We start from the raw sequence: 56,768 nt of genomic DNA on the forward strand, positions 1-56,768 counted from the left end.
CGCCGGGAGGTCGTCGTGCGCGGACGCCGGTGGCGCCGGTTCGGGCGGCGCGTCCGGGGGCGGGGGCGGCGCGGGTTCCTCCTCGCCGTCGTCCTGCCCCGCCAACCGCGCGGCCAGCCACAGCACTTCGGCCAGCTCGACCGGGGTCGGCGCGGTGCCGTCGTCCGTCGCCGCGGTCAGCGTCGCCGCGAGCCGGCCGAGTTCAGCGCGCATCGGGGTCCGGGGTGCCGTCCAGCGCGGGCATGAGGCGCCGGGCCAGCTCGTCGCGGTCCGCGGCGTCCAGGCCCGCCGCCCCGGTCAGGTAGATGGCGTTCAGCAGCTGGTCCGTGGCGAGCTCGCCCGAGGTCGCCCGGGACAGGAAGCGGGAGATCAACTGCCGGGCCCGGTCGTCCGGTTCACCCAGGTGCGCGCGGACGATCTCGGCCAGCTGCGCCTCGTCGGGCCGGTGCAGCCGCAGCGTCACGCAGCGGCGCAGGAAGGCGGGCGGGAACTCGCGCTCGCCGTTGCTGGTCAGGACGACGAACGGGAACGCGCGGCAGCGCACCCGGCCGCGCGCGACGGGGACCCGCCGGTCCGTGCCGTCGGCCCGCACCTGCGCGGCGCCGCCCGCCCGGACCAGTTCGGGGATCTCGTACTGGCCCTCCTCCAGGATGTTGAGGAGGTCGTTCGGCAGGTCGAGGTCGCTCTTGTCGATCTCGTCGACGAGCAGGGCGCGCGGCCGCTCGTGCGGCAGCAGCGCCGTGCCGAGCGGGCCGAGGCGCAGGTGGTCCGCCACGTCGACGTCGCCCGCCTCGCGCGCCGCGTAGAGGCGGGACAGCGGGTCGTACTGGTACAGGCCGTCGGCGAGGGTGGCGCGGCTGGTGATGTTCCAGCGCAGTACGGGGCCGAGCCGCAGCTCGCGGGCGACGGCGTACGCGAGCGACGACTTGCCGGTGCCGGGCGGGCCGGTCACGAGCAGCGGGCGCCTCAAGTACAGCGCGGCGTTGACCAGTTGGATGCTCTCCGGGGTCGCCCGGTAGGTGTGCGCGCGGTGCACCCGGTCGGGCGAGACGGCGGCCTCGTCGTCGGCGTCGTCCGGTGTCGGCAGCGTGGGTCCGCCGTCGAAGGCGCGCCAGGGCGGGGGTGCGGGCAGCCGGTCGATGCCGTCGTGCGGCTCGTTCGCGCCGGTGTACACGGGCCACTCGGGCATGGTCACTGCTCTCCGTACTCTCCGTCGGCGGGCTCAGGCTACGGGCGACCGGTGCGGCGCCCCGGTCTCGCGCGGGTCGGGGAAGCAGTGCGGGGCGTCCCACAGCAGCTGTACGTCACCGGCCCAGTGGTCGTCCCTGGCATCCGCCGCCTCCCGCAACTCCATGATCCTGTACGGCAGTTCGGCCAGGCGCGCACCGGTGACGTACCGGCCGAGCTCGTCCAGGAACGTGCCGCCCGGGCAGCCGGCGCCGGGCTCGTGGTCCTTCGCGCACCCGGTCCGTGGCCACAGCAGCGCCGGGACCGGCTTGGTCAGCGCCGCGTCGAACCGCGGATCGGGGACGGCGCCCGGCGGCCGCGCGAACCCCGCCACGTCGGCCACCCGCAGCTCCCGCTGGCTCGCGGCCCCGGCACCGTCGCACCCCACCCGGTGCACGGCGCGCACCGGCCGCCCGGCGGAGTCCTGCCAGCGGCGCGTCAGCCGGCGCAGCGGGCCGACCTGGCGGCGCGTGGGGTGGGTGACCACGACGGGGTAGGCGCAGCCGAGCGGGGTCGGGTCGTCGGGGCCGGCGGGCCAGCGGTCCACCGGCCAGTTCAGCCACTTCGGGGGCAGTGTGAACGCCACCAACTCGTCGGTGCCCGGCGGCAGATGGGCCAGCGCGTCGTCGATGACGTCCCGCACGTACGCGGCCACCTCCGACTCGGCGAGCGTGCGCGAGCCGACCGGATGGCGGCGGCCCGCGCTGTAGGCGGACACCTCGACGAGGGCCTGGTCGTCGCCCGCGCCGCTGCGCTGCACGTCGACCAGGACCGGCGTCCAGCGGGGCGCGGCGGCGGGCGGCGCCGGGGCGTCGAGGAGCGCGTCGAGGCGCTCGGTGAACCGGGCGACCGCGTCCGGCTCGTCGACCTCGGACAGCACGTACACGGCCGCCGCCCACAGCGACGCGAAGCCGCCGGGCGGCACGTCGGGCCCGAACTCGCCGACCGCGTACCGGTAGAGGCGCTCCGGGTCGCAGTCGAGGTGGGTGCGGGTCGCCTTCTCGATGAGGGTGTGCAGCCGGCCGGTGTCCGGGCGGCCGGCGGCCGGGGCCGGGCAGGGGATGCGGTCGGCGAGGTCGGGCCAGTAGCGGGCCATCACGTCGAGCGGCAGCATCCGGCTGGCCAGGACGCCGCGGCCGCCGGTCGTCTGCGTCACCATGCCGACGACCCGGTGCGAGCCCGCGAGGGTGACCGCGGCGCCGCTGAAGCCGCCCTCCATGGGCTGGCCGTGCCCGTCCAGGGCCACCAGCTCCACCCACTCGTCGCCGACCAGCAGATCGGCCTTGGCGCGGTACTCGGCGAGGGTGCCCTCGTCGTAGTGGCGGGGGAAGCCGTACGCGAGCAGCCGCGGCGGCGGATCGCCGAACGCCGCCCCGGGCAGGGCGAATTCGGCGGGCGGGATGTCCATGTCCCGGTCGAGTTCGAGCACGGCCAGGTCGCCGGGCGCGGCGCCGCCCCGCCAGCCGCCGTGCAGGTGCAGCCGGGCCCGCACGGGGTCCTCGCCGGGCAGCTGGGGGAAGGTGACGGTGACGGGCGCCTCGTCGGTGATGACGTGGGCGCAGGTCAGCACCATGCGCGGGGTCACCAGGAAGCCGGCGCCGACCTCGGTGCCGCTCACCACGCGGGCCTGCCACTTCGCGCCGTTCATGGGCGGGGCGCGGCTGCCGCCGGGTCGCTGTCCGGCCCCTGGGCGCCGGCCGGCCGTGGCCGATCGCGCTCCGCGCCGGGGCCGGCGTCCTGCGCGGCGCCGCGCTCCTGCGGCGCCCAGCTCAACCGCACCACGAGGTGGCCCTCGGCGGAGCCCTTGGTGATGACCGCGCCCGCCTCGGCCGACAGCTTCACGCCGAACTCGATCTCCACGCCGTCCGGTGACAGCGGGCCGTCGCGCAGGACGCGCAGGGCCGACTGGGCCGCCGAGCGCACCGAGTCCAGCGCCGTCTCGAAGGTCGTCGTGGCCCGGACGGCGCCGGTCTCGCGGCTGCGGGAGACGAGCCGGGCGCCCGACTCGTCGTCGGCCGGGTCCGCCTCGAACAGGACGGGCCCGGCGGCGCCGTCCTCGACCGTGAACTCGACCAGTCCGTCCATGCGTTGAGCCCCCCGTAGCCGTGCTGTCGTGCCTGGGGCCATTGTGACGCGTGACCGAGGCGGAACTCCAGGTTTCGCGCCGGTCGCCCCGCCGCGTCCCGGGGGAGCGCGCTGGCGGGAAAATGCCAGGGCAGCTTCCCGCCAGCGCGCGTCAACAGCCATGTAACACAAGGCCCTTCAGACTCGTCGGAGCACTCGGGTGACACCCCCGCACCCGACGCCTCTACGAGGAGAGGGCAACGATGACAAGAGGTTCCGCGCGACGCGGCGCGGCCCTGCTGTCGGCCGGTCTGGCGTTCGCACTGCTGCCCACGGCCGGTGCGAACGCGGCGCCGTCCGGGCAGGACGTCGTCCCCGTCCAGACCACGAAGGCCGCCCGCGCCGCCCACACGGTGACGCTGGTGACCGGTGACAGAGTGACCGTGACGGACGTCGGCGGCGGCAGACGCACCGTCGACGTCAAGCGCCCCAAGGGCGCCGACGGGCTCGTCCGCACCCAGGTGACCGGTGGACGGATCAGCGTCATACCCGACGAGGCCCGCCCCTACCTGGCCGCCGGCAAGCTCGACCAGCGGCTCTTCGACGTCACCGGGCTGCTGGAGCAGGGCCTGGCCGACACCGAGGCCGACGCGACCCCGCTGATCGTCACCTACGGCGCCAAGGCGGCCCGCACCGCGGCCGCCGCGCCCGAGGGCGCCGAGCGCACCCGCAGGCTGGACGTCATCGGCGGCGCGGCGCTCGACGCCGACAAGGGCCGCACGTTCTGGAACGACCTGACCACGAAGGCCGGCTACTCCGACGGCATCGGCAAGGTGTGGCTCGACGGCCGCGTCAAGGCCGACATGGCGGAGTCCAACGCGCAGATCGGCACCCCGAAGGCGTGGGAGGCCGGGCTCACCGGCAAGGGCGTCAAGGTCGCCGTCCTCGACACCGGCTACGACACCACGCACCCGGACCTGGCGTCGCGGGTGACCGAGTCGAAGTCGTTCATCGCGGGCCAGGAGGTCGCCGACCGGGCCGGCCACGGCACGCACGTCACCTCCACCGTCGGCGGATCGGGCGCCGCGTCCGACGGCAAGGAGAAGGGCGTCGCCCCCGACGCCACGCTCGCCGTCGGCAAGGTGCTCTCCGACGAGGGCTACGGCGACGAGTCGCAGATCATCGCCGGCATGGAGTGGGCCGCCAAGGACGTCAAGGCCAAGGTCATCTCCATGAGCCTGGGCTCGCAGGAGGGCAGCGACGGCACCGACCCGATGGCCGCCGCCGTCAACACCCTCTCCAAGGAGACCGGCGCGCTGTTCGTCATCGCGGGCGGCAACTCCTACGGCCCCGGCACCATCGGCTCGCCCGGCGCCGCCGACTCCGCCCTCACCGTCGGCGCGGTCGACGCGAACGACGAGCGCGCCGACTTCTCCAGCCAGGGCCCGCGGCTCGGCGACAACGGCCTCAAGCCGGACGTCTCGGCACCGGGCGTGGACATCCTCGCGGCCCGCTCCTCACTGGTGGAGGGCTCCGGCTCGTACACCACCATGAGCGGTACGTCGATGGCGACGCCGCACGTCGCCGGGGTCGCCGCCCTCCTCGCGCAGGCCCACCCCGACTGGACGGGCGCCCAGCTCAAGGACGCGCTGATGTCGTCCTCGAAGCAGCTGGACGCTTCCGCGTACGCGATCGGTTCGGGCCGGGTCTCCGTGCCCGACGCGATCGCCGCGAAGGTCACCGCGACCGGCAGTGTCGACCTCGGTCAGTACACCTGGCCGTACGAGGACAACGAGCCGGTCACCAAGACCGTCACGTACTCCAACTCCTCCGACAGCGCCGTGGAGTTGGACCTGGCCGTGCAGGGCGGCGCCGCCGGGCTCGCCACGCTCGCCGACTCCACCCTGACCGTGCCCGCGCACGGCACCGCCTCCACCACCGTCACCGCCGACGGCGCCCAGGCCGCCGTCGGCACGAACTCCGGTCAGATCGTGGCCAGTTCGGGTGGGACCGCCGTCGCGCACACCGCCTTCGGCCTGGTCAAGGAGGAGGAGCGCTACACGCTCACCGTCCACGTCAAGGACCGGGACGGCAAGCCGACCGCCGCCGACCTCATGTACCAGCAGCTCCTCCCGAACGTGGACCCGGTGCCCGCGACCGTCGGCGACTCCGGCACCGTCAAGCTGCGTCTGAAGCCCGGGACCTACTACCTGGACACGTTCCTCGACGTGCGCGGCGCCCGCGGCAAGGACGCGCTCGGCATCGGCTACCTGTCCGACCCCGAGGTCAAGCTCGACGGCGACCGCGAGATCACCCTCGACGGCACGAAGCTGCGCGAGGTCGGCACGCGGGTCTCCAAGGACACCGACCCGCACCAGACCCTCGTGCAGTACGACCGCAAGGCGGGCGGCGCCGACCTCTTCGGCATGGCGCTGCTGCCGATCAAGTACGACTCGCTGTTCGCGCTGCCCACCGAGCCGGTGACCGACGGCAGTTACGCGTACCGCACCACGTGGCGCGAGGCCCAGCCGCACATCACCGTCGACGGCCTCGACGAGGTGTGGGGCCAGCCCGGCTCCACGCTCCTCACGGGCGACAGCAGGCTCGCCCTGGTGAACGCCGGGGCCGGCGCCCCCGCCGACTACGCGGGCAAGAACGTCAAGGGCAAGGCCGCCCTCGTGCACGTCGACGGCAGCCTCACCGAGGCGCAGATCGCCCAGGCCGCCCAGGACGCGGGCGCCACGGCGCTGTTCCTCACCGACGACAGCCGCGGCCGCCTCAACACCCTCTTCTACAACGAGGACGGCACGGACCGCCCGCTGCAGATCGCGAGCGTCACCAACGCCGACTTCGACCGGCTGCTCGCCAAGCAGCGGCGCGGTGAGCGCATCTCGATGACGGGCATCGAGAACTCCTCGTACTCCTACGACCTGTCCAAGGGCTACAAGGGCGCGATCCCCGACAAGAACCTGGTCTTCGCGCCGGGCGCCGGCGACCTCGCGACCGTCGACACCACCTTCTACGGCGACAAGAAGACCGAGGGCAGCGAGTACCGCTACTCCGTCGACCCGTCCTTCGCGGTCGCGGGCGGCTTCCAGGAGCGCTACGACTTCCCGGGCCACCGCACCGACTACGTCTCCGTCGAGTCCGGCCAGAGCTGGCACGAGTCCGTCAACCGCGGCCCGTTGGAGGAGCGCAGCGGCCTGGTCTCGTACAAGGCGGGCAAGCGCACCGCGCTGAACTGGTTCAAGCCGGTCTGGCACCCGTACCTGGGCAGCGGCCTCGGCTGGGGACAGCAGCGGCGCGGTGACCAGATGCAGTTCAACACGCCCGGCTGGGGCGACTCCGGTCCCGACCACACCGGCTTCGGCGACCCGTACGCCGACGACAGCGGCATGACGCAGACCACCGAGGTCTTCGCGGACGGCGTCAGCCAGGGCCGCAGGACCGGCTCCGCGGCGTACGTGTGGACGGCCGACCCGGCCGAGAAGCCCTACAAGCTCGTCACGGACACGGCGCTCGACCCCGCGGTGTGGGGCACCGGCACCACCGGCCACAGCGAGTGGAACTTCAGGTCCGCGCACACCAGTGAGGACGCGTCCGCGTTCCTGCCGCTGATCAACCTCAACTACGACCTCGACACCAGTCTCGCGGGCACGGTGCGCGCGGGCTCGAAGCTCCCCGTCGGCCTGTCCGCCGAGTACGTGAAGGGCGCGATCGACACCGGCCGGCTCGGCGGCGGCACCCTCCAGGTGTCCTACGACGACGGCAAGACCTGGAAGTCCGTGTCCCTGAAGGGTTCCGGCGCCTCGTGGACGGGCTCCCTGAGCATCCCGCGCGACGCGACGTCGGTCTCGCTGAAGGCGGGCGCGAAGGACGACAAGGGCGGTTCCGTCAGCCAGGAGATCATCCGGGCGGTGGCCGTCAAGTAGCCCAAGTAGCCCTCTGAGCAGGGCATGCACGGGCCGGGGTCCGGCGCGGGAACACTCCGCGCCGGGCCCCGGCTGTTTCGCATGCCGGAACAGATCTGTCCGGCATCCGGAACGGCCTTGTGGGTGCGGTGTGCGCACGGACAGGATGCGGGCATGGCCCCCGTACTCGTCTCGCGTCGTCACGTGGATCTGCTGCGTGTCTCCACGATGCTCTGTCGGGCCGACACGCGCTGCCGTACGGCCGGTTGCTGAACCGGCACACCGTAGCGGCACCCCCTTCGCGCTGATCTCCGCGCGCTGACCTTTCCCTGGCAGGGCCTGCCCGTGCGGCGGCCCCGATTCCGAGGTGCCCCCATGCCCGAAAACCACCCGTTGCTGCACTGGTTCCTGCCCACCGGAGGTGACGGCCGCGACCCCGGCGGAGTCACTTCCGTGCAGGCCAGGAGCGGTGCCGCGACCCGGCGGCCGGCCGGCATCGGCTATCTGGCGCAGGTCGCGAGCGCGGCCGAGCAGGCGGGGTTCACCTCGTTGCTGACCCCGGTCGGGCTCGGCTGTGTCGACCCGTGGATCCTCACCTCCGCGCTCTCCCAGCACACCGAACGCATCGGCTTCCTCGTCGCCTTCCGCGCCGGCTTCGCGAGCCCCACCCTGCTGGCCCAACAGGCCGACGCCTTCCGGAAGTTCACCGGCGGACGGCTGCGGCTGAACGTCGTCACCGGCGGTGACCCCGTCGAGCAGCGCTCCTACGGCGACCGGCTCGCCCACGACCAGCGCTACGGTCGCACCGACGAGGTCATGGCCGTCCTGCGCGACCTGCTGAACGGCAAGCGCATCGACTTCCAGGGCCAGCACGTCCAGGTCGAGGGCGCCCAGCTCACCGACCCGGCCGTCGAGCACCCCGTCCCGCTCTACTTCGGCGGCGCGTCCCCGGCCGCCGAGGACGTCGCCACCCGCCGCGCCGACGTGCAACTCCTGTGGGGCGAACCGGTACCGGCCGTCGCCGCGCGCATCGCCCGGATGCGGGACCGCAATCCGCGCCTCAGGTTCGGCCTGCGCATCCACGTCATCTCGCGCGACGACGCGTCCGAGGCGTGGGCGGAAGCGGCTCGCATCCTGGACCGGATGGACCCCGAGGCGATCCGCGCCAGCCAGGAGCGGTACGCCCGGATGGACTCCAGCGCACAGGCCGCGATGACCGCGCTGCACGGCGGCACCACCGACGGCCTGACCATCGCCCCCAACCTGTGGGCGGGCGTCGGCCTGGTCCGGGAGGGCGCGGGCACGGCCCTGGTCGGCTCCCACGACGAGGTCGCCGAGCGCCTGGACGAGTACCGCCGGGTCGGCGTCGACGAGTTCATCCTCTCCGGCTGGCCCCACCTGGAGGAGGCGTTCCGGGTGGGCGAGGAGGTCGCCCCACGGCTGCGCCGGCTGGCCGGTGCGTCCACATGACCGCGACGTCCCTGTACGGGGTGCGGGGCCGGGTCCGACAGCGGCTCCGCCGCCGGGCGCCGGACGCGCGAAGGCGCCGCCTCCCCGTGGGACCGGGGGAGACGGCGCCGCGTCGGCGTCCGACGGTGTTACACCAGCCAGCCGACGAAGTGGGCGAGGCCGGCGAGGATGTCGGTGATGAGGTTCATGGTGTTGCGTTCTCCTAGAACTGTGGTGCATGTGTTGGGACTTGCACGTGCATCGCGATGCGGTCGCTACGGTCTGCAGCCCGTTGCTTGCGCACCGTAAGCATCGTTGGTCCCGAGGGCCGCACGCAAACTCTGGAGCGACGATCACCTGTTCCAGGGAACAACTGCTCCCTTGTTCGTTTATGGAGCCTGCCGCGCGATGCCGCGCACGACCCCAAGGTCCACCAAGTCCTGCGGCCTGATCCGGAGTTGGTCCGCGGTGCGTTCCGCCTGGTCCGGCGGCCGCTTGAGGATCGCCGCGGCCAGTTCGGGGGCGATGACCGAGAAGTACGCGTCCGGCGTCACCCAGGTGTTCCCCGGCGCCGCGAGCGCCAGCGCACCACCCGAGCCGCCCTCGCCGACGACCAGCGTGGTGACCGGGACCGGCGCTCCGGCGACCGCCAGGAACAGGTCCGCGATCGCCGCGCCCGCGCCCGCCCGCTCCGCCGCCGCGTCGTTGGCGGCGCCCGGGGTGTCGACGAGCGTGAGGACGGGGATGCCGAGCCGGCCCGCGAGGCCGATCAGCCGCGTCGCGGTGCGGTAGCCGGCCGGGGTGGTGGCCGTGCCGCACTGGGCCGCGTAGGCGACGGTGCGGCCCTCGTGGCTGCCGAAGCCGCACAGCATGCCGTCGTCGGTGCCGCCCGCTCGGTCGCCGCGCAGCTCCCGCCGGTCGGTGAAGTAGTCGGCCAAGTAGGCCTGCGCACGCGGGCGTTCGGGTGACCGGGCGCGGCGGACCGCCGCCCAGCCCGTGGGCGGCAGATCGGTGCGGCCCAGCGGGCGGGGGACGGGGGCGGGCGCCGCGGCCGGGCGGGTCAGCAGCCGCAGCCAGTCGCCGAGCGTGCCGCGCAGGTCGTCCGGCGCCACGACCGCGTCGACCGCGCCCGCCGCGAACTGACCCTCCGCCGTGTACGCGGCCGGGTCCGCGTCCGGCGGGCGGACCCGGGACCCGGCGAACCCGATCTGCGCCCCCGGGAGGGCGAGCGTCACGTCGGCGCCCGCGCCCAGGGTGGCCCAGCCGCCGCCCGTCGTCGGGTCGCACGCCACCGCGATCTGCGGCAGGCCCGCGGCCCGGGTCAGCGCGGACTGCCGGGCGGCGCGCTGGAGTTGGGTCAGCGCGAGCATGCCTTCCTGCATGCGGCTGCCGCCCGTGGCGACCAGCGACACCACCGGGAGGCGGTCGCGGCGGGCGTGGGCGTGGGCCGCCTCGATCCGGTCGCCCGTCTGCCGGCCGAGGGAGCCGCCCAGGTAGCCGAACTCGAAGGCGATGACCACGGTGCGGGTGCCGTCGATCTCGGCGGTGCCGGTGAGGACGGACTCGTGCTCCCCGGTGCGGGTCGCTGCGCGGGCCTTGGCCGGGGCGTAGTCGGGCCAGTCGAGGGGGTTCGGGTCGTCGGGCGGGGGTGGGGGCGGGTGTTCGTGGAAGGTGGCGGTCAGGGTGTGCAGGGTGGTGCGGGCTGCGTCTGCCATGTGGGGCCGTCTCCTGAGTGCGGGCTTCGTCGTGGCCGGTCGCGCAGTTCCCCGCGCCCCTGGGCCACCCGTATCCGGGTCAGCCGTTCGGTGTCAGTGACCGCTTGAGGATCTTGCCCATGTCGTTGCGGGGGAGCGCCTCCAGGTAGTGGACCGTGCGGGGGCGCTTGTGGGGGGAGAGGCGGGCGGCCACGTGGTTCGCCAGGTCCTCCTGCGTCGGCGGGTGTGCGGCGTCCGCCGGGACGATCCACGCCACCACCTGTTCGCCCAGGTCCGGGTCGGGGGCGCCGGTGACCGCGGCCTCCTTGACCGCCGGGTGCTCCAGGAGCGCGTTCTCGATCTCGCCCGCGCCGATCTTGTAGCCGCCGCTCTTGATGAGGTCGGTCGCCTTGCGGCCGATGATGCGGACGTAGCCGTCGGCGTCGCGGACGGCCACGTCGCCCGTGCGGAACCAGCCGCCCGGCGCGAACGCCGCCTCCGTCGCGTCGGGGCGGTTCAGGTAGTGCAGGAAGAGGTTCGGGCCGCGGACCTGGATCTCGCCGACCGCCTCGGGTCCCGCGCCGGTCACCTCGGTCACGCCGTCGTCCTCCGCGAGGCGCAGCTCCACGCCGGGCAGCGGCACCCCCACCGTGCCGGGGCGCGGCTCCCCGTCCGCGCGCACGCTCGTGTTCATCAGCGTCTCCGTCATGCCGTACCGCTCGACGACCCGCTGCCCCGTCGCCGAGCTGATGCGCTCGTGGTCGTGGACCGGGAGCGCCGCGGAACCGGACACCAGGAGACGCGCGGAGGAGAGCGCCTTCGCCAGCTCGGGGTCGGTGGGCAGGGCCTCCGCGATGCGGTGGTACATGGTGGGGACGCCGAACAGCATGGTGGCGCCCGTGGAGAGTTCGCGGGTCACGCCTTCCGTGCTGAAGCGGCCGAGGTGGCGGACCTCGCCGCCGCGGCGCAGCGGGCCGATGACGCCCAGGATCAGACCGTGGACGTGGAACAGCGGAAGGCCGTGGACCAGCGTGTCGTCGGCCGTCCACCGCCACGCGTCCTGGAGCGCGTCCAGGGTCGAGGAGACCGCGCGGCGCGGCAGCACCGCACCCTTGGGCGGGCCCGTCGTGCCCGAGGTGTAGACGACGAAGGCGGGGGCCTCGGGGTCGGTGGGCTCGACGGGCAGTGAGGCCGCGTCGACGGGTCCCGCGGACGCCGGCACGTCGATGTCGATGCGCGGCAACCCGGCCAGCGCGGGCGGGAGTTCGGCGTCCGGTGCCGCGAGCACCGCGTCGGGCGCGCTGTCCCGCACGATGTGGCCGAGCTCGCGGTCGCCCGACTTCGGGTTGACCGGGACGGCGGCCGCCCCCGCGAGCAGCGCCGCGACCACGCCGACCGCGGTCTCCAGGGTCGGCGTCGCCCACACGGCGACCCGGCCCGCACCGGCGATCCGGCCCGCCAGTGGCGAGGCGGCCCCGGCCAGTTCGCCGTAGGTGAGCGCGCGGTCGCCGAAGCGCAGCGCCGGGCGGTCGGGGGTGTCGGTCAGGGCGGGAAGGAGTCGGGTCAAGGGAAGCTCCTGGCAGGCGGAAGGACCGTAATCCGGATTGGCTGAGTGGCTGAGCCAATCCGAGCGTGCCGTCTGGCAGGCGTCCGCGTCAAGGACGTACGCTGCCGCCCAGGATCACGCCGGGAGAGAGCCAGGGATGAACGACGCACTGCGGCCGATGGCGGCACGCCCGCGCCTGTACGAGCAGGTGCTCGACCGGCTGCGCGCGTACGTCGCCGAGGGCGGCCTGCGCGCGGGCGACCGGCTGCCGACCGAGCGGGACCTCGCGGCGCGGCTCGGGGTGAGCCGGGCCTCCGTGAAGCAGGCCATCGTCGTCCTGGAGGTGCAGGGCCTGGTCGAGGTGCGGCACGGCGGCGGCACGTACCTGGTGCGGGACGGCCTGGACGTGGCCGAGCCCGTGGAGCGGCTCGTCGAGCGCAAGAAGCGGCTGCCGGACGTCCTGGAGGCCCGCGAGGCCCTGGAGACGAAGCTGGCCGAACTGGCCGCCGAGCGGCGCACGGACCAGGACCTGACGGCGCTGCGCACCGCGCTCGACCGGATGGCCGACGACATCGGGGCGGGCGGCCTCGGCATCGAGGGCGACCGGCTCTTCCACGCCGCCGTGACCGCGGCCGCGCACAGCGCGCTGCTCGCCGCGTTCATGCGGGAGATCGACGAGCCGATCGCCGAGTCCCGCACGGAGTCGCTGCGCCAGCCCCGCAGGCCGGGCCGCTCCCTGGCCCAGCACCGGGCCATCCTGACCGCGATCGAGGCCGGTGACGGGCGCGGCGCTGCGGCGGCGATGCGCCGCCACGTCCGCTCCGTGGCCAAGGTCCGGCTGCTGGAATGGGACCCCGATTCGAGCTCCACCGGCACGTAACTCCCGCTGAGGGGGCCCGTTTACGGGGGCGTGGACATCTGGCTGCTCAATCACTTCAGCACCGTCGCGCTGGCCGGGCTCCTCGTGGGCGGGGCCGTCTTCCTGGGGGTCGCGGGGTGCCTGCTGGTGCGGCGGTACGTGCCCCGCCTCAGGGACGGGGAGTACAACGAGATGGCCGGCGTCGTGCTCGGCATGTACGCCGCCATCTACGGCATCATCCTGGCCTTCGTGATCGTCGCCGAGTGGGAGGGGCTCGACGCCGCCGAGGCGAACGTGGCGGCGGAGGCGACGCAGAGCGCCGAGGTGCTGCGGGACTCCGCCGCGTTCCCGCCCGCCGAGCAGCGACGGATCAGCGCCGCCATGGGCGCGTACGTGCACGCCGTGGTCGACGAGCAGTGGCCGCTGATGCGGGACGGCGACCCCGACCCCAACCTCACCAACCCCGCGACCGTCCGGCTCTACCAGGTGCTCCAGGACTACGAACCGGTCACCGAGGCCGAGAAGACGTACTACGCCCAGGCGGTGACCACGCTCGGCGAGGTGGCCGGCGCCCGCCGCACCCGCCTGGAGGACTCCCAGCAGTCCCTGCCCATCCTGCTCAGCGTCCTCGTGTACGGCGGTGCCCTCGTCATGCTGCCGCTGACCTGGCTCTACGGCATCAAGAGCCGCACCGCGCAGATGATGTTCGTGACGTCCGTCGCCGTCCTGATCGGCGTCAGCCTGCTGCTCTGCCTCACCCTCGACCACCCCTTCTCCGGCTCGCTCGCGGTGTCCCCCGACCCCTTCAAGGAGGGGGTCCTCGCCCGGTACTGGCCCTGACCGTCGCGTTAGCCTCGTGGTGCGCCGTCCACCACACCCGCACCGAGGAGCAGCCCCCGTATGCCCCGCATCGCCCTGGTCACCTACCGGCCCGGACCCGACATGCCCGTGGACCGCGATCTGCCGCTGCTCGCCGAGGAGTTGCGGCGGACCGGGGCGGACGCCGACGTGCTCGCCTGGGACGATCCGGACACCGACTGGGCCGCGTTCGACCTGGTCGTCGTCCGCTCGACGTGGGACTACAGCTGGCGGCGCGACGAGTTCCTGGAGTGGGCCGCCCGGTGCGCCGACGTCACCCGGCTCGCCAACCCGGTCGACGTGCTCCGCTGGAGCACCGACAAGCGCTACCTCGGCGAGCTCGCCCGGCACGGGGTGCCGACCGTCCCGACGTCGTACGTCGCGCTCGGCGACGTACCGGAGCTGCCCGCGGACGGCCCCTTCGTGATCAAGCCGACCTCCGGCGCGGGCGCCCGCTACGCCGCCCGCTACACCCAGGACGAACGCGACGTCGCCCTGCGGCAGGTGGCCCGGATGCACGCCGAAGGGCTGACCGCGATGGTCCAGCCGTACGTCGAGGGGATCGACGAGAGCGGGGAGCGGGCCGTGCTCTTCTACGGCGGACGGTTCCTGCACGCCATCCGCAAGGGCGCGGTGCTCACGGCCGGGGTCGCCTACGACGAGCGGAAGGTCGCCCACCCGTCCCTGGAGCCGTGGCAGCCGACCGCGGCCGAACTCGCCGTCGCCGAGCAGGCCCTGGCCGCCGTGCCGGGCGGACCCGACCGGCTCCTGTACGCGCGGGTCGACCTGGTCGACGGGGCGGACGGGCGGCCGTGCGTGATGGAGCTGGAGCTCGTCGAGCCCAATCTGTTCCTCGGCGCCGCGCACCCGGCCTCGGCCCCCGTGGTCGCCGAGGCCATCGCGAAGGCCGCGGGCGCCTAGACAACGACCCCAGGGCCTGTCGTCAAACTCCCGTCTGCCCGCCCTTCGGGCGACGACGGGAGTTTGACGACAGGCCCTAGGTCTGCGACCAGCGCTGCAGCAGCCCGTACGTGAACTCGGCGCGGACCTCGCGCGGGGTCCCCGCCTCGTCCGGGGCCGTGAACGCCAGGCCCCAGCGCGTGGGCGCGGAACCCTCCAGCGGGCGCGCCGGAGGGAACGCGCGGGCCGCCTCGTCGACCGTGCAGGACCACGGCGTCAGGTCCGCGAGCGTCCGCAGGGCCGGGGCGGGCGCGCCGGGGGTGCGGATCAGCCACTCGTTCCAGACCGCGTTCGCCGGGGACAGCAGCACCTCGAAGCGCAGGTCGGGCCAGAGCGGCACCGGCCACAGCAGCGCCTCGCACTCCAGGTCGCCGACCTTGCGGACCAGCCGCCGCTCGGGGGCGCCCAGGACCGAGCGGTAGCGGGAGACCGCCGCGCGCGCCCGGGGCGAGCGGACCATGGCCTGCCAGCGGCGGTTCGCCTCCCGCATGTCGGCCACGGAGACGCCGAGGTCGGCGCGGGCCGTCTCGACCAGCTCCGGATTGTGGTCGGCCATGCGGCGCAGCAGCACGAGCTGGAAGTGCAGCGGGGTGAACGGCTCAGCGGGACCGGGGGACGTGGGGCGTGGCATGCCCTCCATGGTCGCGCACCCGGCCCGGGGTCCGCCCGTCCGGCAGGAACAGCACCGAGTTCACATAGCGCGGCCTGCGCCCCGCCGGGGTCAGCGCACGGCGCAGCAGCCCCTGCGACGCGATGTGCGACGTGCCGCGCTGGTGCGTCGCCAGGTCGAACCCGGGCAGCCGCAGCCAGTCGGCGCCGGGCAGCACCCAGCCCTCGTACCCCCGCGCCCGCAGGTGCTCGACGACCGGTGCGATCGGCTGGATGCGGGTCTCCAGCTCGATGAAGAGGGCCGGGCGGTCACGGGCGAGGAGCGCCTGCGCGCCGTGCAGCACCTGAAGCTCCGCACCGTCCACGTCGATCTTGATGAAGTCGACGTCGGCCAGGGCGAGTTCGTCGAGGGTCACGCACGGCACCGGATGCCCGGTCGCCGTGTGCAGCCCCTCGCGGCGCACCAGCGACGACACGCCGCGCTCGCCGCGCTCGTCGTGCGGCGGCTGCCACAGCGGCGCCGTGCCCGGCCGGTCGCTGGCCGCCGCCCGCACCACGCGCACGTTCGCCGGGGCGGAGGCGGCGAGCGTACGGGCCAGGTGCGGCACCGGTTCCAGGGTGACCACCCGGCGGGCGCGGGCCGCCAGCCGGTGCGTCCACGGCCCGTACCAGCCGCCCACGTCGACGGCGGTGCCGCAGGCCCCCGCGCCCGGCACCATGTCGGACAGCCGGGCCAGTTCGGGCTCGAAGCGGGGGTAGAGCGCGCGGGCCGCGGCCGCCGTGAGACGCGGCGGCAGCCAGGGGGCCAGGCGGGCGGCGAGCGTGGTCACGGGATCACCCGGTGGGCCTGCTCGATCCGTTTCAGGACGCGCTCGTGCTCGTCCTCGGGGAGCTGCTCGCCGGACGACGGCAGCAGCTGGGGGATGCCGTCGACGATCGGGTAACGGCGTTGCAGGCGCGGGTTGTAGAGCGCCTCCTCGTGTCCTTCGCCGTCCGGCAGGAACACCAGCGGGCCCTTGTCGAGGGGGCAGGCCAGGATCTCCAGGAGCGGGTCTTCAGGGTTCATGGGGCATCAACTCCCTTGGAGTGGTCGATGGTTGGGGTGTGGTGGGGGAGGCGTCGTGCTTCGGCATGAGCAGCAGCACGGCGACGGCGAGCGCCGTGCCCGCGAGGCGCAGCGCGAGCCGGAGCGGTTCGGAGGGCAGCGCCTCGCCGAACGCGAGCGTGCCGAGGACCGCCGTGAACAGCGCGGTGACCGTCGTGCACACCGGCACGATCAGCGAGGCCCGGCAGCGCTGCAATGCCGCCTGCGACATCACGAGCCCGCACGCGCCCGTGCACAGCAGCAGATACGGGTACGGCGAGGCGAACAGCCGCGGCACGTCGGGGAGCACCCCGGACACGCCCTTGATCGCCAGCGAGCTCACCCCGTACAGCAGGCCCACCGCGACGCCGTACTCGACGCCCGTGGTCGGCAGCCGGTGCCGGTGCCTGGCCCGGCGCTCCGCGGCGGCGTACAGGTACAGGCCCGCGGCGAGCGACGGCACGCACACCAGGAGGATGAGCGGCGCGGGCGCGCCGCCGCCGACCGCGTCCGGGTCCCGTCCCGTGTCGCGCAGGGAGAGGACCACCATGAGCAGCGCCGCGAGGATCGCGCCGATCGCGTACCGCTCCCGGCCCGAGGTGCGCTCGCCCAGCAGACGCGAGGAGAGCAGGAGCAGCAGGACCAGGCCGGAGACGAAGATGCCCTGCGCCGCGGCGATCGGCAGCGTGCGGTACACGGCCAGCTGGGCGCCGAACCCGGACGCCAGCGCGATCGAACCGGCCAGCCACAGCGGGCTGGTCACGACGTGGCGCAGCAGTTGCGCCGGGCGGCGCACGCTCACCTCGGGCAGGTTGGTGAGGGCACGTTTCTCCAGGACGAAACCGACGCTGTAGAGGGTGTTCGCCAGGAGCGCCGCGCCGACTCCCCACGCTACGGCCGGCATGGCACGTCACGTCCTTCGGGCGTGCAGCAGGAGGATCGAGGCGAGCGACGGCGCCGCGCAGGCCAGCCGGTCCAGCGGGCGCAGCGGGCGCGGCACCCCGTGGAAGGGCGCTCCGGTGAGACGGACCACGTCGAACCCGGACGCCGCCACGAACTGGCGCAGCGCGCGCGGCGTGTACAGCCGCAGGTGCCCCACCACTTCCGTGCCGGGGCGGCCGTGCACCGCCCGCAGGCTCACCTCGGAGAAGACCGGCTGCACACCGGCCACGAGCAGCGCCCGGTTGTACCAGGCCGCCAGGTTCGGGGTGGAGAGCATCAGATGACCTCCCGGGCGGAGCACCCTGCGGATCTCGTCGAGGGCCGCGTCGGGGTCCACGAGGTGTTCGATCACCTCGCTGAAGAGCACCGCGTCGGCCGACCCCGACGCGAACGGCAGCCCGTGGTCGGTGAGTTCGCCCCGGACGACGTGGGGGACGCGGGGCGCCGCCCGGCGCAGCGCGTCCTGGGACCAGTCCACGCCGACGATGCGGTGCCCGCCGGGGAGGAGGCGGGCCGCCGTGGCCGCGGCCGTGCCGTCGCCGCAGCCGATGTCGAGGACCGTCGCCGCACGGGTGCCGGCCAGCGCCGCGGCCAGGACGCGGGTCTGGCGCAGGGTGCGGGGGGTGCCGGAGGCGACCGGGACGTCCGGGTTCTCGTAGAAGTCCCGTAGGGCCGGGGGCTCCGGGCGGGGCGCGTGTGCGGCGGGCACCGTGCGGTCCGTGTCTTCGGTGTGCTGGGTGCGTTCCGTGTGCTGGGTGTGTTCCGCGGGTGCGGGGGAACTCATGGCGCCTCCTCCTGCGTCGCGTGCAGGTGGTGTTCGAACAGGTCGCGCAGACGGGCTCCGTCGCCGTGGCTCAGGAGCGTGCGCGACCAGCGCAGGGCCAGGTGCAGGCGGCCCGCGGTGGACGCCGTCGTCACGGTCAGGCCGCGCGGCATCCGGGCCGGCGCCGAGAACCACACGGCGCTCGCGCGGCCCCCGTCGCCGAAGTCCAGCGGGTACGGGATCCGGCCGATGTTGCTGAGCAGGGTCGTCGACGTCCAGGGCGCGGCGGCCGTGCGCAGCGCACGGGTGGCCGCCGCGCGCCAGGCGACCGGGGCGTACGGGGTGGTCAACAGGGCGGCCCCGTGTCCGAGTTGGGGCCGCACCAGAGACTTGAGGGCGGAGGTGCGGGCCGCCGTGCGCTGGAGCAGGGCGGGCGTGGCGAGGTCCAACTCGGCCGCGGTGAAGGGGACTTCCACCAGACGGGTACCGTTCCCGATCGGCATCGTGGCGTCCCGCGGACGGTCGTCGACCGGCATCGTGATCCGCAGGGGGCGGCGCGGGCGGTGGGCGCCGTGCTCCTCGTTCCAGTCGGCGATCGTCCGGGCCGTGGCGACCATGAGCTGGTCGTTGACCGTGTACGGGGCGCCCTTGGGGCGGCGCGGGACCGCCAGTTCGCAGACCAGGAGGCCGTTGCCGGGGCTCGGTTCCGGGGTGCCGTGGGCCACCCGCGCCGGGCGCGCCCAGGACGACGGCAGGTCGGTGGGGGGCGGCGCCGCGGGCGGCGGGGCCGGGGCGACGGGCGGCGTGTGCGGCCTGCCGCCGTACAGCTCCGCCGCCGTGGCGACGATGCGCAGGCAGGCCGGGCCGTCCAGCGCCGTGTGGTTGATGGTGAGGAAGAGGACGGTGGTGCCGGTCTCGGGGTGCTCGACCGCTTCCAGGCGGATGGGCGGGGAGGACGTGAGGGGCGGGGCCTGGGTGAGGGAGCGGGTGCGGGCCTCCTTGAGCGCGTCGCGGGTCGGTGGCGGGAAGGAGACCGGGGGGACGTCGGGGTCCTCGGTCAGCTCCCACTCGTAGCGCGTGCTGTACCAACGGCGGTCCGCCTCCCGCATGAGGATGCGGGGGTGGCGGCGCAGCGCCTCGTTGAACGCGGCGGTGAGGCGGGCCGGTTCGAGGGTTCCCGTGAGGTGCACCTCGATGTGGACCGTCTCCGGCTCGTCGTACTGGAGGCAGTGGCGGGAGATCTCGTCGACCGTGGGGAACGGCAGGCGCTCGCCGCGCGGGGGGCGGGTGGGCCGGTCCAGCGTCGTCACGATCGCGCCCCCTTCGGTGAGGCAGGTGAGGCGGGTGAGGCAGGCGGGGCGGGAGGAGTGGGTGAGGTAGGTGGAACGGGTGGGGAAGGCGGGGGCGGCGGGTCCGGCAGGGTGCCCGGTGCCGATGGGTCGGCCGCGGGGCTCCGGTCCGGATCCCGCTCCTCGGCCGCCGGACGAGCGTGCCGGGCGCGGCTGGTCACCAGGGCCGCGAACAGCGCGATCAGGGCGAGGAGTTGGGCCGCCCGGCCGAAGGCCCCCTGGCCGTCGCGGATCGGCTGGCCCGCCGCCGTCGCGGCGATGACGCCCGCCGCCGCCATCGCCAGGAACGCGATCGGTACGAGGAGCGTGTGGCGCCACCAGGCCAGGACGGCCAGCGCCGGGACGAGGGCCGCCCAGGGACCCGCGATCACGACGGCGACGAGGGTGAGCGCCACGGTGCCGAGGATCCAGCCGGGGGACGGCGGCGCCGGTGGTGGCTGCTGGCCCTCGGGCGGTTCGCGGCGCCACAGGGCCAGGCCGATCAGCAGCAGGACGGCCGCGCCGCCCGCGAACAGGCCGATCTCGTAGGTGCGGGCCGGTTCGTAGGAGAGCTTGACGGTGCCGCTCGCCCCGGCCGGGACCAGCCACGCCTGCTGCCAGCCGTCGAGGCGCAGGGCCGTGAGCTCCCGGCCGTTCAGCGTCGCCCGCCAGCCGTCGTTGGCGTTCTCGTACGTGGTCAGGTAGGTCGCCTCGCCCGCTCCGACGTGGACCTCGCGGCGGTCGCCGAGCCAGTCGTGGATGGCGAGGTCGCGGGTGGTGGGGGTGACGGCCTTCGTCGCGGTGGCGGTGCTCCGGGTGAGGGTGATGTCGGTGAGGGCGAGCGCACCGTCCGCGGCGGAGGTGAGGGTGTGGGTGCCCGCCGGGAGGGTCAGCCGGTCGCACAGGGTGATGTCCACGGGGCGGCGCTCGGTGAGGTCGCGCACGGTGCCGCGGGCCGAGGTGCGGTGGCGGGTGCCGTCGATGGTGACGGTGGGGCCCTTGCCGCAGGGGAGGGTGAACTTCCGCTCGGGGTCCGGCTGTTCGACGCGGTACTCGTCGAGGGCCGGGAGGTAGGCCTCCGTCAGTCCCACCGGGAGCTGGAGGTCCTCGTCGGCCACCGGGTTGTGGACCTTGAGGGGCGCGGACTCGGTGATGGTGACGTCCAGGCGGTCGGTGGTGATCGGGTCGAAGTGGGCCACGCCGTTCTCGTCCACGCCCGCCTGGGCCGCGCCGTCGGGGCTGCTGATGTCGATCTTCTCGGGGCGGGTGGAGAGTCCTCCGGCCGCCGGGAGCACGATCTCCGACACCTCCTTCTTGCCCGGCCAGCGCAGGTGGATGGTGGGCTCGTCGCCCGCGATCCAGGCCGTCGTCAGATCGCCGTCGGTGAGGTTGCGGGCGGTGGTGCCGGTGCCCAGACGGGCGGTGGAGTCGGCGGTCGCCGTGATCCTGCGCCGCTGGTCGGGCGCCACGTCGTAGAGGAGCTTGTCGAGGGCCTGAGTGGGCGTCGGCCTCGCCGTCGCCCTGAACGTGTACGGGGACGAGCCCGTCGTCTCGAAGGTGCGGTTCAGGGACGCCTCGGTGTCCGTGAGCGTGAGGGCGCCGTCACCCGAGGCGCGGTGGAAGACGAACTGACCGGCCTCGGTGGAGTCGGCCGGGAGCCGCAGGGAGCGGGCCACCCGGACGCCGGGGACGTCGATGCCGGAGAACCCCGCACCCGTCAGACCGGGGCGGGTCTGCTGGGTGTCGAGGATCGTGACCTTCAGCCACTTCGCGGTGCCGGCGGGGGCCCTGACCTTCTGCGGCTTCCCGTTCGGCTGGAGTCCGGCGGTCGTCGAGCCCTTGTCCGTCTCGATCCTGATGCGGGTAGGGGCAGCCCGTACGGCGTCCTGGGGGAGCGGCGTCACCCGGAGCTCGGCCGGGATCGTGGTCGGCCCGGTGAAGTCGACGCGGACCCATTCGCCCTTCGGCGAGTCGGGCGCGCCCTCCGCCCACGCCGTGTCCGGGTCGCCGTCGAAGGCGTGCACCGGGTCGAACTGCGGCAGGTGCAGCAGCCAGTTGCCGCTGGAGGACGCGGTGACCGAGCGGGCACCCTCGATGCGGGCCGTCGTCTGGTGCGTGACGCCCTCGGTGGGGAGGATCTGCTTCGGCTTCTCGCCCGGGTTCTCGGACGCGTTCGGGCTGTTGCGTTCCGTGGGCGTGTACGGGTACGAGGTGTTGGTGTTGACCAGGCCGAACCGGGTGTCGGCGCGGCGCAGTCCGTCGGCGGCCGTGCGCAGGTCGGGGGTGCCGGTGCCGGGGTGGTTGTCGCCGGTCAGGACCGCGGGGCGGTCGCGGAAGGCCGGGTCGGCGGAGAGCCGCAGCAGGGACTCGGGGCCGCCGCTCACCTCGGCCGTGTTCCGCACCGGCAGGAGGCCCGCCTGGCCGGGGCGGTGGGTGTCCGCCCGGGGCGCGTAGATCTCGACGGCGCGCTGGCGCGGGTAGAGGCCCTCGATCTGCACGGGCGTGTTCTCGGCGATCCGGCCGCCGGTGACGACCGGCCCGAAGCCGGTGACCCGGTGGAAGCCGGACTCGGTGAGGGTGCGTTTCACGGTGGCGGTGGGGACGTGGCCGAACTGGTCGGGGTCGAGGTCGTTGCGGACGACGACGTAGTGCAGTCCCGAGCGGCTCAGATAGTCCTGGAGGCCCGGGACCCGGACGCCCGACATGAGGGCCTGCTCGACCTCGTCCAGGGCGCGGCGGTTGCCCGCCGTGCCGAACGGGACGAAGTCGCGCTGCGCCCAGCGGGAATCGGCCAGCACGTCCAGGGGCTGGTCGATCGGGGAGCCCCAGGTGTAGATGCCGTGGGCCGTCGCCGGGACGACCAGGGCGCGGGAGTCGGGCGAGTACGTGTGCAGCCAGTCCGCCGTGGTCTTCCAGTAGGTGGGGAGCTTCTGGAAGGAGCCGGGCTGCAGTATCGAGCCGTTGAGGTGGGGCCAGGCGAGGCCGGGGAGGACGAGGATCGCCGCGATGAGCGGGGCGTGCCGGCGGGCCCGCAGCGGGCGGGTGCCCCGGCTCTCCATGGCGAGGCCGGTGAGATGGGTGAGACCGAGCGCGAGGGCCAGCGCGATGCCCGTCTCGAACTTGTAGATGTTGCGGAACGGGGCCAGGCCGCCGTCCAGCCACGACTGGACCGTCTCGTGGAAGGGGGCGCCGAGCGCGCCCCCGTACCCGGCGAGCGTGACGAGCGCGGCCGTCAGCACCGTGAGCACCAGCCAGCGGCGCTCCGGCAGGTCGCGGCGGGCCAGGCCCGCGAGGCCCAGCGCGGCGGCCAGGGCCGAGCAGACGATGGTGACCGCGGCGGTCGCCACCGTCCAGCCCGCGGGCAGCCAGGCCTCCCCGAGGTGGAGGTACGCCACCCAGTTGCCGGCGCCGCGCAGCGTCTCCGTCGCCGCCATCGTCTCCGTCGTGGTCTGCGAACTCTCCACGTACGGAAGAAAGTTCTCGCCGTGGATGCCGAGGAGGAGGAGCGGGATCACCCACCAGACCGTCGCCAGGACGACGGCGGGGATCCACCACGTGATCTGTTGGCGCTTGCGGGGGGACGGCGCGCGCGAGAGCAGATAGAGACCCACCGGGAGGAGTGAGGCGAGTGTCGCCGCCGCGTTGACGCCGCCCATGAACGGAATCAGGAGCGCCGAGCGGACCGCCGAAATGCGCGCGCTGGTACGGGGGTTGGTCAGCGGCAGCAGGACCCAGGGCAGGAAGGCGCCCGGCAGCGCCGCCGCCGACGTCGAGCCGATGACGATCGTGAACGTCGGCCACAGCGCGTACGTCACCGCACCGAGCAGCCGGCTGCGCGGCGTGCCGATGTCCAGGCGCTCCGCCAGCCGCAGCGCGCCCCAGAAGGCGACGGTCACCACGATCGACAGCCACAGCCGCTCGGCCAGCCACACCGGCAGCTGGAGGAGGTCGGCCAGGGCGTAGTACGGCAGCATCGGGAACGCGTAGCCGATGTACTGGTCGGCGATCCCGCCGAAGCCCGCCCGGTCGTGCCACAGCTCCCCGAGGTCGCGCAGGAACTGCCACGGGTCGAGCGCGACGCCGAGCTTCGTCTCGAACGTCATGCGGCCCGGTTGCACCGCGCAGAACGCGACGAACAGCACGGCCCAGAACGCGAACAGCCAGCGGCGCGAGCGCGGACCCGGCCCGGGGTCCGGGTTGGTCGCCGCGGCGGGTGGAGCCTGGACCATGGTCGTCATGGGGGACACCGCCTGAGGATGAGGAGGAGGTTCCAGGTGGCGAACTCGCGCACCCCGGGGAGCCGCGCGACCGTCTCGGTGAGGAACGGCCAGTAGCGGGAGCGCGCCGAGACGACGGTGACGTCGTCGCGGCCGCGGACATGGCGCAGCGTCGGGCCGATGTGGTGGGCGAAGAGGTTCTCGCCCAGGGTGTGCTTGGGGGCCCGGCCGGTGCGGCGCCGGTAGCGGGACTGCGCGCGGCCGGCGCCCAGATAGTGCCAGGGCGCCCACTCGTGACCGCCCCACGGCGAGAACCAGTTGGTGAACGAGACGTAGATCAGACCGCCGGGCCGCGTCACCCGCACCAGCTCGCTCAGGAACGTGTCCCGGTCGGCGACGTGCTCCAGCACGTTCGAGGAGAACGTCACGTCCGCCGACGCGTCGGCCAGCGGCAGCAGATAGCCGTCGGCCACCACCGTGGCCTGCGGCGGACTGCTGCCCAGCTCCCGGGTGTCCGGCTCGAAGAGGATGCCCTGGGCGCCGCGCGCCCGGAACTCCCGGGTGAAGTGGCCGCTGCCGCCGCCGACGTCCACGACGACCTTGCCGGCCACCTTCCCGTACGCCTCCACCTGGTCGGCGGCGTCCCGGGCGAGCAGCGCGTAACACGTCTCGGGGTCGCGCTGCTCGCGCAGGAACGCGCGGAAGAGGGTGAGCGAGCGCTGGAACGACGGGTCCTTGAACCCGGCCGGGGGCGTCATGGCGCCCAGCCCCTCACCGCCTCCGCGGCCACCGCTCTGAACTGCCGCACGGTGTGCGCCCATCGGTAGCCGGCCGCCCGTTCCTCGGCCGCCTTGCCCATCAGCTCGCGGCGGTGCGTGGACAGGGCGAGCGTGCACCAGGCCGCCGCGAACGACGACTCGCCGTGCGCGAGCAGACCGGTCGCCCCGTCCTCGACGGAGTCCCGCACGCCGGGCACGTCGAAGCCGACCGCGGGCGTGCCGCGCGCCGCCGCCTCGGTGATGACCAGGCCCCAGCCCTCGACGGCCGAGGGGTGCAGCAGCAGCCAGGCCTCGCAGAGCAGCCGGTGCTTCTCCGCCTCGGAGACGTGTCCCCTGAACTCGACGCCGGGACCGGCGAGTTGACGCAGTCTCTCGCCCTCCGGGCCCTCGCCGACGATCACCAGCCGGCCGCCGGTGACCGGGCGGACCCGTTCCCACAGCCGCAGCAGCAGATCGATCCGCTTGTACTCGACCAGGCGGCCCATCGCGAGGAACAGCGGCTCGGCGGAGCGGTCGGCGCGCGGACCCGGCTCCTCGACCCCGTTCGGGACGAGCCGGATGCGGTCCCGGTCCACGCCGATGGCGTGCAGGGCGGTCGCCGTCGACGGCGAGACGGCGACGAGCAGGTTGCGGCGCTGGGCTCCGGACAGGGCCCAGTGCTCGAGTCTTCGGCCGAGGTGGGCCGCGGGCGCCAGTGGTCCGCGCAGCCGCATCCGCCACAGGTCCGTGTGGACGTGGTTGACCAGGCAGAGCGTCGGGCCGTGGTGCCAGAGCGGGGCGAGGTACGGCATGCCGTTGCACACCTCCACCAGCAGGTCGCAGTCGCCGACCTGGCGGGCGAACGCCGAGCGGGCCCGCAGGAAGTGGGCGGTCTGCCCGCCCGCCGACACGACCCGGTAGTCCCGGAAGGCGCCGCACCCGGCGGGGCCGCCGCACAGCAGGGTCACCTGGTGGCCCTGGCGGGTCAGCCCGTCGGCGAGCCGGTCGACGAGGAGTTCGGAGCCGCCCGCGGCCGGATTGCCGAGGTCGCGGTGGGCGAGGAAGACGATGCGGCGCGGTGGTGGGGGACCGGCCGGCGGGGGCTGCGCGCCGGCCGGCGACGCGGTGCGCAGCGACAAGGGCACGTGCTGGGGCATCGGTGCTCCAACTCGTCTCAGGGTGCGGAACCGTGGGGGGCACTTACGGGGACTGCGGTGCACTTGCGGGAACGTCGGGGAAGCGCGGAACTGTTGAAAGCCGTACTGGTGGGTACTGTGCCGGGGCTGTGTTCGGACTGTGCACGGGGTGGGGTGGCACAGTTTTCGCCGCGCTGTTCGATGCGGCTACTCACCCGCGTGACAAGTTTCGGGCTTTCCCGAGCTGACGTACCGTCACATCGTGGACGTTTCCAGGGTCGTCGGGGACGTATCGGGATCCGGACGCGTCTGCCCTTCGGGCTCGCCGCGGCCACCCCTGCCCCGGACGACCAACACCGTCCCGGCCACCACGAGCAGCGCACCGAGCGCTCCCGCCCCGATCGGCAGGACCGTGCCGAGCAGCGTGAGCCGGTCGTTGTCGTCCTCGGCCAGCGCCACCTGGGCGCGCTGCGTGGCCGGGGTGAACGCGATCCGCTCGCTGTCCAGGAGCACCACCGCGTCCTTCGCCGAACCCGGTGCCCGCAGCGTCTTGCGCGGGCCGATCGCCGCGTTCAGGACCCGGCCGGTCAGCGGGTCGACGACCAGCTCGACGCCGTGGTTGGCGTACCACTCCTCGGCGAGCACCTGGCTCTGCTTCGGCCGGCCCACGAGCCGGCCCGGCACCAGCCGGGAGCCGGTGCGGGCGGGCGCCACCGTGCCGGTGAAGCGGTAGCCCTCGTAGCCCTGGACCCGGGCCGTGCCGCTGAAGCGGAGCGGGACCGTCGCGCCGAGGGTGTTGTCCCACCAGGTGTAGGTGCGCTTCTCCACGTGGAAGGGGAACTTCAGGTACGCCTCGCCCTCGAAGGCGGGCTGTTCGCCGCAGCAGTGCACGGGCTTGTTGGTCTTCCGGTCGGTGACCCAGCGCTCCAGGGTCCACTGGAGCGCGTCGTGCGGGTCGGCCGCGGGCAGCGACGCGGTGGTGTCCACCGACGTCGTGACGTCCCACACGGCACGGCCGCTGCGCTCGCTCTCGGCGACGTCGCCGCGGACCTGACGGGTGATCGTGATGCGCTGATCGTCGACGGTCTCGATCTTTTCGGTGTCGAAGTAGCTGCCGTTTCCGGTGAAGACGGTCGTGGTGTCCGTGTCGATCGGGGTGCGTTCGGCGCGGGGCTCCACGTACCAGGCGAGCAGCCCGGCGAGCACCAGCAGGAACGTACCGAGACCCACGCAGAGCAGGGAGAAGGGCGAGGTTGTCCGGCGCATCCGGCACTCCTGGGGGGAAGGGCACCACGGTCCGCCCGTGGTCTGCCGGTCATGGGCCGGGAACCGTAGACGCACTCTTGACGAGGTGTCAATCCACTGCCAACACTGGGGACTTGCCGGAACACACAGGGTGGGGACCGACCTCAGCACTCCGCTTTCACCATGGACGAGAGGCTGACCCTGCGATGAACCGACTGCTCGCCGCCGTGCTCTGCGCGGCCACCGGGGCGGCGCTCGCCGTCGCCGCGGCCTTCGGCGTGCTCGCGCTGATCGACGCCACGCCCGATCAGCCCAACACCCCACTCCTGACCTACGAGACGCCCGGGCAGGGGCGCTGAGCCGTGCCCACCACGACACGATCCGCCTGGTGCGACGTGCCGCGCCTCCAGGTCAAGCAGTTCGCCGCGCTCGCCATGGAGGAGGCGCCCCGGCTCGCCGAGGACATCCTCGACGAGATCCGCCGCGAGTACCCCCAACTGCCGCTGATCCTCGACGAGTCGGGCGAGCCGATGGCCCTGGTCGGCATCCGGCGCGCCATCGAGGGTTTCGTCCGGCGCCTCACCGACGTCTCGGGCAGCACCGTGACCGAGGGCCAGCCCCCGTCCGTCTTCCAGGAGTTCGGACGCGGCCAGAGCCTGCACGGGCGCAGCCTCGACGCGCTCCAGGCGATGTACCGGCTCGGCGTGAAGCTCGCCTGGCGCCGCCTCGCCGACATCGGCCAGCGTCTGCGCATCCCGCCACCCGCCATGTACGAACTCGCCGAGTCCGGCTACGAGTACCTCGACGGCCTCGTCGACCAGTCGGTCCGCGGCTACGCGGAGGCCGCCGCCCGGCAGGCCGGGGAACGGCTGCGCCAGCAGCGCAAACTGATGGCCCTGCTCCTGGAGGGCCAGCCCGCCGTCGCCCCGCCCGACCCGGTCAAGGCCCTCACCGAGCGGGCCGCCCGGATCGGCTGGCCGGTGCCCGACCGGGTCGCCGTCGGCGTGCTGCTGCGGCCCGCGCGGGACGCGGTGGCCCCCGCGGTCGGCCCCGACGTGCTGCTCGACATGGAGACGGAGCGCCCCCGCCTCGTCGTCCCCGACCCCGACGCGGCGGGCCGTCCCGAACTGCTGCGCCGCGCCCTGTCCGGCTGGACCGGCGCCGTCGGCCCGGCCGTCGCCCTGGCCGAGGCCGCGAAGTCGCTGCGCTGGGCCGAGGCGGCCGTCACCCTCATGGAGCGCGACCTCTTACCCGCCGCCGGGGTGCTGCGCTGCACCGAGCACACCCAGGCCCTCGTCCTGCTCCAGCCCGAGGAACTCGTCGACGACCTCGCCCGGCGGGCCCTCGCCCCCCTCGGCCACTGCGGCCCCACCCACGCCCGCCGGCTCGCCGAGACGCTGCTGGCCTGGCTGGAGACCCGCGGCGGCGCCCCCGAGGTCGCCGCCCGGCTCGGCGTCCACCCGCAGACCGTCCGCTACCGGCTCCGCCAGATCCGCGAGCTGTGGGGCGACGAGGTGGACGACCCGGACCGCCGCTTCGAGCTGGAACTGGTGCTGCGGGCCCGCCGGCTCCGCGGCGAGCTGGGGCCGCCTTGACCGGCCGGACACCGCTCCGACCGCCGGGACCAGGGGCTTTCACCACCCCATTGCCCGGTCAACCCCACTGTGCGTAGCCTATGTTCGCGATACCGACCGTCTGTTGAAATATCGAACATAGGGAGGGGGCCGGTCGTGGGACGCCTCGTACCCGCCGTGACCCGGGCTCTGGACATACTGGAGCTCTTCCTGGACGGGGACGGCACGCTGTCCGCCCCCGACATCGTCCGCAAGCTACAGCTCCCGCGCACCACGGTCCACGAGCTCGTCACCACGCTCGCCGCCCGTTCGTACATCGTGCAGGTCCCCGGCCAGCCCGGCCGCTACCGCCTGGGGGTGCGCCCGTACCAGCTCGGCAGCCGGTACGCGGAGCAGCTCGACCTCGCCGCGGAGGGGCAGCAGGTCGCCAGGACCGTCGCCGAGACCTGTGACGAGACGGTGCACGTCGCGATCCTGGAGGGCACCGACGTCATCTACATCGCCAAGGTCGACTCCACGCACGCGGTGCGCATGGTCTCCGCCGCGGGCCGCCGGCTGCCGGCGCACTGCACCTCCGTCGGCAAGATGCTCCTCGCGTCGCTGCCCGAGACCGAGCTGGCAGCGCGGATCCCGGACGACGCCGACCTGATCGCCATGACGGCGAACTCGATCACCGACCCGGCCGCTCTGCGCACCCATCTGTCCGGCATCCGCGAGCGCGGCATCGCCGTGGAGAGCCGCGAGTCGAACACGGACGTGTCCTGCGTCGCCGCGCCCGTGCGCGACCGCACCAACCGGGTCGTCGCCGCGCTCTCCATCTCCGTGCCGATGATCCGCTGGAGCGACGCCCGCGAGGACGAGCTCGCCCAGCTCGCCGCCAAGGGCGCCGCCGACCTGTCCGAGCGGCTCGGCCACCGGGGCACGCCGTGAGGGCCGAGCAGGCGGTGCGCGAGTCCGCCGAGCTCGGCGAGGGCCCGACCTGGGACCCGGTCGGCGGCCGGCTCATCTGGGTCGACATCCTCGGCTCGCGCGTCCACACCTACGAGCCCGGCAGCGGCCGCCGCACGGTGCTGGCCACCGAGCAGCACGTGGGCGCCGCGAAGCCGCGCACGGACGGCGGCCTGGTCGTCAACCTCCGTGACGGCGTGGGCGGTTACGCGCCCGACGGCACCTTCGGCTGGCTGCACCGCGATCCCGTCCCCGGCCGCAGGGGCAACGACGCGGCGGTCGCGCCCGACGGATCGCTCTGGGCGGGCTCGATGGCGTACGACGAGACGCCGGGCGGCGGCAACCTGATCCGCCTCGCCCCGGACGGCACGGCCACCACCGTCCTCGACGACGTCACCGTCTCGAACGGCACGGGCTGGAGCCCCGACGGGAAGCGCATGTACTACGTCGACACCCCGACGCGGCGCATCGACGTCTTCGACGTGGACGGCGAGCACGTGAGCGGGCGACGGGAGTTGGCGACCGTCGAGGAGGGCGCGGGCTTCCCCGACGGCCTCACGGTCGACGCGGACGGCTGTGTGTGGGTCGCCCTGTGGGACGGCGGGGCGCTGCGCCGCTACACGCCGTCCGGCACGCTCGACCGGGTCGTCCCGCTGCCCGTGCGCCGCCCGACGGCCTGCGCGTTCGGGGGCTCCGACCTGCGTGACCTGTACGTCTCGTCGGCCCGGGTGGGCCTGGATCGGCCGACTCCCTTGGAGGGCTCGCTGCTGGTGTTCCCCGGTGCGGGGCAAGGGCTGTCGCAGCCCCGCTTCGGGTAGCCCCTCGGGGGCGCGGGGGACCGCGCGCCCAGCCGCGACGAAGGCCGCGGACGCGTCTGCTCGTCAACCGGCAGATGTGTCCGCGGCTTTTCCGTGGCCGAGGGCGGTTCCCCGCGTCCCCGGCCCGGCCGAAAGTTTCCGGTGTCGGACCCATTGACGGTCGAAGCGCTTCGACCATACGGTCCCGTTCGAAGTTACGGGCAGCAGCCGAAATCTCGAACACTCACCTTCGAAACAGTAAGGGCAGGGAATGGGACGACCTGGCCTGAACCGCAGGCAACTCCTCGCCGGACTGGGCGGGTTGACAGTCGCCGGAAGCCTCGGCTTCGCGGCGCTCGGAACGGGGGCCGACGCACTCGCCTCCGGCGCGGACACCCGCGTGCGCTACTGGAACCTCTTCAGCGGCGGCGACGGCGCGAACATGATCGCGATGCTGGACGCCTTCCGGAAGGAACACCCGGACATCGCCGTCAAGGACTCCACGCTCCAGTGGGGCAACCCCTTCTACACCAAGCTCGCCATGGCCGCCGCGGGCAACCGGGCCCCCGAGCTGGGCGTCATGCACCTGGGCCGGGTCGCGGGCTTCTCGCCGGGCCGCCTCCTCGACCCCTGGGACGAGAACCTCCTCGCCACGTACGGAGTGCGCAAGGAGGACTACAACCAGGCGCTGTGGAACCGCGGGGTCATCGACGGCAAGCTCTACGCCCTGCCGCTCGACGTCCACGTCCAGCTCTGCTTCTACCGCAAGGACGTGCTGAAGAAGGCCGACCTGCTCGGCGACGACGGCCGGATGATCGAGGTCGGCTCCACCGGCGAGTGGTTCGACGTCCTCAAGAAGGCCAAGAAGGTGCAGAAGAAGGGCCTGCAGACCATCGGCCTGTGGACCAACGACCAGAACTTCCAGTGGTGGTTCTTCGTCGCCTTCTACACCCAGCTCGGCGGCACCTGGTTCGACGACGACAACACCGAGGTCCGCTTCGACGCCGACAAGGCCACCCAGGTCCTGGAGTTCCTCCGGCAGCACGTCACCGACGGCTACGTCATCCCCGGCGCGCCCACCGGCGAACAGTTCATCAACGGCGCCCCGTTCACCTGGGAGGGCAACTGGTCGGTGCCGGTCTTCTCCGGCGCGAAACTGGAGTACGGGGCGACGCCGCTGCCGCCCGTCTTCGGCAAGCAGGCCACCCACGCCGAGTCGCACGCCTTCGTCCTGCCGCACCAGGCGGGCCGCGGCGGCGCCACGAACGAGGGCGCGCACCAACTCGCCGCGTACGTCGTCCAGCACGCCCTCCAGTGGGCGGCCGGCGGCCACATCCCCGCGTACACGCCGACCCTGTCCACGGCCGCGTACAAGGAACTCACCCCGCAGAACGAGTACGTGAGCGCCATGGACCACCAGGCCAACGAGCCGAAGGTGTGGTTCGCGGGCTCCACCGGCGTCCTCGCCCAGGACCTCGGCCCGATGGTCGTCTCCTCGACGATGGGCTCGGCCAAGCCCGCATCCGTCGCCGAGCGCATGAAGAAGGAGCTCGGCAAGCTCCTCGCCTCGAAGAACCCGATGGACGGACACACCGCCGCGCAGGGAGGTGCGGTCGCATGACGACGACCAGCGCTGAGACCGTCATCGCCCCGGCCCGCGCGCAGAGCGCCGCCGCGAGCGCCACCGTCCGCCGCAAGCAGGGCTTCCAGCACGGCGGCTGGTTCGTCGCCCCGTTCCTGGTCCTCTTCGCGCTCTTCGTGATCTGGCCGCTGCTGCGCGGCGTCTACCTCAGCTTCACCGACGCCAACATCTCCGGCGAGGGCGCGAACTTCGTCGGCCTCGACAACTACCGCGAGGCCCTGAAGGACACCGCGATGTGGGACGCGCTCGGCCACAGCGCGTACTTCACCCTCCTCGTCGTCCCCTGCATCACGGTCCTCGCCTTCCTCCTCGCGATGCTCGCCCACCACATCGAGCGCGGGAAGTGGGTGTGGCGGCTCTGCTTCTTCGCCCCGTTCCTGCTGCCGTCGACCGTCGCCGCCAACATGTGGCAGTGGCTGTTCACCCAGGGCATCGGCCTCTTCAACGAGACGTTCGGCCTCACCACGCCCTGGCTGACCGACAAGTCGTACGCGATGCTCGCCATCGTCATCGAGACGCTGTGGTGGACGGTCGGCTTCTCCTTCCTGCTCTACCTCGCCGCGCTCCAGGGCATCCCCGGCCACCTCTACGAGGCCGCCAAACTGGACGGCGCCAACGCCTGGCACCGCACGGTCCACATCACACTGCCCATGCTGCGCCACATCACCGGCCTGGTCGTCGCCCTCCAGGTCCTGGCCTCGCTCCAGCTCTTCGACCAGGCCGTCGTGATGATGGACTTCGGCCCCGGACCCGAGCTCGCCACCCGCTCCTTCGTCCAGTACACCCTCGAACAGGGCTTCACCAGCTACCGCGTGGGCTACGCCTCCGCGATGTCCATCATCTTCTTCGTGATCATCGCCGCGGTCGCCCTCGGCCGGATGGTGCTGCTGCGCAACCGTGAGGAGGGCGCCCGATGACCGCCACCCAGATACGGGTCAAGGCCCGCAAGCCCTGGACGGCCGGCCAGATCGTCCTCACCCTGCTCGGCGTCGCCGTCTCCGCCGTCTTCGTGGCACCGGTCGCCGCCGCCCTGTTCACCTCGCTCAAGTCCGAGGCCGAGGCCGCCGAGATCCCGCCGCACTGGCTGCCGAAGGTCTGGACGGGCCAGGCGTGGAAGGCCCTGTGGGAGACCGGCAACGTCTCCACCTGGTTCGTCAACTCCCTCGTGGTGTCCGTCGTGGTGACGGCCGTCGTGCTCACCGTGGCCGCACTCGCCGGATACGGCTTCGCCCGCACCGAGTTCCGGGGCAAGAACGTGCTCATGGGCGTGGTGATGGCGGGCCTGATGATCTCCCCGGCCGTCCTCGGCGTGCCGCTGTTCACCACGGTCCAGCAGATGGGCATGGTCGACACCTACTGGGGCATGATCCTGCCCCAGTGCGCCCCCGCGGCCATGGTCTACATCCTCTACAAGTTCTTCCAGGGCGTCCCGCGCGAACTGGAGGAGGCCGCCTTCATCGACGGCGCGGGCCGCTGGCGGGTCTTCTTCACCATCGTCGTCCCGCTCGCCCGCCCCTCCCTCGCGGCGGTCGGCATCTTCACCTTCATCGCGTCGTGGAACAACTTCCTGTGGCCGTACATGGTCACCAACAACCCCGACCTGATGACCATGCCGAACGGCATCGCGACCGTCATGAACTCCTACGGCATCCAGTGGGCCCAGCTGATGGCCGGCGGCCTGATGGCGGGGCTGCCCCTGATCGTCGTCTTCGTCTTCTTCCAGCGGCAGATCGTGGCGGGCGTCGCCCACACGGGATTGGCGGGCCAGTGAGAACCGTGCTCGCGGCGGCCGCCGCCGTCACCCTCGCCCTGCTGCCCAACACGGCTCAGGCCGCGCAGAGTTACCCCGACCCGCAGCCCGTCACCGGCCAGCAGATCATCCACGACCCGACCGTCATCGCGCTGAAGGGCGGCAAGGGCTACGTCGCGTACTCCACCGGCGGCGTCATCGGCGCCCGCCTCTCGAAGGACCGGGTGCACTGGACGGACGAGGGCAACGCCTTCGCCGCGCCGCCGAGCTGGTGGTACGAGTACAACGCCACCGGCGACCCGTGGGCCCCCGACATCTCGTACCGCGACGGCCGGTACTGGCTCTACTACGCGGTCTCGTCCTGGGGCACGAACCACTCCGCGATCGGCGTCGCCACGTCCTCCTCGGGCCTGCCCGGAACCTGGACGGACCACGGCAAGGTCTTCACCTCCGAGACCACGGACACCTGGAACGCCATCGATCCGGCGGTCGTCCGCGCCGACGGCAAGCTGTGGATGAGCTTCGGCTCCTACTGGACCGGCATCCGCATGGTCCAGCTCGACCCCCGCACGGGCAGGGCGATCCCCGGCGCCACCGTCCACCACCTCGCCACCCGTCCCGACGCCCCGTACGCGGTCGAGGGCCCGGCGATCGTCCAGCACGGCCGCCACTACTACCTCCTCGCCTCGTACGACGCGTGCTGCTCCGGCGTGAACTCCACCTACAAGATCCGCGTCGGCCGCTCCACGTCGGTGACGGGCCCGTACACCGACAAGGACGGCACGTCCCTGCTGGAGGGCGGCGGTTCGCTGCTCCTGGCGGGCCACGGCCGCTTCCTCGGCACGGGCGGCGAGTCCGTCTTCAAGGACAAGGGCCGTGACGTCCTCGCCTACCACTACTACGACGCGGACGACGAAGGCACGCCCAAGCTCGGCCTGAACGACATCCGGTGGGCCAAGGACGGCTGGCCGGCCCTCTAGGCACCGCCCCTCTCCCGCAGAACGAAAGGAAAGCATTGAGCACCGCCCGCTTCACCCTGGACCCCGCCTTCACGGTCGGCACGGTCGACCCCCGTCTCTTCGGCTCCTTCGTCGAGCACCTCGGCCGCTGCGTCTACACCGGCATCTTCGAACCGGACCACCCCACCGCGGACGAGGCCGGCCTGCGCACCGACGTCCTGGACCTGGTACGGGAATTGGGCGCGACCGCCATCCGCTACCCCGGCGGCAACTTCGTCTCCGGCTACAAGTGGGAGGACTCGGTCGGCCCCGTCGAGGACCGCCCCCGCCGCCTCGACCTCGCCTGGCGCACCACGGAGTCGAACCGCTTCGGCCTCTCCGAGTACATCGCGTTCCTGAAGAAGGTCGGCCCGCAGGCCGAACCGATGATGGCGGTCAACCTCGGCACGCGCGGCGTCGCGGAGGCCATCGAGCTCCAGGAGTACGCGAACCACCCGGCGGGCACCGAACTGTCCGACCGCCGCATCGCGCACGGCGACAAGGACCCCTTCGGGATCCGCCTGTGGTGCCTGGGCAACGAGATGGACGGCCCCTGGCAGACCGGCCACAAGACGGCCGAGGAGTACGGGCGGATCGCGGCCGAGACGGCGCGCGCCATGCGCCAGATCGACAAGGACGTGGAGCTGGTCGCGTGCGGCAGCTCGGGCCAGGCCATGGACACGTTCGCCGCATGGGAGGCGACGGTCCTCCAGGAGACCTACGACCTGGTCGACTACGTCTCGCTGCACGCCTACTACGAGGAGCACGACGGCGACCGCGACTCGTTCCTCGCCTCGGCGGTGGACATGGAGTCGTTCATCGAGAACGTCGTCGCGACCTGCGACCACGTGGGCGCCCGCCTCAAGTCGAAGAAGAAGATCAACCTCTCCTTCGACGAGTGGAACGTCTGGTACATGTCGCGCACCGACGCCCAGGTCTCGGCCCTGGACTGGCCGGAGGCGCCGCGCCTGCTGGAGGACGTGTACTCGGTCACGGACGCGGTCGTCTTCGGCTCCCTCCTGATCGCCCTGCTCCGGCACGCGGACCGCGTCACGGTCGCCTGCCTCGCGCAGCTGGTCAACGTCATCGCGCCGATCATGACGGAGCCGGGCGGTCCGGCCTGGCGCCAGACGACGTTCTTCCCGTTCTCGCAGGCCTCGAAGTACGGCCGCGGCGAGGTCCTCGACGTCCGCGTCGACTCCCCGACGTACGACACGCAGCGCCACGGCACCGCCGACCTGCTGCACGCGACGGCGGTCCGCGCCGACGACGGCACGGTCACCGTCTTCGCGGTGAACCGCAGCCAGACCCAGGCCCTCCCCCTGGAAGTCGCCCTGAACGGCCTGGAGTTGACGACGGTGACCGAGCACTCGGTGCTGTCGGATCAGGATCCGGACGCCAAGAACACCCTCACCGACCCGGACCGGGTGGCCCCCCACCCGGCAACCGGCACGACCCTGTCCGACGCCACGCTCAAGGCGACCCTGGAACCCCTGTCGTGGAACGTGATCCGGCTGGCGTGAGGCCCGCGCGGGTGCGCCGGTGAGAGCGGTCCACCATGTGAAATTCGAGCGGGATTCATACCTTCCCCATAGGGAACGTGGGCACAGTGGCCCGCATGGACTTCTCGTGGACGATCGTCGTCGCCGGCGCCCTGGTCGGGCTCGCGGTGGGCCTCACCGGCATGGGCGGTGGCGCCCTGATGACCCCGATCATGGTCATGTTCTTCGGGGTCAACCCCACCGCCGCCATCGGCAGCGACCTGGCGACCTCCCTGTTCATGAAGCCGTTCGGCGCCGCCGTGCACCACCGGGCGGGCACGATCCGGTGGGACATCGTCCGGTGGCTGCTGCCCACCGCCCTGCCCGCCGCCTTCGCCGGGGCGCTGCTCCTCCGGGCCCTCGGTGACGGCGAGGCGCTCCAGGACCGGGTCAAGTACGTCATCGGCGGCGCCCTGCTGCTCGCCGTGGCCGGGATGCTCGCCCGGATGTGGCTCGACCGGCGCCGCGGCCTGGGCGCCGCTGCCGCCGAGGACGCCGACGTGCGGGTCAGGCCGGTGGCGACGCTGCTGATCGGGCTGGTCGGCGGGCTCGTCGTCGGGATGACCTCGGTCGGCTCCGGCTCGCTGATCATCGTGATGCTGATGCTCGCCCACCCCCGGCTCCGGGCGAACCACCTGGTGGGCACCGATCTGGTGCAGGCCGTCCCGCTGGTCGGCGCCGCCGCCCTCGGGCACTTCCTCGTCGGCGACGTGTCGCTGGGCCTGACCGGCACGCTGCTGGTCGGCGCGATCCCCGGTGTGCTGGCCGGCGCCGTGCTCTCCACCCGGGTGTCGGGGCCCGCCCTGCGCTGGGCGCTGGTGGTCCTGCTCACCGGGTCGGGGCTCGCCATGTGGGGGGTGTCGGGCGCCCCTCTCGTGGTGGTCTGCGGAGCGGTCGCGGCGGTGGGCCTCGCGGTGACCCTGCGCACCCGCAGGACCGCCGCCGAACTCCCGGCCCAGCAGCCCGAACCGTCCCCGACAATGACCCCATGAGGATTTCAGCCAGAGCCGACTACGCGGTCCGGGCCGGCCTGGAACTGGCCGCCCGCACCGACGGCGGACCGGTCAAGGCGGAGACCATCTCCGCGGCGCAGGAGATCCCGCACAAGTTCCTGGAGGGCATCCTCGGCGACCTGCGGCGCGGCGGCATCGTCGTCAGCCGGCGCGGCGGCAACGGCGGCTACCTGCTGGCCCGCCCCGCCGCCGCGATCACCGTCGCCGACGTCGTCCGCGCCGTCGAGGGCCCCATCGTGTCGGTGCGCGGCGAGCGGCCCAGCGCCCTCAGCTACCAGGGACCCGCCGAGCCGCTGCTGCCCGTGTGGGTGGCGCTGCGGGCCAACGTGCGCAAGGTCCTGGAAGGCGTCAGCCTCGCCGACATCGCGGACGGGCGACTGCCCGACCAGGTGCGGGAGCTGGCCGACGACCCGGCGGCCTGGCGCAACCCCTGAGCACCGTGCGGGAGTTCAGGACACGGCGCCCCACACCACCCGGTCCACCGCCGCCGTGCCCGAGCTGTAGGTGGTCCCTCCGTCCAGCTCGGGCACGGCGACTCCCCTCCCGGCCCCGAGCAGCGACTCCAGTCCGGCCACCAGGCGCAGGACGTCCGGCTGGGGTCGCACCACGAGGCGCAGGAAGCTGCTGGAAGATCCGATCTTGTTGCCGCACTCCCGTACCAGCACGCCGTGCCGGTCCAGGAGCTGATCGCGCAGGCCGACCCCGTCGACGCCGTCCGGCAGGCGCACGTACAGGAAGTTGCCCTGCGACGGGTAGACGGTGAGGCCGGGCAGGCGCGCCAGGTGCCAGCGCATGTCCTGGCGGTCGCGGCAGACCTGGCGGATGCTGTCCGCGTACTCCTGGCGGTGGGCGCGCAGCATGAACACCACGGTCTCCGCGAAGGAGTTGAGGTTCCACTTCGGCAGCGCCGCCCGCACCCGTCCGGCCAGCCCCGGGTTCGCGACGAGGTAGCCGAAGCGGATGCCGTGCAGTCCGAAGTTCTTGCCGAGGCTGCGCAGCACGATGACGTTGGGCCGCAGGACCGCCTCCCGCACCAGGCTCGGGTCCTGGCCGCCCTCGGCGGCGTCGGCGAAGTCGAGGAACGACTCGTCGATCACGACCAGGTCCAGATGGCGCAGCTCGTCGAGGAGGGCCAGCAGCGACCGGCGCGGCACGAGACCGCCGTCGGGGTTGTTCGGATTGCAGATCACGGCGGCCCGGGAGCCGCGCGCGTGGATGAACTCCGCGTACGCCGCCGGGTCGAGCGCGAACCCGTCGCGCTCCGGCAGCGGGAACATGTCGACCCGCTTGCCCGTCTCCATCGGCTGGTCCGTCCACCGCCCGAACGTCGGCACCGGCACGGCGAGCGAGTCGCGCACCAGCAAGTGGTCGATCCAGGTGATGAGTTCGGTCGAGCCGTTGCCCATCGCGACGGTCTGCGGGTTGAGGCCGAGGACCTGGCAGAGCTCCGCCGTGATGGTGTCGGCGCCGCTCGGGTAGTACGTCAGGATCTCGTGCAGCCGTCCGCGCAGCGCGTCCAGCATCGGGGGCGTGGGGAAGTACGGGTTGCAGGGGATGCAGAAGTCGGTGACGTGCCCGCCGCCGCCCGCCCCGGCCCGCCGCAGCTGGCCGTAGGAGGGGGAGTGGGCCGTGCTGCCCTGGAACAGTGAGACGACACCCGCGCTCATCAACTGCCTCCGCCCGTATCCGTGGTGGCATGTCATACGGATACGGGCGGGGCGGTGTTCAACGGCAGGTGCTCACGGGGCGCTCATGACGCACTCGCACGGCGCTCACTAGGCGCTGAACGAGTGCACCGTCGTCGTGCGGTACGTCTGACCGGGCCGCAGCACGGTGGACGGGAACGACGGCTGGTTCGGCGAGTCCGGGAAGTGCTGCGTCTCCAGGCACAGGCCGTCGCCCTGCCGGTAGGTGCGCCCGGAAGGACCGGTGAGCGTACCGTCGAGGAAGTTGCCCGAGTAGAACTGCACGCCCGGCTGATCGGTGGCGATCTTCAGGGTGCGGCCCGAACCCGGGTCCCGCAGCGTCGCGAAGTGCACCGGCGACGACGTGCTGCCCTTGTCGAGCACCCAGTTGTGGTCGAAGCCCTTCGCGGTGATCAGCTGCGGGTGCGCGGCCCGGATGTCGTCGCCGATCTCCTTGCCGCGCCGGAAGTCGAACGGCGTGCCCGCGACCTTCGCCAGCTCACCGGTCGGGATGAGCCCCGCGTCGGTGGGCGTGTACCGGGAGGCGGCCAGCGTCAGCTCGTGGCCCTCGATGGAGCCGCTGCCCTCGCCGGCGAGGTTGTAGTAGGTGTGGTTGGTGAGGTTCACGACGGTCGCCTTGTCCGTCGTCGCCTCGTAGTCGATCCGCCAGTCGCCGCGCGCCGTGAGCGTGTACGTGACCGTCGTGCGCAGCGTGCCCGGGTAGCCCATCTCGCCGTCGACGGACGTGTAGTACAGCTTCAGGCCCACGTCGGAGCCCGACGTGAAGCCCTCCACGTCCCACACCCGGGTGTTGAAGCCCTTGGCGCCGCCGTGCAGGGAGTTGGCCCCGTCGTTCACGGAGAGCTGGTACTTCGTGCCGTCGAGCGTGAACTGCCCCTTGGCGATGCGGTTCCCGTACCGGCCGATGGTGGCGCCGAAGAACGTGGTGCCCGCGACGTACGCCTCGATGGTGTCGTAGCCGAGGGAGACGTTCGCGTACCGGCCGTGGCGGTCCGGGAGCTCCAGGGACTGCACGATGCCGCCGTACGAGAGGACCTTCAGCCGGGTCCCGCCGTTCTGGAGGGACCAGCGGTAGATCTTCGTGCCGTCGGCGAGCTTGCCGAAGAGCTCCTTCACGGGCTTCTTTCCCGACGCGGCGTGTGCCGTGCCGCTGATCACGGTGGTGGCGGCGACGCCCGCGGCTGCCGCCGCGAGCACCGTACGTCTGGACGTGTCCATCTGACGCTCCTAGAGAGGGAGTTGAGCCTGATGACGAGCGACGTGCGACGTGCGAACTTTCCGGAGAAGCTGTTACGAACCGACGCGACGCTTGTTCCACACGTCGAAGCCGACCGCGGCGAGCAGCGCGAGCCCCTTGATCACCGACTGCCAGTCGGAGCCGACGCCCAGCAGGTTCATGCCGTTGTTCAGCACGCCGAGGACGAGACCGCCGATGATCGCGCCGAGGACGGTACCGACGCCGCCGCTCATGGACGCGCCGCCGATGAACGACGCGGCGATGGCCTCCAGTTCGAAGTTGAGGCCCGCCTTCGGCGAGGCCGCGTTGAGGCGGGCCGCGACGACCAGACCGGCCAGGGCCGCGAGCACGCCCATGTTCAGGAAGACGTAGAAGGAGACCTTCTTGTCCTTGACGCCGGAGAGCTTCGCCGCCGGGAGGTTGCCGCCGATGGCGTAGATGTGCCGGCCGAAGATGGAGTTGCGCATCAGGTAGCCGTAGCCGACGACCAGCACACCGAGGATGAGCAGGACGATCGGGGCGCCCTTGTAGCTGGCGAGCAGCATCGTCACCACGGCGATGGCGGCGACGATCGCGATCAGCTTCAGCACGAACAGGTTGAACGGCGGCAGTTCGAGCGCGAACTCCTGCTGGCGGCGCCGGTCGCGCAGCTCCTGGATCACCACGGCGGCGGCGAGCACGACACCGAGCAGCAGCGTCAGGTTGTGGTAGTTGGTGTTCGGGCCGACCTCGGGCAGGAAGCCGTTGCCGAGCTTGCCCAGGCCCTCCGGGAACGGGCCGAGGGTCTGCCCCTTCAGCAGGATCTCGGTGAGACCGCGCCACACCAGCATGCCCGCCAGCGTCACGATGAAGGAGGGTATGCCTCCGTACGCGATCAGCCAGCCCTGGATGGAACCGGCGGCGGCGCCCATCGCGAGGCAGATGACGGCCGCGACGGGCCAGGCCACGTCGTGGCTGACCATGAGGACGGCCGCCGTCGAGCCGACGAAGGCGGTCAGCGAGCCGACCGACAGGTCGATGTGCCCGGCGATGATGACCAGCATCATGCCGATCGCGAGGATCAGGATGTAGCTGTTCTGCAGCACCAGGTTGGAGACGTTGCGCGGCAGGATCAGGTCGCCGTTCGTCCAGATCGCGAAGACGATCACGAGCAGGCCGAGCGCGAGCAGCATGCCGTACTGGCGCATGTTGCGGCGCATCCCGTCGAGCACGAGGTGCAGCAGCCCGCCCCCGGCGCCGGCGCCGCCGCCCTTGCCCGGCGGCGCGGGCGCCGGGGACTTGTCCATCACGTCCGTGCTCATCGTGTTACCTCTTCTGTCCCGTTCTTGTCCTTGGTCATCAGGCGCATCAGGGACTCCTGCGTCGCCTCCGCGCGGGCGACCTCACCGGTCAGCCGTCCCGCGCTCATCGTGTAGATGCGGTCGCACATGCCGAGCAGTTCGGGCAGCTCGGAGGAGATGAACACCACCGCCTTGCCCTCGGCCGCGAGCTTGTCGATGACCGTGTAGATCTCGTACTTGGCGCCGACGTCGATCCCGCGGGTCGGCTCGTCGAGGATGAGCACGTCGGGACCCGCGAAGATCCACTTGCTGAGGACGACCTTCTGCTGGTTGCCGCCCGACAGCTTGCCCGCCGGTTCGAAGACCGTCGGGGCCTTGATGTTCATCGACTTGCGGTACTCCTCGGCGACCTGCCGCTCACCGTGCTCGTCGACCACGCCCCGCTTGGAGACCTTGCCGAGCGCCGCCAGGGAGATGTTGCGGTTGATGGTGTCGATGAGGTTGAGGCCGTAGTGCTTGCGGTCCTCCGTCGCGTAGGCGATGCCGTGCGCGACGGCGTCCGCGACCGACTTGGTGCGGATCTCCGTGCCGTCCTTGAGGACGGTGCCGCCCGCGTACCGGCCGTAGGTCCGGCCGAAGACGCTCATCGCGAGCTCGGTGCGGCCGGCGCCCATCAGGCCCGCGATGCCGACGATCTCGCCGCGGCGGACCTGGACCGACACGTCGTCGACGACCTTGCGCTCCCGGTCGATGGGGTGGTGCACGGTCCAGTTGCGGATCTCCAGGGCCGGCGCCGCGCCCTCCTCGGCGTGGTGCGGGGTCCGCTCGGGGAAGCGGTGCTCCAGGTCGCGGCCGACCATCCCGGAGATGATCCGGTCCTCGCTGGTCTCCTCGGCGTGCACGTCGAGGGTCTCGATGGTGCGGCCGTCGCGCAGGATCGTCACCGAGTCGGCGACGCGACGGATCTCGTTCAGCTTGTGCGAGATGATGATCGAGGTGATGCCCTGTTCCTTCAACTCCAGGATCAGGTCCAGGAGTTTGCCGGAGTCCTCGTCGTTCAGCGACGCGGTCGGCTCGTCCAGGATCAGCAGCTTCACGTCCTTGGCGAGCGCCTTGGCGATCTCCACGAGCTGCTGCTTGCCGACACCGATGTCGGCGATCCGGGTGTTGGGGTTCTCGGACAGGCCGACCCGGCGGAGCTGCCGGGTGGCGTGCCGCAGGGTCTCGCGCCAGTCGATCATCCCGCGGGTGGCGTGCTCGTTGCCGAGGAACATGTTCTCGGCGATCGACAGGAACGGCACGAGGGCCAGCTCCTGGTGGATGATCACGATGCCGCGCTTCTCGGACGCGTTGATGTCCTTGAACTCGCAGGGGTTCCCCTCGAAGAGGATCTCCCCCTCGTACGTGCCGTGCGGATGGACGCCGGAGAGCACCTTCATCAAGGTGGACTTCCCGGCGCCGTTCTCACCGCAGATGGCGTGGACCTCGCCCTGACGTACCGTCAGCGTGACGTCCGAGAGCGCTTTGACACCGGGAAAGGTCTTGACGATCGAGCGCATTTCCAGGACGGGTCCCGCCATGGTCGTGCCCTTCAACTAGTGGTCGGACGGGGTTACTTACTGGCCCAGGTCGGCCTTGGTGTAGTAGCCGCCGTCGATGAGCTCCTTCGCGTAGTTGTCCTTGGTGACCAGGACGGGCTTGAGCAGGTACGAGGGGACGACCTTGGCGCCGTTGTCGTACGTCTTGGTGTCGTTGACCTCGGGCTTCTTGTCGTGCAGCACGTCGTCGACCATGGTCACCGCGACCTTGGCCAGCTCGCGGGTGTCCTTGTAGACGGTCGAGTACTGCTCGTCCGCGATGATCGACTTCACCGAGGCGACCTCGGCGTCCTGGCCGGAGACGGCCGGCAGCGGCTTGGACTTGGAGCCGTAGCCGTCCGACTTCAGGGCGGAGAGGATGCCGATCGAGATGCCGTCGTACGGGGAGAGCACCGCGTCCACGCGGTTGCTGCCCTTGTACGTCGAGGTCAGGATGTCGTCCATGCGCTTCTGGGCGGTGGCGCCGTCCCAGCGCAGCGTGGTGACCTGGTTGAGCTTGGTCTGGCCGGACTTGACGACGACCTGCTTCTTGTCGATGTACGGCTGGAGCGTCTTCATCGCGCCGTTGAAGAAGTACTTGGTGTTGTTGTCGTCGTTGGAGCCGGCGAACAGCTCGACGTTGAACGGGCCCTTCTTGCCCTGGTCGAGGCCGAGCTTGGTGACCAGCGAACCGGCCTGGAGCTCGCCGACCTTCTCGTTGTCGAACGTCGCGTAGTAGCTGACGTTCTTCGAGTCGAGGATGAGGCGGTCGTACGCGATGACCGGGATGTCGGCGTCGGCGGCCTGCTGGAGCACCGAGCTGAGCGACTTGTTGTCGATCGCGGCGACGATCAGCGCGGAGACGCCCTGCGTGATCATGTTCTCGATCTGGGAGACCTGCTGGTCGGGGTCGTCCTCACCGAACACCAGCTTGGTCTTGTAGCCCTTCGCCTTCAGGGACTTGACAACGTTGTTGCCGTCCGCGATCCAGCGCTCGGAGGACTTCGTCGGCATCGCGATGCCGACGGTCGATCCTTCGGCGCTCTTCTTGCCCTCGTCCTTGCCGCCCTCGCTGTCCTGGCCGCAGGCGGTCAGGGTCAGCGCGAGGGAGGCGGTGGCGGCTATCGCTCCGAGAGCGGCTCGGCGGTTTCGCATGGTCATCATCCTTGATGTGAGAGTGCAGAGCTCGGTCGGGAGGTGCGAAGTCGCTGACGAGGAGCGGGGGTTGACCGAGAGGAGGTGCGTCGGATTCTGCGCGGCCTTGTCTGAATCTGGGAAGTTGTGTTTCCGGAACGTTATTGGGCCGTGTTGAAGCGCTTGAGATCGCCGGGCAGCCGGGAGCCGAGCGGCGACATTCCGTCACCGGCTCCGTGCCGTGCCAGCAGATCCAGCGCGAGCCGTCCCCTGCGCACCCGCTCGCGCGCGGTGTCGAGGGTGACGTCCCGCAGATGGGCGCCGTACGGATAGATGGCGGGCGCCTTCGCCAGTCCGAACTTCAGGTACAGCGGGGCGCCGCGGCGCACCAGTTCGGCGATCTCGTACATCCGGACATAGCCGCCCAGATCATCGGGAGCCTCGACGTACATGTCCATCGGGGCGGCCGACACCCGGCGGATCTCGGTGAGATGGGCGAGCGTCAGGTCGCTGGGCACGTTCAGCGAGTCCGCGCCCAGCTGCTCGAACACGGCGTACGAGGCCGGGTTCACGGGCCCGATGAGCGCGGACACCTTGAGCGTGGTGTCGGCGGGGATGATGCCCTGGGTACGCGCCCGGTGCAGCGCCCACAGCACGCCCTCGTCGGCGACGAGCAGGCACTTCACGCCCAGCTCCACGGCCCGGACGGCGTCCTCGACGCAGCCGGCGACGGCATCGTGGCCACGGGCCCGCAGGCCGGCGCCGCGGGAGTCCGTGCGCACGGAGGCGCCGGTGTCCCAGGTGCCGCGCGGGCCGGTGAACAGGCACAGCTCGATGTCGCGCTCGGCGGTCGCCTCGACCATCTCGACGATCTCGGTGTCCCGCAGCATCCAGACGCCGCTGCCCTGGCTGATGCGGTGGATCGGGACGTCGAGCCGCGAGGCCTCCTTGAGGACGACGCCGACGGCCTCGGGGCCCTCCACGGACGGGATCTCGACGCGCCACGTGCCGCCGTCGGGGAAGGCGTGCGGGGAGGCGTCCGCCGGGTCCGGCGCCGGGGCGCTCAGGCCGAGGGCGGAGAGGGCGGGTTCGCCGGACTGGCGGGGTGAGTCGGTCACGCTGGTCCTTACGTTCAAGTGACGTTCCACTGGGTTCGACATGTCGAACGGAGTTCGGATCCTGCCGGTCGCGAACCCCGTGAGCGGGCGGAATCCCCGCCGGGACTAAGGCCGCAACAGCACCTTCCCCACCTTCGGGTCCCCGGCCCCCACCAGCTCGATGGCCTCGGCGAACCGCTCCAGCGGCACCTCGTGCGTCACCAGCGGCGCCGGATCGAGCAGCCCCGCCCCGAACACCCGCACGGCGTGCGCCCACGCGTCCGGCGCGGCCCCGAAGACGGTCCGCACCTCCAGCTGCCGCACCACCAGGTCGGTCGGGTCGAGCCCGTCCGCCCCGGCCGCCGGGATCCCGGTGAGCACCAGGCGCCCGCCCCGCCGCAGCAGCGACGCCGCGGTGCGCGCGGCGGAGGCGGACCCGGCGGTCTCGATGACCACGTCGAAGTCGTCCGGCAGCTCGTCCCCGCGCAGCTTGAAGTCGGTCGCCCCGAACTGCCGCGACAGCGCGGCCCGTTCGTCCCGCGAGCCGACGACGAGCAGCTCGGCGGGCGAGCCCGCCGCGAGGAACTGCACGGCGAACATGCCGAGCGTCCCGGTGCCGACGACGGCCACCCGGTCCCCGGGCCGCGCCTCCGCCTTGAGCGCGGCGGCGGCGATGCACGCGGCGGGTTCGAGCAGCGCCGCTGCCGACAGGTCGGCGTCGTCCGGCAGGACGTGCAGCAGGCGCGCGGGCAGCACCAGCGTCGTCGCCATCGCCCCCGGCTGCGTGAAGCCCGTCTCCTCGTACCCGGCGGTGCACAGCGTCGTCTCACCGGCGTGGCAGCGGTCGCACACCTGGCAGTTCCGGAACCCCTCGCCGACGACCTTCCGGCCGGTCAGCGTCGCCGGGACCCCGTCGCCCACCGCTTCCACCACGCCGGACCACTCGTGTCCGGGGGTCAGCGGATAGCGCACGTAGCCCTCGGGCCGGTTGCCCTGGTACACCTCGCGGTCGCTGCCGCAGATGCCCACGGCGTGCACCCGCACCCGGGCCTCGCCGGGCCCCGGCGCGGCCGGCTCGTGCGCGACGAGCCGGTGCTGCCCGGGGGCGTCGACGACGACCGCGGAGCTCACTTGCCCGCCTTGGGGTCGCGCTTCTCCCAGCCCTCGGCCCACAGGTCGAACCGGGCCTGCTGCTGCGGGAACTCGGCGGCGGCGTCGACGTCGAGCTCGACGCCGAGGCCGGGCTCGTGCGACAGCTCGAAGTAGCCGTCCACGACCTGCGGCGCGCCCTTGACGACCTTCTTGATGTCGGCGTCCGCGAAGTCGTTGAAGTGCTCGAGGATCTTGAAGTTGGGCGAGGTGAAGCCGACCTGGAGCGAGGCGGCGGTGAGCACGGGCCCGCCCACGTTGTGCGGGGCGACCAGCACGTAGTGCGCCTCGGCCGTCGCGGCGAGCTTCCGGGTCTCCCAGATGCCGCCGATGTGGCCGACGTCGGGCTGGATGATGTCCGCGGCCTGGCTCTCGAAGAGCTCCCGGAACTCGATCCGGTCGTGGATCCGCTCACCGGTGGCGACCGGCATGTCGACCTTCGCGGCGACCTTCTCCAGCGCCTTGAGGTTCTCCGGCGGCACCGGCTCCTCCAGCCACGCGGGCTTGAACGGCGCGAGGTCGCGGGCCAGCCGGATCGCCGTGGCGGGGGAGAACCGGCCGTGCATCTCCAGCATCAGCTCCGCGTCGGGGCCGATGGCGTCGCGCACGGCCTCGATCAGCGACACCGCGTACAGCGACTGCTCGTGGTCCAGCTCGAAGTGCCCGGTGCCGAACGGGTCGATCTTCAGTGCCTTGTACCCGCGCTCCATCACCGCGCGCGCGGCCTTGTGGTACGCCTCGGGCGTCCGCTCCGTGGTGTACCAGCCGTTGGCGTACGCCTTGACCTTGTCGGTGACCTTGCCGCCGAGCAGCTGCCAGACCGGGACGCCCAGCGCCTTGCCCTTGATGTCCCAGCAGGCCATCTCGATCACGGCGATGCCGGACATGACGATCTCGCCGGCCCGGCCGTAGTCGCCGTACTTCATTCGCTTGACCAGGTCCTCGACGGCGAACGGGTCGGAGCCGAGAATGTGGTTGGCCTTGGCCTCGTTCAAGTAGCCGATGAGCGCGTCGGTGTGGCCCAGCATCCGGGTCTCGCCGACGCCCGTGATGCCCTCGTCGGTGTGCACCTGGACGTAGGTCAGATTCCGCCACGGAGTCCCGACCACATGCGTGCTGATTCCCGTGATGCGCAAGGCAGTTGCCCCCTGTGCTGTTCGATATTTCGTCACACGTTCGAAATGCTGGCGTGACAGTAAGGACGGGCCTGGGGGAGTGTCAATGGGTCTGCACCGAACAGTGCTGGTCGGAACGGGCTCTTCCGCACAGAAGATTCACAGCACCGGCTTTTTCCGTTACCGACCCGGCGCCTAGCCTCCCTACGTCATGGACTACTGCCACCCGTGCCGCAGACACCTCAACGGCGCTCTCGCCTGCCCGGGCTGCGGCACCCCCGCCGACGCCGTGCGCGCCTACGCCGAGGCGCTCGCCGCGCAGGAGGCGGCCGAGGAGACCGAGACGGCGGCGCGGGAGGATCCGGTCGGGCCGCGCGGCCGCAACCGCAGCCGGCGCCGCGTCCGCGCCGCGCACCGGCGGCGCCGCGGCCGCATCCTGCTCGCCTCCGCGGGCCTGGTCCTCGCGGCGGGCGGCCTCGGCCTCGCCGAGCTCGCCACGGAGTCCTCCGGGGGTACGGAGCCCCAGGCTGCCCCCGACGTGTCCGACGTCGGCGCGGACGCCGAGGAGGCGTCCCCCACCTCCGCCGACCCGGACCCGGCCGCGCCCACCGCGCCGCCCTCGTCCTCCGCCGAGTCCGCGCCGCCGTCGGCGTCCCCGAGCCCGAGCAGCGAGGCGCCGTCGACGTCACCCGGCACCGAGCAGCGGGACACTCCGGTCAACTCCACGTCGGCCGCGGCCAGTTCACCGCCCGACTCGCCGTCCACGGCGCGCCCGACCACCGCCGCGCCGCGTCCGACGGCCACGAAGCCCACCGCCCAGCCGTCCCCCTCGGAGACGTGCGAGCGGTTCCTGTGGTGGTGCACCTGAGGGATGCCCCGAGGGTGCGGGGGTCAGTCGATCCCGAGCATCCGGCGCAGCATCCCCCGGAACGCCACCCGCTCCTCCCGGGAGAGCCCGGCCAGCGGCTCCCGCGCGAAGTCCAGCGACTCCCGCAGGACGCGGGCGAGCCGGCGCCCCTCCGCCGTGGGCACGGCCACCTTGACCCGCCGGTCACCCGGTGACGGCTGCCGCTCCACGAGCCCCCTGGCCTCCAGGCGGTCCACGATCCCCGTCACGTTCGACGGCTCGCACTTGAGGCGCTGCGCGACCTGCCGCATCGGCAGCGGTTCGAGCGACAGCAGCCCGAGCACCCGCGCCTGCGCCCCCGTGAGCCCGTGCTCCGCCGCGGCCTCGTCGAACTCCTGGTGATAGCGCGCGACGACCTCGCCGATCAGCTCGACGACTTCCAGCGTGAGCGGATCCATCCGGGGGGAACGTGTGGCGGTCATGGGCTCCAGGGTACCCAGTTACTTGACATCCTGAAATATTCAGGAGCATGGTTGTTTCAGGTACTGAAATACTTTTCCCTACTGCTGACGAGGATCGCGCATGTCCGCCGACACCCCCCAGATCCCTGCCACCGGCCGCGAGTGGGTGCTGATCAGCCGCCCCGTCGGCTGGCCGAAGCCCGAGGACTTCGAGCTGCGCGAGGCCCCGGTCGCCGCGCCGGCCGCGGGCCAGGTCCTGGTCAAGAACCTGTACGTGTCGGTCGACCCCTACATGCGCGGCCGGATGTCGGCGGCGAAGTCGTACGTCGCGCCGTACGAGCTGGGCAAGGCCATGCAGGGCGGTGCGGTCGGCGTCGTCATCGCCTCGAACGACGAGGGCGTCGCGGTCGGCGACCACGTCCTGCACTTCTTCGGCTGGCGCGAGTACGCCACGTTCGACGCCAAGCAGGCCGTGAAGGTCGACCCCGAGGCCGCGCCGCTGTCCACGTACCTCGGCGTCCTCGGCATGACGGGCCTCACCGCGTACGCGGGCCTGCTGCGCACCCTCGCCTTCAAGGAGGGCGACAGCGTCTTCGTGTCCGGTGCGGCGGGCGCGGTCGGCGGCCAGGTCGGCCAGATCGCCAAGCTGAAGGGCGCCTCGCGGGTCATCGGCTCGGCGGGCTCGGACGAGAAGGTCAAGCTCCTCATCGACGAGTACGGCTTCGACGCGGCCTTCAACTACAAGACGGGCGACGTCCACGCGCTCCTGAAGGAGGCCGCCCCCGACGGCGTCGACGCCTACTTCGACAACGTCGGCGGTGACCACCTGGAGGCCGCCATCGCACGCCTGAACCGCGACGGCCGCATCGCCGTCTGCGGCGCGATCTCCGTCTACAACAACACGGAGCCCGCCCCCGGCCCGCGCAACCTCTCCCGCCTCATCCAGACCCGCGGCCGCATCGAGGGCTTCCTCGTCGGCGACCACTACGACCTGCAGCCGCAGTTCGTGCAGGAGGTCGGCGGCTGGATCAGGTCCGGCGAGCTCAAGTACCGCGAGACCGTCGTCGAGGGCATCGAGGCCAACCTGGAGGCGTTCCTCGGCGTCCTGCGCGGCGACAACACCGGAAAGATGGTCGTGAAGCTCTGACCTCACCGATCTTCGCCGAGTGACCCAGGCCACACCGTGATGTTCCATGATTCGGTAACCTCCTTCCACTTAACGAAATAACCGAACGAGGGAGCCGGTCATGGCCATCACGCAGTCCGACGTCGTCTACACCGCCGTAGCCACCGCCGAGAACGGTCGCGACGGCCGCGTCGCCACCGACGACGGCAAGCTCGACGTCGTCGTCAACCCGCCCAAGGAGCAGGGTGGTTCGGGTGCGGGCACCAACCCCGAGCAGCTCTTCGCGGCCGGCTACAGCGCCTGCTTCCAGGGCGCCCTCGCCGTCGTCGCCCGCCAGGAGAGCGCCGACATCACCGGTTCGACCGTCACCGCGAAGGTCGGCATCGGCAAGAACGACGAGGGCTTCGGCCTGATCGTCGAGATCGCGGCGTCGATCCCGAACGTGGACGCGGCCACCGCCAAGTCCCTGGTCGAGAAGGCCCACCAGGTCTGCCCGTACTCCAAGGCGACCCGCGGCAACATCACGGTCACGCTTTCCGTCTGACCCTTTTTCCGGTGTCGGGCCCGTCCCGTAAGGTTTGCGCCATGCGTGATCTCGGGGCGGGCTTCGGCTATTTGATGAAGGGGCAGCGCTGGGTTGCCCAGCACGGCAAGCAGTACGGCTGGAGCCTGCTGCCCGGCCTGATCACCCTCGTCCTGTACGCGGCGGCCCTGGTCTGCCTGGCCGTGTGGGGCAGCGACTTCATCTCCTGGGTCACCCCGTTCGCCGACGACTGGTCGTCGCCCTGGCTCGGCCTGTTCCGCGGCTTCCTCGCCGTGGTCCTCTTCGCCCTCGCCCTGCTCCTCGCGGTCCTCACCTTCACGGCGGTGACCCTGCTCATCGGGCAGCCCTTCTACGAGTCGCTCTCCGAAGAGGTCGACCGGGCCGAGGGCGGCGACGTCCCGGAGTCCGGCCTGCCGCTCTGGCGCGACCTGTGGATCTCGGCCCGCGACAGCCTGCGCATCCTGCTGCGCGCGGCCCTGTGGGGCGTCCTCCTCTTCGCGCTCGGCTTCGTCCCGTTCGTCGGCCAGACCGTGATCCCGGTGCTCGGCTTCTTCGTGACGGGCTTCTTCCTCACGGAGGAGCTGACGTCGGTGGCCCTCCAGCGCCGCGGCGTCGAACTCCGTGACCGCCTCGCCCTGTTGAGATCCCGCAAGGGTCTGGCCTGGGGCTTCGGCGCACCTCTCGCGGTCGCCTTCCTGGTCCCGTTCGTGGCGGTGTTCCTGATGCCGGGGGCGGTGGCCGGCGCGACCTTGATGGTGCGCGAGCTGGAAGGCGGCCAGGCCGGGCCGCCGCCGCACCCGCACGCGGCCGGTGAGGACGACGCGGCGGGCGCGCCCCGGCCCGGGGTGACGTCATGAAGGCGCCGAACCTGGCGGTCCTCTTCGTCGTGGAACTCGTGGCGCTCGGCGCGGTCGGCGCCTACGGCTTCACCCGGGACGTGTCGGCCCCCGTCGCCTGGCTCCTGGGCCTCGCCGGTCTGGCGGTGATGATCATGACCTGGGCCCTCTTCGGTTCCCCGAAGGCCCGGTACAAGACGCGCGGCGCCGGCCGGGTCGCGTTCGAAGTGGTCTGGTTCGGGGCGGGAGTCGCCGCCCTGGCGCTCGCCGGCGCCTACGTCTGGGCGATCGTCTTCGCCCTGGTGTGCGCGGTGAGCAAGGCCCTCGCGGTGCGCTGGGACCAGTGACCGCCGTCGTGGACGGGTGGGGTCAGGCCCCGTCCCCCTCCGGGGCGGACGGCCCGGCGCCGCCGCCGGCGAGCAGGCCCAGGAAGTCGCGGAACGCCTGCGGCATGTCCACGCCCTCCGGGTCCAGCAGCCACTGGTACTGCAACCCGTCCATCACGGCGACCAGCAGCGGCGCGGCCCGCTCCGGCGTGAGCCCGCCCGGCAGCCGGTCGCCGTACTCGGTGCGCAGCACCTCGGCCATGGAACCCCGTACGCCGTCGTAGCGCCGGGTGAAGAACGCGCGCGCCGGATGCCCCTCGGTCACCGACTCACCGAGCAGCGCGGAGAAGGTCTGCACGATGCCGGGCCGCATCGCGTTGTACTCGACGAGCGACCCGAGGAGATCGAGCCGCCACCGGCTGCTCGGCACCGCGTCCCACTGGTCCCGCTCCTCCAGGACGGCGACGAGCAGCGCCTCCTTCGTCGGGAAGTGGTGCAGCAGCCCCTGCTGGGTGAGCCCCACCCGTTCGGCGACGGCCGCCAGGCTCGCGCCCCGGTACCCGCGCTCCGCGATCACCTCGAGCGCGGCCCGCAGGATCTCGGCCCGCCGCTCCTCGCTCCGCGCGGTTCTGGTGCTGCTCATGCGGTCACCGTACGACATCGCGGGGGAGGCGCCCGGCACTCTTTATAACGTGGAAGTAACGAAACCTACCGACCTACAGGTGACGGGTGCACGATGGAGGTGCTCAGACCCCGAAGACCTCGACGAGGAGGCGCCGGCATGGCGAACCAGGTGGACGACAGCGTGGACGGCGGCGCGGACGACCGGGCCCGCGAGGCGGCGATCGAGGCCGCGCTCGGCAAGCTCGACCTCGACACCAAGGCCCGGCTCCTCGCCGGGCAGGACATGTGGTCGCTGCCCGCGATCCCCGAGATCGGCCTGAAGTCCCTGGTCATGTCCGACGGCCCGATCGGCGTGCGCGGCGTGCGCTGGACCGCCGACGACCCCTCCATCGCCCTGCCGTCCCCGACCGCCCTCGCCGCCACCTGGGACCAGGCCCTGGCCCGCCGGGCCGGCGCCCTGCTCGCCCAGGAGGCCCGCCGCAAGGGCGTCCACGTGCTGCTCGCGCCGACCGTGAACCTGCACCGCTCCCCGCTCGGCGGCCGCCACTTCGAGGCGTACAGCGAGGACCCGTACCTGACCGGCGTCATCGGCACCGGCTACGTCCAGGGCGTGCAGTCCGGCGGCGTCGGCACCACCGTCAAGCACTTCGTGGCGAACGACGCGGAGACCGACCGCTTCACCGTCGACAACCTCGTCCCCGGCCGCGCCCTGCGCGAGCTCTACCTGGCCCCCTTCGAGGCCATCGTCGCGAACGCCCACCCGTGGGGCATCATGACCGCCTACAACCAGGTCAACGGCACGACGATGACCGAGCACCGCTACCTCGTGAACGAGGTCCTGCGCGGCGAATGGGGCTTCGACGGCTTCAACGTCTCCGACTGGCTCGCCGCCCGCTCCACCACCGGCGCCGTCAAGGGCGGCCTGGACGTCGCGATGCCCGGCCCGCAGACCGTCTACGGCCCGGCCCTCGCGGCGGCCGTCCGCGCGGGCGAGGTCGAGGAACCGGAGGTCGACGAGGCCGTACGGAACGTGCTGCGGCTCGCCGCCCGCGTCGGCATCCTCGAAGGCGCCGAACCGGTCGTGCCTCCCGCGCGGCGCCCGGCCGAGATCGACGGCGAGGCCCTGGCCCGCGAGATCGCCCGCCGCGCCTTCGTCCTCGTCCGCAACTCCGGTGTCCTGCCGCTGCGGCCGACCACCCGGATCGCGCTCATCGGCGCCGCCGCCCGCGACGCCCGCGTCCTCGGCGGCGGCTCCGCCACCGTCTTCCCCGCCCGGATCGTCTCCCCGCTCGACGGACTGACCGCCGCCGTGGACGCGCTCGGCTATGCCGTCGGCGCCGACCCCAGCGACGAACTCGCCCCCGCCGACAAGGGGTTCACCCTGCGCGCCGTCTGCCGGGACGCCGACGGGAACGTCATCGGCGAGGGCTCGCTGCCCAGCGGCCAGCTCCAGTGGATGGGCGCCGACCTGCCCGCCGGCGTCACCCACGAGACGCTGCACAGCATCGAGATCAAGGGCACCTTCACCCCGCGCGAGAGCGGCGACCACGCCTTCGGCACGCGCGGCCTCGGCGCCTTCACCCTCACCGTCGACGGCACCGTCCTCTACGACGGCGTCCAGGCCATGGGCAGCGAGACCGACCCCTTCGAGGCGTTCTTCGGCGCCCCGCTGGAGCGCGGCAGGGTGCACCTCACCGAGGGCCGGACCGTCGAGGTGTCGCTCCAGCACCCCCTCGACAAGTCCCTCGCGATGCCGCTGCCCGCCGTGATCTTCAGCCTCACCCACCTCGGCCCGCGCCGCGACGAGGACACCCTGATCGCGGAGGCCGTCGCGGCCGCCCGGGACGCCGAGGCCGCCGTCGTCGTGGTCGCCACGACCGAGCGCGTCGAGTCCGAGGGCTTCGACCGCACCGACCTGCGCCTCCCCGGCCGCCAGGACGACCTGGTGCGCGCCGTGGCCGCCGCCAACCCGAACACCGTGGTGGTCGTCAACTCCGGCTCCCCGGTGGAGCTCCCGTGGCGCGACGACGTGGCCGCCGTGCTGCTCAGCTGGTTCCCCGGCCAGGAGGGCGGCGACGCCCTCGCCGACGTGCTCCTGGGCGCCGAGGAACCGGGCGGCCGCCTCCCCACCACCTGGGGCTCCCTCACGGACGCCCCGGTCACCGGGACGACCCCGGCCGACGGCCGGCTCGCGTACACCGAGGACGTGTTCATCGGCTACCGCGCCTGGGACCGGTCCGGCGCCACCCCCGCCTACCCGTTCGGCCACGGCCTCGGCTACACCGACTGGGCCTACGAGTCGATCGACGTGACCGGCACCACCGCCACCGTCCGCGTCCGCAACACCGGCGCGCGCCCCGGCCGCGAGGTCGTCCAGCTCTACCTGGCGCCCATCGAGCCCGACCCGGCCCGCCCCGCCCGCTGGCTGGCCGGCTTCGCGGGCGTGAGCGCGGCTCCCGGCGAGACGGTCGAGGCGGTCGTCGAACTCCCGCGCCGCGCCTTCGAGATCTGGGACGAGAGCACCGACTCCTGGGCGTACCAGGAGGGTTCGTACGAGCTGATCGCAGGCCGCTCGCTCACCGACGGCCGGGTCACCGAGACGATCGTCGCCTGACGGCCGCTCCTACCGACCGGGGCGGCGGGTCCTGACCCCCGCCGCCCCACGGACTCAGCCGCGGACGCCGAACCCGTACAGCGTCTGCGAACGGAACACCTCGCCCGGCCGCAGCACGGTGCTCGGGAACTCGGGCCGGTTCGGCGAGTCCGGGAAGTGCTGCGTCTCCAGGGCGATCCCGTCACCGGGCGCGAACGGCACCGCCGCGTCGAAGTGGTCCCCGGTGTAGAGCTGCAGGCCGGGCTCCGTCGTCGCCACGCCCACCGTCCGCCCGGACGCCGGGTCGTGCAGCTCCGCGACCGCGACGGCCGCGTCGGTGACCCCCTTGTCGAGCACGTAGTTGTGGTCGTAACCGGACCCGACCTTCCGGCTCTCCCGGAAGTCGAACCGCGTCCCGGCCACGTCCCGCAGCTCCCCGGTCGGAATCAGTTCGTCGTCCACGACGGTCACCCGCCCGGCGTCGATCCGCACCTCGTGACCGCCCGCCGCGTTCCCGGCACCGGCGCCGCCCAGGTTCCAGTACGTGTGGTTCGTCAGGTTCACGATCGTCGGAGCGTCGGTCACCGCCTCGTACGAGATCCGCAGCGCCCCGCCCTCCTCCAGCGCGTACGTCGCCGAGACCTCGAGCCGCCCCGGGAAGCCCTCCTCGCCGTGCGGCGAGACCCGGCTCAACCGCACCGCGTGGTCCCCGGCCGGCGCCGCGTCCCACACCCGCTTGTCGAAACCGCGCTCGCCGCCGTGCAGCGCGTTCGGCCCGTTGTTCTGCGCGAGGTGGTAGATCCGCTCGTCCAGCGGGAACCGGCCGCCGGCGATCCGGTTCGCGTACCGGCCGACCAGGGCGCCCAAGTAGGGCGCGGGGTGCGTCAGATAGCCGGCCAGATCGGGGAACCCGAGCGCGATCGGGCCCATGGCCCCGTCCCGGTCGGGCGTCTCGACCGACTGCAGGATGCCCCCGTACGTCAGGACGCGTACCCGCACCCCGTCCCGCTCCAGGGTCCAGCGGTGGACAGCGGTGCCGGTGGGAAGGGTGCCGAAGAGTTCGCCAGTCATGATCGAGACCCTACGCCCGCTCAGGCCGGCGGCTCTTCGGCGGTCACTCCGTGATACGCCAGCGCCGCGAGCCTGGCCTGACCGTCCTTGCTCGGGTGGAACCAGTCCCAGTGACTCAACTGCTGCTCCCCGAACCGGTACCCGAAGACCGCGCCCCCGTCGTACCGGCACCGCTTGTCCTTCGCGCACACGTCCTTCAGGACCTCGTTGTACGCCACGACGCGCTCCTGCACCGCGTCGCGCCGCGCCGTGGCCGCCGTGTCGACGTCGTCCGGATCGGCCAGCATCGACGAGCAGATGCCCAGCTTCCACACCTGCTTGCCCAGCGGATTCTCCCGGCCCTCGGACCAGAGCCGCTTCAGATCGGGCACGCTCGCCACATAGACCTGTGCCTTCGGCGCCTCGCTCCGCAACCCGCGCAGCGCACGCTCGAAGTCGGCCCGGAACGCGGCCACGGGCGTCATCGAACCGGCGGTCGAGCGGCACGCGTCGTTCGCCCCGACCATCACCGTCACCAGACCCGGCCGCTGCGCCCCGGCCTGCTCCATCTGCAACGGCAGATCGGCCATCCGCGCGCCGGTCCGCGCGTGGTTCCAACTGTGCGTCCTGGCCCGGCTCTTGCCGAGGAGCCGGACGGCGAGGCTGTTCACCCCGGAGTCCGAGCCCGTCGCCCACGACACCTCGGGGCAGTCGGCGAGCACCCCGCACGCGTCGAAGCCCCGGGTGATCGAATCGCCCACTGCGGCAACCGACCGCGGGCTCGTGTCCCACGTCGGGGTGGGTTTCGGCGACGGCTTCGCGGCGGCCGTGGAACCCTTCGGGCCGGGGGAGTTGTCACCGGTGGCGTCACAGGCGGTGAGGGCCGTGACACCGAGCACGCCCGCCGTCACGGTGGCGACGGCGGCCCGCACGGCAGTTGACCGGTGGCTTCGCTTCCGCATCCCGTCGTCGCCTCCGTCTCTCACTGCTGCCTCCGTGCCGGGTGCACCGACCAGGCTGACGCCGTACGGGGGGCCGGGGTTGCGCCCCGCCGGGTGAAAGGTCGGTGTTTGTGGGCCCCGGGACCGACAGTACGTCACACTCCTTGCACCGCTGCGCGATAGCCTCGCCCCGGGGTCCCCGGTCGACCCTG

General features: G+C 72.5%; 49 protein-coding genes and 1 pseudogene. 22 read left to right on the forward strand and 28 right to left on the reverse strand.

Annotated elements, in window-relative coordinates; genetic code table 11:
* From RBJ77_RS37105 to RBJ77_RS37120, 4 genes and pseudogenes are all read right to left on the reverse strand, one after another.
* A pseudogene (locus RBJ77_RS37105) lies at window positions 1-213 on the reverse strand (hypothetical protein); the annotation flags it as partial.
* Entirely contained in the window at window positions 203-1,189 is a 987-nt protein-coding gene (locus RBJ77_RS37110; RefSeq protein ID WP_372348955.1) for an AAA family ATPase, read from the reverse strand. The gene RBJ77_RS37110 and the pseudogene RBJ77_RS37105, both read right to left, overlap by 11 nt.
* A 33-nt stretch (window positions 1,190-1,222) precedes the next feature.
* A complete protein-coding gene (locus tag RBJ77_RS37115; protein ID WP_372348956.1) occupies window positions 1,223-2,875 on the reverse strand; it encodes a trypsin-like peptidase domain-containing protein in 1,653 nt (550 codons plus the stop codon).
* On the reverse strand, window positions 2,872-3,312 hold the full coding sequence (locus RBJ77_RS37120; RefSeq protein WP_372348957.1) for a CU044_2847 family protein: 441 nt from the start codon (window positions 3,310-3,312) through the stop codon (window positions 2,872-2,874). Before RBJ77_RS37120 ends, RBJ77_RS37115 begins: the two co-directional genes overlap by 4 nt.
* Before the next feature lie 242 nt (window positions 3,313-3,554).
* Between RBJ77_RS37120 and RBJ77_RS37125 the strand changes: the two genes are divergently transcribed.
* The gene (locus RBJ77_RS37125) at window positions 3,555-7,223 is read left to right on the forward strand and encodes a S8 family serine peptidase (RefSeq protein ID WP_372348958.1); all 3,669 of its coding nucleotides are present in this window, start codon (window positions 3,555-3,557) and stop codon (window positions 7,221-7,223) included.
* A 354-nt stretch (window positions 7,224-7,577) separates the two neighbouring features.
* Window positions 7,578-8,672: an LLM class flavin-dependent oxidoreductase gene (locus tag RBJ77_RS37130; protein ID WP_372348959.1), complete on the forward strand. Its 1,095-nt coding sequence runs from the start codon at window positions 7,578-7,580 to the stop codon at window positions 8,670-8,672.
* A gap of 368 nt (window positions 8,673-9,040) precedes the next feature.
* Here RBJ77_RS37130 and RBJ77_RS37135 read toward each other — a convergent pair whose 3' ends face one another.
* A complete protein-coding gene (locus tag RBJ77_RS37135; RefSeq protein ID WP_372348960.1) occupies window positions 9,041-10,366 on the reverse strand; it encodes a carboxyl transferase domain-containing protein in 1,326 nt (441 codons plus the stop codon).
* Window positions 10,367-10,445: 79 nt separating this feature from the next.
* The gene (locus tag RBJ77_RS37140) at window positions 10,446-11,912 is read right to left on the reverse strand and encodes an acyl-CoA synthetase (protein WP_372348961.1); all 1,467 of its coding nucleotides are present in this window, start codon (window positions 11,910-11,912) and stop codon (window positions 10,446-10,448) included.
* Window positions 11,913-12,048: 136 nt separating this feature from the next.
* Between RBJ77_RS37140 and RBJ77_RS37145 the strand changes: the two genes are divergently transcribed.
* Genes RBJ77_RS37145 through RBJ77_RS37155 form a run of 3 tightly spaced genes read left to right on the forward strand, consistent with a single transcriptional unit; the run spans window position 12,049 to window position 14,529 of the window.
* Entirely contained in the window at window positions 12,049-12,771 is a 723-nt protein-coding gene (locus RBJ77_RS37145; RefSeq protein WP_372348962.1) for a FadR/GntR family transcriptional regulator, read from the forward strand.
* Between the two features lie 30 nt (window positions 12,772-12,801).
* Window positions 12,802-13,590, forward strand: a complete 789-nt coding sequence (locus tag RBJ77_RS37150) for a hypothetical protein (RefSeq protein ID WP_372348963.1) — start codon at window positions 12,802-12,804, stop codon at window positions 13,588-13,590.
* 60 nt (window positions 13,591-13,650) lie between these two features.
* On the forward strand, window positions 13,651-14,529 hold the full coding sequence (locus RBJ77_RS37155) for a RimK family alpha-L-glutamate ligase (protein ID WP_372348964.1): 879 nt from the start codon (window positions 13,651-13,653) through the stop codon (window positions 14,527-14,529).
* 76 nt (window positions 14,530-14,605) lie between these two features.
* Here RBJ77_RS37155 and RBJ77_RS37160 read toward each other — a convergent pair whose 3' ends face one another.
* The 10 genes from RBJ77_RS37160 to RBJ77_RS37205 all read right to left on the reverse strand — a co-directional run bounded on the left by RBJ77_RS37160 (window position 14,606) and on the right by RBJ77_RS37205 (window position 26,671).
* On the reverse strand, window positions 14,606-15,199 hold the full coding sequence (locus RBJ77_RS37160) for a hypothetical protein (protein ID WP_372348965.1): 594 nt from the start codon (window positions 15,197-15,199) through the stop codon (window positions 14,606-14,608).
* Window positions 15,168-16,007: an FkbM family methyltransferase gene (locus tag RBJ77_RS37165; protein ID WP_372348966.1), complete on the reverse strand. Its 840-nt coding sequence runs from the start codon at window positions 16,005-16,007 to the stop codon at window positions 15,168-15,170. The genes RBJ77_RS37160 and RBJ77_RS37165 overlap by 32 nt, the downstream gene beginning before the upstream one ends.
* Window positions 16,004-16,243: a Trm112 family protein gene (locus tag RBJ77_RS37170; protein ID WP_372348967.1), complete on the reverse strand. Its 240-nt coding sequence runs from the start codon at window positions 16,241-16,243 to the stop codon at window positions 16,004-16,006. The genes RBJ77_RS37165 and RBJ77_RS37170 overlap by 4 nt, the downstream gene beginning before the upstream one ends.
* On the reverse strand, window positions 16,233-17,165 hold the full coding sequence (locus tag RBJ77_RS37175) for a hypothetical protein (protein ID WP_372348968.1): 933 nt from the start codon (window positions 17,163-17,165) through the stop codon (window positions 16,233-16,235). Before RBJ77_RS37175 ends, RBJ77_RS37170 begins: the two co-directional genes overlap by 11 nt.
* Before the next feature lie 6 nt (window positions 17,166-17,171).
* Window positions 17,172-17,987: a class I SAM-dependent methyltransferase gene (locus RBJ77_RS37180; protein WP_372348969.1), complete on the reverse strand. Its 816-nt coding sequence runs from the start codon at window positions 17,985-17,987 to the stop codon at window positions 17,172-17,174.
* Complete coding sequence (locus RBJ77_RS37185; RefSeq protein ID WP_372348970.1) at window positions 17,984-19,276, reverse strand: condensation protein; 1,293 nt, start codon at window positions 19,274-19,276, stop codon at window positions 17,984-17,986. Before RBJ77_RS37185 ends, RBJ77_RS37180 begins: the two co-directional genes overlap by 4 nt.
* Complete coding sequence (locus tag RBJ77_RS37190; RefSeq protein ID WP_372348971.1) at window positions 19,273-23,532, reverse strand: alpha-(1->3)-arabinofuranosyltransferase family protein; 4,260 nt, start codon at window positions 23,530-23,532, stop codon at window positions 19,273-19,275. Before RBJ77_RS37190 ends, RBJ77_RS37185 begins: the two co-directional genes overlap by 4 nt.
* Window positions 23,529-24,269 carry a class I SAM-dependent methyltransferase gene (locus RBJ77_RS37195; protein ID WP_372348972.1) on the reverse strand — a complete coding sequence of 247 codons (741 nt, stop codon included), beginning with the start codon at window positions 24,267-24,269 and terminating at the stop codon, window positions 23,529-23,531. Before RBJ77_RS37195 ends, RBJ77_RS37190 begins: the two co-directional genes overlap by 4 nt.
* A complete protein-coding gene (locus tag RBJ77_RS37200; protein WP_372348973.1) occupies window positions 24,266-25,426 on the reverse strand; it encodes a glycosyltransferase family 4 protein in 1,161 nt (386 codons plus the stop codon). The genes RBJ77_RS37195 and RBJ77_RS37200 overlap by 4 nt, the downstream gene beginning before the upstream one ends.
* A gap of 234 nt (window positions 25,427-25,660) precedes the next feature.
* Window positions 25,661-26,671, reverse strand: coding sequence for a DUF3068 domain-containing protein (locus RBJ77_RS37205; protein ID WP_372348974.1), 1,011 nt, complete (start codon window positions 26,669-26,671; stop codon window positions 25,661-25,663).
* 185 nt (window positions 26,672-26,856) lie between these two features.
* Here RBJ77_RS37205 and RBJ77_RS37210 point away from each other — a divergent pair, with 185 nt between their 5' ends.
* From RBJ77_RS37210 to RBJ77_RS37260, 11 genes are all read left to right on the forward strand, one after another.
* Window positions 26,857-27,009 (forward strand): hypothetical protein, encoded by a 153-nt coding sequence (locus tag RBJ77_RS37210; RefSeq protein ID WP_372348975.1) that lies wholly within the window; start codon window positions 26,857-26,859, stop codon window positions 27,007-27,009.
* Window positions 27,010-27,012: 3 nt separating this feature from the next.
* A complete protein-coding gene (locus RBJ77_RS37215) occupies window positions 27,013-28,245 on the forward strand; it encodes a helix-turn-helix domain-containing protein (protein WP_372348976.1) in 1,233 nt (410 codons plus the stop codon).
* A 135-nt stretch (window positions 28,246-28,380) separates the two neighbouring features.
* Window positions 28,381-29,154 (forward strand): IclR family transcriptional regulator, encoded by a 774-nt coding sequence (locus RBJ77_RS37220; protein WP_372348977.1) that lies wholly within the window; start codon window positions 28,381-28,383, stop codon window positions 29,152-29,154.
* Window positions 29,151-29,990 carry an SMP-30/gluconolactonase/LRE family protein gene (locus tag RBJ77_RS37225; protein ID WP_372348978.1) on the forward strand — a complete coding sequence of 280 codons (840 nt, stop codon included), beginning with the start codon at window positions 29,151-29,153 and terminating at the stop codon, window positions 29,988-29,990. Before RBJ77_RS37220 ends, RBJ77_RS37225 begins: the two co-directional genes overlap by 4 nt.
* A 250-nt stretch (window positions 29,991-30,240) precedes the next feature.
* Window positions 30,241-31,590 (forward strand): extracellular solute-binding protein, encoded by a 1,350-nt coding sequence (locus RBJ77_RS37230; RefSeq protein ID WP_372348979.1) that lies wholly within the window; start codon window positions 30,241-30,243, stop codon window positions 31,588-31,590.
* Window positions 31,587-32,528 carry a carbohydrate ABC transporter permease gene (locus tag RBJ77_RS37235; RefSeq protein WP_372348980.1) on the forward strand — a complete coding sequence of 314 codons (942 nt, stop codon included), beginning with the start codon at window positions 31,587-31,589 and terminating at the stop codon, window positions 32,526-32,528. The genes RBJ77_RS37230 and RBJ77_RS37235 overlap by 4 nt, the downstream gene beginning before the upstream one ends.
* Window positions 32,525-33,382, forward strand: a complete 858-nt coding sequence (locus RBJ77_RS37240; protein ID WP_372348981.1) for a carbohydrate ABC transporter permease — start codon at window positions 32,525-32,527, stop codon at window positions 33,380-33,382. The genes RBJ77_RS37235 and RBJ77_RS37240 overlap by 4 nt, the downstream gene beginning before the upstream one ends.
* A complete protein-coding gene (locus RBJ77_RS37245; protein WP_372348982.1) occupies window positions 33,379-34,341 on the forward strand; it encodes an arabinan endo-1,5-alpha-L-arabinosidase in 963 nt (320 codons plus the stop codon). The genes RBJ77_RS37240 and RBJ77_RS37245 overlap by 4 nt, the downstream gene beginning before the upstream one ends.
* 35 nt (window positions 34,342-34,376) lie before the next feature.
* Window positions 34,377-35,882 carry an alpha-N-arabinofuranosidase gene (locus RBJ77_RS37250; RefSeq protein WP_372348983.1) on the forward strand — a complete coding sequence of 502 codons (1,506 nt, stop codon included), beginning with the start codon at window positions 34,377-34,379 and terminating at the stop codon, window positions 35,880-35,882.
* Between the two features lie 95 nt (window positions 35,883-35,977).
* Entirely contained in the window at window positions 35,978-36,892 is a 915-nt protein-coding gene (locus RBJ77_RS37255; protein ID WP_372348984.1) for a sulfite exporter TauE/SafE family protein, read from the forward strand.
* A complete protein-coding gene (locus RBJ77_RS37260) occupies window positions 36,889-37,347 on the forward strand; it encodes an Rrf2 family transcriptional regulator (RefSeq protein WP_372348985.1) in 459 nt (152 codons plus the stop codon). The genes RBJ77_RS37255 and RBJ77_RS37260 overlap by 4 nt, the downstream gene beginning before the upstream one ends.
* 15 nt (window positions 37,348-37,362) lie before the next feature.
* On the opposite strand, the gene RBJ77_RS37265 is transcribed toward RBJ77_RS37260, so the two are convergent.
* From RBJ77_RS37265 to RBJ77_RS37300, 8 genes are all read right to left on the reverse strand, one after another.
* Entirely contained in the window at window positions 37,363-38,580 is a 1,218-nt protein-coding gene (locus RBJ77_RS37265; RefSeq protein WP_372348986.1) for a histidinol-phosphate transaminase, read from the reverse strand.
* 108 nt (window positions 38,581-38,688) lie between these two features.
* On the reverse strand, window positions 38,689-39,837 hold the full coding sequence (locus RBJ77_RS37270) for an aldose epimerase family protein (protein WP_372348987.1): 1,149 nt from the start codon (window positions 39,835-39,837) through the stop codon (window positions 38,689-38,691).
* A 72-nt stretch (window positions 39,838-39,909) separates the two neighbouring features.
* Complete coding sequence (gene mmsB / locus RBJ77_RS37275) at window positions 39,910-41,157, reverse strand: multiple monosaccharide ABC transporter permease (RefSeq protein ID WP_255969370.1); 1,248 nt, start codon at window positions 41,155-41,157, stop codon at window positions 39,910-39,912.
* Window positions 41,154-42,716 (reverse strand): multiple monosaccharide ABC transporter ATP-binding protein, encoded by a 1,563-nt coding sequence (gene mmsA / locus RBJ77_RS37280; protein ID WP_372348988.1) that lies wholly within the window; start codon window positions 42,714-42,716, stop codon window positions 41,154-41,156. The genes mmsB and mmsA overlap by 4 nt, the downstream gene beginning before the upstream one ends.
* Window positions 42,717-42,752: 36 nt before the next feature.
* Window positions 42,753-43,868 carry a multiple monosaccharide ABC transporter substrate-binding protein gene (chvE, locus tag RBJ77_RS37285; RefSeq protein WP_372348989.1) on the reverse strand — a complete coding sequence of 372 codons (1,116 nt, stop codon included), beginning with the start codon at window positions 43,866-43,868 and terminating at the stop codon, window positions 42,753-42,755.
* Between the two features lie 140 nt (window positions 43,869-44,008).
* Window positions 44,009-44,965, reverse strand: a complete 957-nt coding sequence (locus tag RBJ77_RS37290; RefSeq protein ID WP_372348990.1) for a hypothetical protein — start codon at window positions 44,963-44,965, stop codon at window positions 44,009-44,011.
* Window positions 44,966-45,070: 105 nt separating this feature from the next.
* Window positions 45,071-46,075 (reverse strand): zinc-binding dehydrogenase, encoded by a 1,005-nt coding sequence (locus RBJ77_RS37295; RefSeq protein WP_372348991.1) that lies wholly within the window; start codon window positions 46,073-46,075, stop codon window positions 45,071-45,073.
* Window positions 46,072-47,229 carry a mandelate racemase/muconate lactonizing enzyme family protein gene (locus tag RBJ77_RS37300; protein ID WP_372348992.1) on the reverse strand — a complete coding sequence of 386 codons (1,158 nt, stop codon included), beginning with the start codon at window positions 47,227-47,229 and terminating at the stop codon, window positions 46,072-46,074. The genes RBJ77_RS37295 and RBJ77_RS37300 overlap by 4 nt, the downstream gene beginning before the upstream one ends.
* A gap of 190 nt (window positions 47,230-47,419) precedes the next feature.
* Between RBJ77_RS37300 and RBJ77_RS37305 the strand changes: the two genes are divergently transcribed.
* Entirely contained in the window at window positions 47,420-48,076 is a 657-nt protein-coding gene (locus tag RBJ77_RS37305; protein WP_372348993.1) for a hypothetical protein, read from the forward strand.
* 23 nt (window positions 48,077-48,099) lie between these two features.
* On the opposite strand, the gene RBJ77_RS37310 is transcribed toward RBJ77_RS37305, so the two are convergent.
* Window positions 48,100-48,537, reverse strand: coding sequence for a MarR family winged helix-turn-helix transcriptional regulator (locus RBJ77_RS37310; protein ID WP_255969349.1), 438 nt, complete (start codon window positions 48,535-48,537; stop codon window positions 48,100-48,102).
* A 100-nt stretch (window positions 48,538-48,637) separates the two neighbouring features.
* Between RBJ77_RS37310 and RBJ77_RS37315 the strand changes: the two genes are divergently transcribed.
* The 4 genes from RBJ77_RS37315 (at window position 48,638) to RBJ77_RS37330 (ending at window position 51,369) form a co-directional block, all read left to right on the forward strand.
* Window positions 48,638-49,663 carry an NADP-dependent oxidoreductase gene (locus RBJ77_RS37315; RefSeq protein ID WP_372348994.1) on the forward strand — a complete coding sequence of 342 codons (1,026 nt, stop codon included), beginning with the start codon at window positions 48,638-48,640 and terminating at the stop codon, window positions 49,661-49,663.
* 100 nt (window positions 49,664-49,763) lie between these two features.
* The gene (locus RBJ77_RS37320; protein ID WP_255969344.1) at window positions 49,764-50,186 is read left to right on the forward strand and encodes an organic hydroperoxide resistance protein; all 423 of its coding nucleotides are present in this window, start codon (window positions 49,764-49,766) and stop codon (window positions 50,184-50,186) included.
* Between the two features lie 41 nt (window positions 50,187-50,227).
* A complete protein-coding gene (locus tag RBJ77_RS37325) occupies window positions 50,228-51,043 on the forward strand; it encodes an EI24 domain-containing protein (RefSeq protein ID WP_372348995.1) in 816 nt (271 codons plus the stop codon).
* Window positions 51,040-51,369: a YrdB family protein gene (locus tag RBJ77_RS37330; protein ID WP_372348996.1), complete on the forward strand. Its 330-nt coding sequence runs from the start codon at window positions 51,040-51,042 to the stop codon at window positions 51,367-51,369. Before RBJ77_RS37325 ends, RBJ77_RS37330 begins: the two co-directional genes overlap by 4 nt.
* A 22-nt stretch (window positions 51,370-51,391) precedes the next feature.
* Here the strand turns inward: RBJ77_RS37330 and RBJ77_RS37335 are convergent, their stop codons facing one another.
* A complete protein-coding gene (locus tag RBJ77_RS37335; protein WP_372349030.1) occupies window positions 51,392-52,009 on the reverse strand; it encodes a TetR/AcrR family transcriptional regulator in 618 nt (205 codons plus the stop codon).
* A gap of 120 nt (window positions 52,010-52,129) precedes the next feature.
* On the opposite strand from RBJ77_RS37335, the gene RBJ77_RS37340 reads away from it, so the two are divergent.
* Window positions 52,130-54,586, forward strand: coding sequence for a beta-glucosidase (locus tag RBJ77_RS37340; protein WP_372348997.1), 2,457 nt, complete (start codon window positions 52,130-52,132; stop codon window positions 54,584-54,586).
* Between the two features lie 54 nt (window positions 54,587-54,640).
* Here RBJ77_RS37340 and RBJ77_RS37345 read toward each other — a convergent pair whose 3' ends face one another.
* Both RBJ77_RS37345 and RBJ77_RS37350 read right to left on the reverse strand, forming a co-directional pair.
* Window positions 54,641-55,636 carry an aldose epimerase family protein gene (locus RBJ77_RS37345; RefSeq protein WP_372348998.1) on the reverse strand — a complete coding sequence of 332 codons (996 nt, stop codon included), beginning with the start codon at window positions 55,634-55,636 and terminating at the stop codon, window positions 54,641-54,643.
* Window positions 55,637-55,656: 20 nt separating this feature from the next.
* Entirely contained in the window at window positions 55,657-56,577 is a 921-nt protein-coding gene (locus tag RBJ77_RS37350) for an SGNH/GDSL hydrolase family protein (RefSeq protein ID WP_372348999.1), read from the reverse strand.
* Window positions 56,578-56,768: the final 191 nt, after the last annotated feature.

The sequence above is a fragment of the Streptomyces sp. KL116D genome (assembly GCF_030766975.1).
Classification (GTDB): domain Bacteria; phylum Actinomycetota; class Actinomycetes; order Streptomycetales; family Streptomycetaceae; genus Streptomyces; species Streptomyces longispororuber_A.

Coding starts and splice junctions, on each gene's coding strand:
- RBJ77_RS37230 (WP_372348979.1), top strand. CDS start 30,241: ATGGGACGACCTGGCCTGAACCGCAGGCAACTCCTCGCCGGACTGGGC.
- RBJ77_RS37265 (WP_372348986.1), bottom strand. CDS start 38,580: ATGAGCGCGGGTGTCGTCTCACTGTTCCAGGGCAGCACGGCCCACTCC.
- RBJ77_RS37240 (WP_372348981.1), top strand. CDS start 32,525: ATGACCGCCACCCAGATACGGGTCAAGGCCCGCAAGCCCTGGACGGCC.
- RBJ77_RS37255 (WP_372348984.1), top strand. CDS start 35,978: ATGGACTTCTCGTGGACGATCGTCGTCGCCGGCGCCCTGGTCGGGCTC.
- RBJ77_RS37120 (WP_372348957.1), bottom strand. CDS start 3,312: ATGGACGGACTGGTCGAGTTCACGGTCGAGGACGGCGCCGCCGGGCCC.
- RBJ77_RS37145 (WP_372348962.1), top strand. CDS start 12,049: ATGAACGACGCACTGCGGCCGATGGCGGCACGCCCGCGCCTGTACGAG.
- mmsA (WP_372348988.1), bottom strand. CDS start 42,716: ATGGCGGGACCCGTCCTGGAAATGCGCTCGATCGTCAAGACCTTTCCC.
- RBJ77_RS37305 (WP_372348993.1), top strand. CDS start 47,420: ATGGACTACTGCCACCCGTGCCGCAGACACCTCAACGGCGCTCTCGCC.
- RBJ77_RS37175 (WP_372348968.1), bottom strand. CDS start 17,165: ATGCCGGCCGTAGCGTGGGGAGTCGGCGCGGCGCTCCTGGCGAACACC.
- RBJ77_RS37115 (WP_372348956.1), bottom strand. CDS start 2,875: ATGAACGGCGCGAAGTGGCAGGCCCGCGTGGTGAGCGGCACCGAGGTC.
- RBJ77_RS37155 (WP_372348964.1), top strand. CDS start 13,651: ATGCCCCGCATCGCCCTGGTCACCTACCGGCCCGGACCCGACATGCCC.
- RBJ77_RS37210 (WP_372348975.1), top strand. CDS start 26,857: ATGAACCGACTGCTCGCCGCCGTGCTCTGCGCGGCCACCGGGGCGGCG.
- RBJ77_RS37320 (WP_255969344.1), top strand. CDS start 49,764: ATGGCCATCACGCAGTCCGACGTCGTCTACACCGCCGTAGCCACCGCC.
- RBJ77_RS37270 (WP_372348987.1), bottom strand. CDS start 39,837: ATGGACACGTCCAGACGTACGGTGCTCGCGGCGGCAGCCGCGGGCGTC.
- RBJ77_RS37200 (WP_372348973.1), bottom strand. CDS start 25,426: ATGCCCCAGCACGTGCCCTTGTCGCTGCGCACCGCGTCGCCGGCCGGC.
- RBJ77_RS37260 (WP_372348985.1), top strand. CDS start 36,889: ATGAGGATTTCAGCCAGAGCCGACTACGCGGTCCGGGCCGGCCTGGAA.
- chvE (WP_372348989.1), bottom strand. CDS start 43,868: ATGCGAAACCGCCGAGCCGCTCTCGGAGCGATAGCCGCCACCGCCTCC.
- RBJ77_RS37135 (WP_372348960.1), bottom strand. CDS start 10,366: ATGGCAGACGCAGCCCGCACCACCCTGCACACCCTGACCGCCACCTTC.
- RBJ77_RS37180 (WP_372348969.1), bottom strand. CDS start 17,987: ATGAGTTCCCCCGCACCCGCGGAACACACCCAGCACACGGAACGCACC.
- RBJ77_RS37315 (WP_372348994.1), top strand. CDS start 48,638: ATGTCCGCCGACACCCCCCAGATCCCTGCCACCGGCCGCGAGTGGGTG.
- RBJ77_RS37130 (WP_372348959.1), top strand. CDS start 7,578: ATGCCCGAAAACCACCCGTTGCTGCACTGGTTCCTGCCCACCGGAGGT.
- RBJ77_RS37345 (WP_372348998.1), bottom strand. CDS start 55,636: ATGACTGGCGAACTCTTCGGCACCCTTCCCACCGGCACCGCTGTCCAC.
- RBJ77_RS37325 (WP_372348995.1), top strand. CDS start 50,228: ATGCGTGATCTCGGGGCGGGCTTCGGCTATTTGATGAAGGGGCAGCGC.
- RBJ77_RS37235 (WP_372348980.1), top strand. CDS start 31,587: ATGACGACGACCAGCGCTGAGACCGTCATCGCCCCGGCCCGCGCGCAG.
- RBJ77_RS37310 (WP_255969349.1), bottom strand. CDS start 48,537: ATGACCGCCACACGTTCCCCCCGGATGGATCCGCTCACGCTGGAAGTC.
- RBJ77_RS37190 (WP_372348971.1), bottom strand. CDS start 23,532: ATGACGACCATGGTCCAGGCTCCACCCGCCGCGGCGACCAACCCGGAC.
- RBJ77_RS37125 (WP_372348958.1), top strand. CDS start 3,555: ATGACAAGAGGTTCCGCGCGACGCGGCGCGGCCCTGCTGTCGGCCGGT.
- RBJ77_RS37110 (WP_372348955.1), bottom strand. CDS start 1,189: ATGCCCGAGTGGCCCGTGTACACCGGCGCGAACGAGCCGCACGACGGC.
- mmsB (WP_255969370.1), bottom strand. CDS start 41,157: ATGAGCACGGACGTGATGGACAAGTCCCCGGCGCCCGCGCCGCCGGGC.
- RBJ77_RS37160 (WP_372348965.1), bottom strand. CDS start 15,199: ATGCCACGCCCCACGTCCCCCGGTCCCGCTGAGCCGTTCACCCCGCTG.
- RBJ77_RS37335 (WP_372349030.1), bottom strand. CDS start 52,009: ATGTCGTACGGTGACCGCATGAGCAGCACCAGAACCGCGCGGAGCGAG.
- RBJ77_RS37195 (WP_372348972.1), bottom strand. CDS start 24,269: ATGACGCCCCCGGCCGGGTTCAAGGACCCGTCGTTCCAGCGCTCGCTC.
- RBJ77_RS37330 (WP_372348996.1), top strand. CDS start 51,040: ATGAAGGCGCCGAACCTGGCGGTCCTCTTCGTCGTGGAACTCGTGGCG.
- RBJ77_RS37205 (WP_372348974.1), bottom strand. CDS start 26,671: ATGCGCCGGACAACCTCGCCCTTCTCCCTGCTCTGCGTGGGTCTCGGT.
- RBJ77_RS37170 (WP_372348967.1), bottom strand. CDS start 16,243: ATGAACCCTGAAGACCCGCTCCTGGAGATCCTGGCCTGCCCCCTCGAC.
- RBJ77_RS37340 (WP_372348997.1), top strand. CDS start 52,130: ATGGCGAACCAGGTGGACGACAGCGTGGACGGCGGCGCGGACGACCGG.
- RBJ77_RS37350 (WP_372348999.1), bottom strand. CDS start 56,577: ATGCGGAAGCGAAGCCACCGGTCAACTGCCGTGCGGGCCGCCGTCGCC.